This is a genomic window from Actinomadura chibensis NBRC 106107, assembly GCF_001552135.1.
GTDB lineage: Bacteria > Actinomycetota > Actinomycetes > Streptosporangiales > Streptosporangiaceae > Spirillospora > Spirillospora chibensis.
In genome coordinates this window covers 1-57,671 of record NZ_BCQP01000019.1, presented here as the reverse complement: position 1 = coordinate 57,671, position 57,671 = coordinate 1, and the positions used below count along the sequence as shown (strand labels likewise).

Annotated in this window: 38 protein-coding genes and 1 pseudogene (1 of these 39 running past the window's edge); 26 read left to right on the top strand and 13 right to left on the bottom strand. The window is 74.6% G+C overall.

The features are described 5' to 3' along the window. A protein-coding gene (locus ACH01S_RS12925; protein WP_067889997.1) for a DmpA family aminopeptidase crosses the window boundary here: on the bottom strand, window positions 1-1,042 show its 5' portion. The gene continues 74 nt to the left of window position 1, outside the view; only the first 1,042 of its 1,116 coding nucleotides appear in the window; the start codon lies at window positions 1,040-1,042; its stop codon lies beyond the left edge, outside the window. 14 nt (window positions 1,043-1,056) lie between these two features. Further along, window positions 1,057-1,734: a TetR/AcrR family transcriptional regulator gene (locus ACH01S_RS12920; RefSeq protein WP_067889996.1), complete on the bottom strand. Its 678-nt coding sequence runs from the start codon at window positions 1,732-1,734 to the stop codon at window positions 1,057-1,059. Window positions 1,735-1,886: 152 nt separating this feature from the next. On the opposite strand from ACH01S_RS12920, the pseudogene ACH01S_RS45885 reads away from it, so the two are divergent. Then, window positions 1,887-3,206 (top strand): annotated as a pseudogene (locus tag ACH01S_RS45885) (APC family permease); the annotation flags it as partial. Window positions 3,207-3,229: 23 nt separating this feature from the next. Here ACH01S_RS45885 and ACH01S_RS42115 read toward each other — a convergent pair. Continuing rightward, window positions 3,230-3,919 carry a PadR family transcriptional regulator gene (locus tag ACH01S_RS42115; RefSeq protein ID WP_083980630.1) on the bottom strand — a complete coding sequence of 230 codons (690 nt, stop codon included), beginning with the start codon at window positions 3,917-3,919 and terminating at the stop codon, window positions 3,230-3,232. An 80-nt stretch (window positions 3,920-3,999) separates the two neighbouring features. Beyond that, the gene (locus ACH01S_RS12905) at window positions 4,000-4,878 is read right to left on the bottom strand and encodes an aldo/keto reductase (RefSeq protein WP_067889989.1); all 879 of its coding nucleotides are present in this window, start codon (window positions 4,876-4,878) and stop codon (window positions 4,000-4,002) included. Between the two features lie 76 nt (window positions 4,879-4,954). Here ACH01S_RS12905 and ACH01S_RS12900 point away from each other — a divergent pair, with 76 nt between their 5' ends. Beyond that, a complete protein-coding gene (locus tag ACH01S_RS12900) occupies window positions 4,955-5,623 on the top strand; it encodes a helix-turn-helix transcriptional regulator (RefSeq protein WP_067890093.1) in 669 nt (222 codons plus the stop codon). Between the two features lie 28 nt (window positions 5,624-5,651). Here the strand turns inward: ACH01S_RS12900 and ACH01S_RS12895 are convergent, their stop codons facing one another. Beyond that, complete coding sequence (locus ACH01S_RS12895; protein ID WP_067889987.1) at window positions 5,652-6,044, bottom strand: hypothetical protein; 393 nt, start codon at window positions 6,042-6,044, stop codon at window positions 5,652-5,654. Then, complete coding sequence (locus ACH01S_RS12890) at window positions 6,044-8,506, bottom strand: DUF4132 domain-containing protein (RefSeq protein WP_067889985.1); 2,463 nt, start codon at window positions 8,504-8,506, stop codon at window positions 6,044-6,046. The genes ACH01S_RS12895 and ACH01S_RS12890 overlap by 1 nt, the downstream gene beginning before the upstream one ends. Window positions 8,507-8,615: 109 nt before the next feature. Here ACH01S_RS12890 and ACH01S_RS12885 point away from each other — a divergent pair, with 109 nt between their 5' ends. The 6 genes from ACH01S_RS12885 (at window position 8,616) to ACH01S_RS12860 (ending at window position 14,398) form a co-directional block, all read left to right on the top strand. Then, complete coding sequence (locus ACH01S_RS12885; RefSeq protein WP_067889979.1) at window positions 8,616-10,073, top strand: flavin-containing monooxygenase; 1,458 nt, start codon at window positions 8,616-8,618, stop codon at window positions 10,071-10,073. A gap of 24 nt (window positions 10,074-10,097) precedes the next feature. Next, window positions 10,098-10,865, top strand: a complete 768-nt coding sequence (locus ACH01S_RS12880) for an SDR family NAD(P)-dependent oxidoreductase (protein ID WP_067889977.1) — start codon at window positions 10,098-10,100, stop codon at window positions 10,863-10,865. Window positions 10,866-10,985: 120 nt separating this feature from the next. Beyond that, entirely contained in the window at window positions 10,986-11,762 is a 777-nt protein-coding gene (locus ACH01S_RS12875; RefSeq protein ID WP_067890091.1) for a serine protease, read from the top strand. 41 nt (window positions 11,763-11,803) lie between these two features. Beyond that, complete coding sequence (locus ACH01S_RS12870; RefSeq protein WP_067889975.1) at window positions 11,804-12,727, top strand: NAD-dependent epimerase/dehydratase family protein; 924 nt, start codon at window positions 11,804-11,806, stop codon at window positions 12,725-12,727. 10 nt (window positions 12,728-12,737) lie between these two features. Next, window positions 12,738-13,058 carry a GroES family chaperonin gene (locus tag ACH01S_RS12865; protein WP_067889973.1) on the top strand — a complete coding sequence of 107 codons (321 nt, stop codon included), beginning with the start codon at window positions 12,738-12,740 and terminating at the stop codon, window positions 13,056-13,058. Window positions 13,059-13,657: 599 nt separating this feature from the next. Continuing rightward, window positions 13,658-14,398 (top strand): phospholipase D-like domain-containing protein, encoded by a 741-nt coding sequence (locus tag ACH01S_RS12860; protein WP_083980628.1) that lies wholly within the window; start codon window positions 13,658-13,660, stop codon window positions 14,396-14,398. A gap of 111 nt (window positions 14,399-14,509) precedes the next feature. Here the strand turns inward: ACH01S_RS12860 and ACH01S_RS12855 are convergent, their stop codons facing one another. After that, window positions 14,510-15,478, bottom strand: a complete 969-nt coding sequence (locus ACH01S_RS12855) for a TauD/TfdA family dioxygenase (protein WP_083980627.1) — start codon at window positions 15,476-15,478, stop codon at window positions 14,510-14,512. Between the two features lie 383 nt (window positions 15,479-15,861). Here ACH01S_RS12855 and ACH01S_RS12850 point away from each other — a divergent pair, with 383 nt between their 5' ends. The 7 genes from ACH01S_RS12850 to ACH01S_RS12820 are packed head-to-tail and all read left to right on the top strand — an operon-like array spanning window position 15,862 to window position 31,058. After that, window positions 15,862-17,112 (top strand): ATP-grasp domain-containing protein, encoded by a 1,251-nt coding sequence (locus ACH01S_RS12850; protein WP_067889969.1) that lies wholly within the window; start codon window positions 15,862-15,864, stop codon window positions 17,110-17,112. Next, on the top strand, window positions 17,109-20,777 hold the full coding sequence (locus tag ACH01S_RS12845; protein WP_067889966.1) for a non-ribosomal peptide synthetase: 3,669 nt from the start codon (window positions 17,109-17,111) through the stop codon (window positions 20,775-20,777). The genes ACH01S_RS12850 and ACH01S_RS12845 overlap by 4 nt, the downstream gene beginning before the upstream one ends. Continuing rightward, window positions 20,774-26,047, top strand: a complete 5,274-nt coding sequence (locus ACH01S_RS12840) for a non-ribosomal peptide synthetase (RefSeq protein ID WP_067889963.1) — start codon at window positions 20,774-20,776, stop codon at window positions 26,045-26,047. The genes ACH01S_RS12845 and ACH01S_RS12840 overlap by 4 nt, the downstream gene beginning before the upstream one ends. Then, window positions 26,044-27,306 carry an MFS transporter gene (locus ACH01S_RS12835; protein WP_067889957.1) on the top strand — a complete coding sequence of 421 codons (1,263 nt, stop codon included), beginning with the start codon at window positions 26,044-26,046 and terminating at the stop codon, window positions 27,304-27,306. Before ACH01S_RS12840 ends, ACH01S_RS12835 begins: the two co-directional genes overlap by 4 nt. Before the next feature lie 9 nt (window positions 27,307-27,315). Next, window positions 27,316-28,161: a hypothetical protein gene (locus tag ACH01S_RS12830; protein WP_067889952.1), complete on the top strand. Its 846-nt coding sequence runs from the start codon at window positions 27,316-27,318 to the stop codon at window positions 28,159-28,161. Continuing rightward, entirely contained in the window at window positions 28,151-29,875 is a 1,725-nt protein-coding gene (locus ACH01S_RS12825) for a non-ribosomal peptide synthetase (protein ID WP_067889948.1), read from the top strand. Before ACH01S_RS12830 ends, ACH01S_RS12825 begins: the two co-directional genes overlap by 11 nt. Next, the gene (locus ACH01S_RS12820) at window positions 29,868-31,058 is read left to right on the top strand and encodes an ATP-grasp domain-containing protein (protein WP_067889944.1); all 1,191 of its coding nucleotides are present in this window, start codon (window positions 29,868-29,870) and stop codon (window positions 31,056-31,058) included. Before ACH01S_RS12825 ends, ACH01S_RS12820 begins: the two co-directional genes overlap by 8 nt. 10 nt (window positions 31,059-31,068) lie before the next feature. Here ACH01S_RS12820 and ACH01S_RS12815 read toward each other — a convergent pair whose 3' ends face one another. Next, window positions 31,069-32,121, bottom strand: coding sequence for an SMP-30/gluconolactonase/LRE family protein (locus tag ACH01S_RS12815; RefSeq protein WP_067889941.1), 1,053 nt, complete (start codon window positions 32,119-32,121; stop codon window positions 31,069-31,071). 101 nt (window positions 32,122-32,222) lie between these two features. Between ACH01S_RS12815 and ACH01S_RS12810 the strand changes: the two genes are divergently transcribed. From ACH01S_RS12810 to ACH01S_RS12800, 3 genes are all read left to right on the top strand, one after another. Then, complete coding sequence (locus ACH01S_RS12810; protein ID WP_218010238.1) at window positions 32,223-32,675, top strand: MarR family winged helix-turn-helix transcriptional regulator; 453 nt, start codon at window positions 32,223-32,225, stop codon at window positions 32,673-32,675. An 84-nt stretch (window positions 32,676-32,759) separates the two neighbouring features. Continuing rightward, the gene (locus ACH01S_RS12805; RefSeq protein ID WP_067889934.1) at window positions 32,760-33,128 is read left to right on the top strand and encodes a PH domain-containing protein; all 369 of its coding nucleotides are present in this window, start codon (window positions 32,760-32,762) and stop codon (window positions 33,126-33,128) included. 102 nt (window positions 33,129-33,230) lie between these two features. Then, window positions 33,231-34,652: a DHA2 family efflux MFS transporter permease subunit gene (locus ACH01S_RS12800; protein WP_067889932.1), complete on the top strand. Its 1,422-nt coding sequence runs from the start codon at window positions 33,231-33,233 to the stop codon at window positions 34,650-34,652. On the opposite strand, the gene ACH01S_RS12795 is transcribed toward ACH01S_RS12800, so the two are convergent. Beyond that, window positions 34,642-37,677 carry an AAA family ATPase gene (locus tag ACH01S_RS12795; RefSeq protein WP_067890086.1) on the bottom strand — a complete coding sequence of 1,012 codons (3,036 nt, stop codon included), beginning with the start codon at window positions 37,675-37,677 and terminating at the stop codon, window positions 34,642-34,644. The genes ACH01S_RS12800 and ACH01S_RS12795 overlap by 11 nt on opposite strands. Next, window positions 37,674-38,804, bottom strand: coding sequence for an exonuclease SbcCD subunit D (locus ACH01S_RS12790; protein WP_067889929.1), 1,131 nt, complete (start codon window positions 38,802-38,804; stop codon window positions 37,674-37,676). The genes ACH01S_RS12795 and ACH01S_RS12790 overlap by 4 nt, the downstream gene beginning before the upstream one ends. Window positions 38,805-38,990: 186 nt before the next feature. Between ACH01S_RS12790 and ACH01S_RS43450 the strand changes: the two genes are divergently transcribed. The 3 genes from ACH01S_RS43450 to ACH01S_RS12775 all read left to right on the top strand — a co-directional run bounded on the left by ACH01S_RS43450 (window position 38,991) and on the right by ACH01S_RS12775 (window position 41,674). Beyond that, complete coding sequence (locus ACH01S_RS43450; protein WP_067889926.1) at window positions 38,991-39,677, top strand: RibD family protein; 687 nt, start codon at window positions 38,991-38,993, stop codon at window positions 39,675-39,677. Then, window positions 39,670-40,110 (top strand): deaminase, encoded by a 441-nt coding sequence (locus ACH01S_RS43445; RefSeq protein ID WP_067889917.1) that lies wholly within the window; start codon window positions 39,670-39,672, stop codon window positions 40,108-40,110. The genes ACH01S_RS43450 and ACH01S_RS43445 overlap by 8 nt, the downstream gene beginning before the upstream one ends. A gap of 127 nt (window positions 40,111-40,237) precedes the next feature. Then, on the top strand, window positions 40,238-41,674 hold the full coding sequence (locus ACH01S_RS12775; RefSeq protein ID WP_067889915.1) for an aldehyde dehydrogenase: 1,437 nt from the start codon (window positions 40,238-40,240) through the stop codon (window positions 41,672-41,674). Window positions 41,675-41,943: 269 nt separating this feature from the next. Here ACH01S_RS12775 and ACH01S_RS12770 read toward each other — a convergent pair whose 3' ends face one another. The 3 genes from ACH01S_RS12770 to ACH01S_RS12760 form a co-directional block, all read right to left on the bottom strand. Then, a complete protein-coding gene (locus ACH01S_RS12770) occupies window positions 41,944-42,870 on the bottom strand; it encodes an AMP-binding protein (RefSeq protein ID WP_067889913.1) in 927 nt (308 codons plus the stop codon). Between the two features lie 65 nt (window positions 42,871-42,935). After that, entirely contained in the window at window positions 42,936-46,142 is a 3,207-nt protein-coding gene (locus tag ACH01S_RS46920) for an AMP-binding protein (RefSeq protein ID WP_169809256.1), read from the bottom strand. A 149-nt stretch (window positions 46,143-46,291) separates the two neighbouring features. Next, window positions 46,292-48,856, bottom strand: a complete 2,565-nt coding sequence (locus ACH01S_RS12760; RefSeq protein WP_246236984.1) for a helix-turn-helix transcriptional regulator — start codon at window positions 48,854-48,856, stop codon at window positions 46,292-46,294. 114 nt (window positions 48,857-48,970) lie between these two features. Between ACH01S_RS12760 and ACH01S_RS12755 the strand changes: the two genes are divergently transcribed. The 5 genes from ACH01S_RS12755 (at window position 48,971) to ACH01S_RS12735 (ending at window position 57,261) form a co-directional block, all read left to right on the top strand. Further along, window positions 48,971-50,182 carry a hypothetical protein gene (locus ACH01S_RS12755; protein ID WP_067889908.1) on the top strand — a complete coding sequence of 404 codons (1,212 nt, stop codon included), beginning with the start codon at window positions 48,971-48,973 and terminating at the stop codon, window positions 50,180-50,182. Further along, window positions 50,179-51,177: a hypothetical protein gene (locus tag ACH01S_RS45875; RefSeq protein ID WP_246236986.1), complete on the top strand. Its 999-nt coding sequence runs from the start codon at window positions 50,179-50,181 to the stop codon at window positions 51,175-51,177. The genes ACH01S_RS12755 and ACH01S_RS45875 overlap by 4 nt, the downstream gene beginning before the upstream one ends. Then, window positions 51,170-51,826: a DprA-like winged helix domain-containing protein gene (locus ACH01S_RS12745; RefSeq protein ID WP_067889906.1), complete on the top strand. Its 657-nt coding sequence runs from the start codon at window positions 51,170-51,172 to the stop codon at window positions 51,824-51,826. Before ACH01S_RS45875 ends, ACH01S_RS12745 begins: the two co-directional genes overlap by 8 nt. Beyond that, window positions 51,823-55,296 (top strand): coiled-coil domain-containing protein, encoded by a 3,474-nt coding sequence (locus ACH01S_RS12740; RefSeq protein WP_067889904.1) that lies wholly within the window; start codon window positions 51,823-51,825, stop codon window positions 55,294-55,296. The genes ACH01S_RS12745 and ACH01S_RS12740 overlap by 4 nt, the downstream gene beginning before the upstream one ends. Window positions 55,297-55,602: 306 nt before the next feature. Then, complete coding sequence (locus tag ACH01S_RS12735; protein WP_067889902.1) at window positions 55,603-57,261, top strand: serine/threonine-protein kinase; 1,659 nt, start codon at window positions 55,603-55,605, stop codon at window positions 57,259-57,261. Window positions 57,262-57,671: the final 410 nt, after the last annotated feature.

Below are 57,671 nucleotides of genomic sequence, written 5' to 3'. Positions count from 1 at the left end.
CGTCGCGCCCGGTCATGGGGCGGGCGGCAAGCAGCGCGTTCAGCACCGCCTCCTCGACGGTCTGCACGACGGCCTCGAAGAACGGGTCGATCTGGTTCCACTGGACGAACGTCATCGTGTCGTAGCCGGGTTCGGGGTCGGGGAACCCGCCGCTGATCGCGCCCGGGTTGGCGTTGGAGAAGGCGAGGAAGACGTCGCCGGACGAGTGCTGCCCGTAGGTGCCGGTCCGGGCGAGGCCCAGCGGGACGCGGCGGGCGAGCGCCGCGCACTGGCCGGGGAGCAGCGGCGCGTCCGTCCCGACGACGACGATGACCGAGCCCGCCCCGGCGGGGGCGAGCCAGTCGGTGTCCTCGATCGGGTTGTCGTCGGCGAGGTCGGCGCCGAGCGGGACGCCGCACACGGCGAGCTGGGCGCGCGACCCGAAGTTGGCCTGGACGAACGCCCCCACCGTGTAGGTGTCGGCGCCGTAGGCGACGACGCGCGAGGACGTCCCGCTGCCGCCCTTGTAGGAGTAGCAGTTCATGCCCGTCCCGCCGCCGACGGAGCCCTCCGCGACCGGGCCGGGCCGCGCGGCGTCGATCGCGGCGACGGCGTGCTCGGGCCGGACGTGGTCGCCGCCGACGTCGTTGAGGTAGCCGTCCCAGGTCTCGGCGACGACGGGCAGCATCCACTCGCGGTGCTCGGGGTGCTCGCGGCGCGTCCAGTCGATCGCGCCGCGGTGGCAGGCGCCGACCGCGTGCGTGTTGGTGACGAGCACGGGCAGGCTCAGCGCGCCGGTCTCGGCGATCCAGTGCGAGCCGGTCATCTCGCCGTTGCCGTTGAGCGCGTGGATCCCGGCGGCGCACGGGTCGAGGACGCCGCCCCGGCCGCGCGGCAGCAGCGCGGTCACGCCCGTGCGGACGGGCCCGGCGCCGGGGCGGAGCGGGCCGTCGCCGCTGATCAGCGTGGTGTAGCCGACCTCGACGCCGGGCACGTCGGTGATCGCGTTGTGCGGTCCGGGCGTGCCAGGCAGCGGCAGTCCGAACGAGCGGGCACGGGTCATCGCTTCCCCTCCGGCTAGGCGAGTTCGTCCAACGGGTCTTCGGGCTGGGGCGGGGCCTCCGGCGCGGCCGGGCCCACAGGGGCCTCGGGGGCGGTGAGGTCGCAGCCGGTCGCGTCGGACGCGGCGGCGAGCAGCAGCGCCTCGGCCCGCGCGGTGTCGACGGTGGGCACGGCCATGACGATGTGCAGGCCGTAGCCGTCCTCCAGCGCGACGAGGTTGCGGGCGATGGCGCCCGCGTCCCGGGTGAGGGCGAACGCGCCCGTCGCGGCGCCGGCCTCCAGGATCCCGGAGTAGATACCGACCTGACGCTCGTACAGCCGGATGTGCTCGGCGGCGTAGGACGCGTCCCGCCGGGCGACCGTGCCGAGCTCGTACAGCAGCACGCACAGCTCGTCCCCCGGCCCGGACGGCAGCCCGCTGCGGACCATCGCGGTCAGCCGGCGGCGCGGGTCGGGCTCGCCGCGGACGGCCTCCTCGCGCGCGGCGCAGAACCGGTCGACGGCCTCGCGCTGCACGTCCCGCAGCAGGTCGGTGAGCGTCGGGTAGTAGTACAGGACGGATCCCGGCGACATCTCCGCGGCCGCGGCCACGTCCCGCAGCCGCAGGTCGAGCATGCCGCGCTCGAGCACCGCGCGGCGGGCGGCCGCGACGAGGTCGGCGCGCCGCTCGTGGGCCCTGCTGGGTCGTGCCATGCCGACATTCTCCGAAGATCGTTCAGACAATGCAAGTCAGAGTCTTCGCAGGAAAACTCGAAACCAACTTGTAACATGCCTGGTCCTTGACCTGGCATCGGAAGGTTCTTTGATACTCATTCAAGGAATTTCCAGCCCAGGAGGTGCCCGTCATGGCCGCTCCAGAGGTCCGCGAACCGGCCGCCGCAGGCCGTCCGCCCGCACTGCACCGCGGGCTCCGCACGATCGGCGCGCTGCTCATCGTGCTGTCCGCGGTCACGCCCGCGTCGTCGGTCTTCATCATCGCGCCGGGGGTGATCTCGCAGGCGGGCACCGGCGCCTTCCTGAGCTTCGCCGCGGCGGGCGTCGTCGGGGTGTTCATGGCCTTCGTCTACGCCGAGCTCGCGTCGGCGTACCCGCTGACCGGCGGCGAGTACGCGATCGTCGGCCGCACCCTCGGCCGGCTGCCCGGCTTCGTCGTGCTCGGCCTGATCCTCATCACCCAGCTGCTGATCCTCGCGGTGATCGCGCTCGGCGTCGGCACCTACCTCGGCGTCGTCGTCGACGGGCTGAACGGGCCGGTGATCGCCGCCGTCACGGTCGCCGTCGCCACCGTCATCGCGATCCTCGACATCAAGGTCAACGCGGTGGTCACCGGGATCTTCCTGGCGATCGAGATGATCGCGCTGGTGGTGCTGTCCGCGCTCGGCTTCCTGCACGTCGAGCGCCCGATCACCGACCTGATCGCCGACCCGGTCGTCGGGATGGACGGCGGCGGCGTCACCGCCGCGTCCGCCGGGCTGATCGCCGCCGCCACCGCGGTCGCGATCTTCGCCTACAACGGCTACGGCTCCGCGGTGTACTTCGGCGAGGAGACGCACGACGCGCACAAGGCCATCGCGCGGACGGTCCTCTGGGCGCTCGGCATCACGGTCGCGGCCGAGCTGATCCCGGTCACCGCCGTCCTGCTCGGCGCGCCCGACCTCGACAAGCTGTTCCACGCGGAGAACATGCTGGAGTACTTCGTCACCGCGCGCGGCAGCGACACCCTCAACACCGTGCTGAGCCTCGCCATCGCGCTCGCCATCCTGAACGCGGTGATCGCGATCATGCTGCTCACCGCGCGGCTGATCTTCAGCTCGGGCCGGGACGGCACCTGGCTCCCGAAGGTCGACCGGGCGCTCACCGCGATCCACCCGCGCTTCGGCACGCCCTGGATCGCGACGCTGCTGACCGGCGCGCTCAGCGCCGCCGCCTGCTTCCTGGACGAGAAGTTCCTGCTCGTGGTCACCGGGACGTCCCTCGTCGTCGTGTACGGCGCGCTGTGCGTCGCGGTGATCGCCGGACGCCGGAACGGCACCACCGCGCACGCCGGGTACCGGATGCCGTGGTTCCCGCTCGCGCCCGTCGCCGCGCTCCTCGCGCTCGTCTACGTGATCTACCAGAACGCGAAGGACCCGGAGATCGGGCGGCCGAGCCTGTACGTCACCGTCTCGGTGGTGGTCGTGGCGGCGGCCTACTTCATGCTCGTCCTGCGGCGCCGGGGCGGCTGGAGGCTCACCGGCGACCCCGGCGACCCGGCCACCGAGCCGGCCGACTCCGGTGCCGAGCCGGACGCCGAGCCGGGCGGCGCGGACCCGGACGGCGAGGAGCCGCGGTCGTCGGCCATCACGTAGGCGCCCGATTCCAGCCGCTCGATCAGCCGGCGCGTCCACGCCGTGGCCGCGTCGGCCGAGTGCACCCACCAGCCGAGCAGTTCCCGGTGATGGTCGTCTGGGTCCTGCTCGGCGAGGTGGGGGGCGACGGACGAGCGCCAGTCCGCGAGGCCGTCCAGCCGGCGGCGCAGCAGCGCGACCGCCTCGGCGCGCGGCAGCTCGGTGAGGAAGCCGAGCCCGGCGGTCAGCATCTCCGGGTGCCGGATGTCGACCGTCGCGAGGGCGCAGCGCAGCAGCCGGAGGAACTCCTCCCGCCCCTCCTGCGTGATCTCGTAGTCGGTGTGCGGCGGCCCGGCGTCGCTCTCCTCCACGTCGTGCGCCCGCAGCATGCCCTCCTTGGCGAGCTGCCTGAGCGCGTGGTAGATCGAACCCGGGTTGACGTGGGCCCACTCGTCCGATCCCCACGAGATCAGATCGCGGCGGACCTCGTACCCGTGGGCCCGCCCGGCCCGCCGCACGCCGCCGAGCACCAGCAGCCGCGTCGCCGACATCTCACTCCCCCTGACCGCTCCCCCTGATCGCAACGTGCGCATCAGCGTAGGCCGTGCCGGGGACAAGCGGCGAAGTACGGCTATTGTCGCAGCTCGGCGAGGTCGGCCGCGGAGAGCGCGAGACGCCCGGCGGCCATGTTCTCGTCCAGGTGGTCGAGGGAGCCGGTGCCGGGGATGGCGAGCATCACCGGCGAGAGGGCGAGCAGCCCGGCGAGCAGCACCTGCGGGACGGTCGCGCCGTGCCGGGCGGCGACCGCGTTCACCCGCGCGTCGTCCGGGATCCCGAACCCGCCGAGCGGGAAGTAGGGCGCGTAGGCGATGCGGTCGCGCTCGCAGACCGCGAGCAGCTCGGCGTCCCGCGGCCGGGTGACGTCGAACCGGTTCTGGATCGCCGCGACGGGCGCGATCCGCCGCGCCTCTTCGAGCTGGGCGGCGCTCACGTGGCTGAGCCCGAGATGGCGGATCAGGCCCTCCTCCCGGAGCCCGGCGAGGACGGCGAACCGCTCCTCGATCGGCTCGTCCCGGGGCGTCTCCAGCCCGCCCGGACGCAGGTAGACGAGGTCGAGCCGGTCGAGCCCGAGCTCGGTCAGGTTCCGCTCCACCTCGGCGCGCAGCCCCGACGCATCGAGCTGGCCGGACGGGAACGGGTCGTCCGGCCCCCGGTACGGGCCGACCTTCGTGGCGATCACCAGGCCGTCCGGGTAGGGGGCGAGCGCCGCGCGGATCATCTCGTTCGCGGCCGGGCCGTCCTGGTGGTAGTAGAACGCGGCGGTGTCGATGTGGTCCACGCCGAGCTCGACCGCCCGGCGCAGGACCTTGAGGCCGGTCTCCCGGTCGTTCGGCGGGACGTCGCGGCGGCTCGCGGGCAGCCGCATCGCGCCGAAGCCGAGCCGGGAGACGCGCAGGTCGCCGCCGAGGTCGAACCGTCCCGCACCGCTTGCGTGGAAGTCCTGTGTCATGGGCCCCACTGTGCTGCGGCGGGGCGTCCGGGACGACCGGCTGGCAGCTTGCTGCCAGGTGGCAGACTGGGTGCCGATGAGCGTCGACCTGGACCGAAACGTCGTGCTCCGCGGCGAGGCGGAGCTGGTCGAGCGCGCCGCGCCGCTGTTCCTCGCCAGCGAGGAGTTCGCCTGCGCGGCGGCCGACACCCGCACCTGGGCGCTGCCCGGGGCGCGCGAGCGCATCGTCGCCGAGCGGCGCCGGGCGCGGCCGGGGCCCGCCGTCCGCAAGCTGTACGGCCCGGCGGCGCTCGCGGACGAGGAGTCCGAGCGCCACCTCGTGGACCTCGCGAAGGCCGGGGCGCGGGTGCGGATCTGCTCGGCGCCGCTCCCGCACGAGACGATCATCGTGGACGGCCGGGTCGCGATCCTCGCCGGACCGGCCGCCCCCGGCGCCGTCCGCGAGTACACGGTCGTCCGGTCGCCGGGCGTCGTGCGGGGCGTCGTGTCGCTGTTCCGGGCGACCTGGGAGACCTCCGCCGAGCTGGCCGACTACCGGCGCGGCCGCCCGCCCGCGCTGTCGGAGCAGAGCCGCCGCATCCTCGCCCTGCTCGGCGGCGGGCTGAAGGACGAGGCGGCGGCCCGGCGGCTCGGGATGTCGCTGCGCACCTACCGGCGCCGCGTCGCGGAGATCCTCGTCCTGCTGGACGCCGACTCCCGCTTCCAGGCCGGGCTCCGCGCCCACGAGTTCGGCCTCCTCCCCTGAGCCCGCCGACTCCCCTGAGCACACCGCCTCACCCGCCGACCAGCGGGACGAGCTTGACGAACACGAGGTCGGGGTCCGCGGTGAGGTCGACCTCCTCGTCCAGGTCGTCGACCTGGCGGTCGCCCGCGAGGACGAAGAACCCGTTGCCGCGGAACGCGCGCTCGGCGATCTCCGCCTGCCGCTCCCAGTCGAGGCGGCGCGGCCCGGGGAGCCGGTAGCCGTTCAGCTCGGCCTCGGCGTCGTCCGGCCGGACCAGGCCGCGGAACCGCTCGGACGGCCGGGCGTTGTGCCGCGCGACCTCCTCGCGGACCCGGAGCCTGATCAGCTCCCGGACGGTCATCCGGTCCGGCAGGCCCTCCACCGTGACCTCGGCGACCGGCTTCCCGGTGGCGGTCTCGTCCCGGAACGTCACCGCGGGCATCAGGCACCTCGCTTGATCTGGAGGAGGATCGACTCGTCCTCGATGCGGTCGTCGGCCGCGAGGAGGAACGCCTTGCTGAGGATGAGGGAGAGCCGCTCGTCCTCGAACGGCAGGAACACCTTCCCCTGGCCGCGCCGCCCCTGGACGATGCACAGGTAGGCGTCGTCCGGCTCCATCAGCACGTTCGCCGACCCCAGGTGGATCTTGTAGGTGCGCAGCTCGCCCCGGACCACCAGGTAGCGGCCGTCGACGGCGCAGCGGCCCGCGATCCTCGTCCGGGGCAGGAGGCGCTCCAGCGCCGCGCGGCGGACCTCGGCGCTCGCGGTCAGCTCGCCGAACGTCGTCTCGCGCCAGTACGCGGCGAAGCGGTCCTCCCCGCGGTCGGCCCACTCGGGGTCGGCGGCGATCGAGGTGACGCCGACGAACAGGTCGACGTCGCGCATCGCCTCGCTGAACACGACCGCCGGGACGCCGGACAGCGGCGTCTCGCGCCAGGCGCGGCCGTCCCGCCGCTCGAACCTCACTTGATCGGTGGTGGCGTGCTCCGGGCCCCAGGCGACGTTCTCGACCGGCTCGTGGTAGAAGCACGCCCGCCATTCGCCGCCGCCGAACTCGCCGCGCGCCTCGCCGCTGTACCCGCCCTCGTACCCGCCGAGGAAGTTGGACCGCCAGCCGCGCTCCTTGAACAGCGCGTACAGCCGCCGGTAGTGGACGATGTGCGCGGCGAACCGGTTGGAGTACGTCGCGGTCTCCTCCTCGGCGGGCGTGAGCAGGTAGATCTCGCGGAACGCCTGCTTGAACGGCTGCCGGACCCGCGCGTCGACGATCCGCTCCCGCCAGGCGCGGACCTCGTCCACGGAGGCGCGGATGGGATGCCAGAGCCGCACCCGCGCGTAATCCCCGTCCGGAGCGCCGAGCACGGCGTGCCATTCGCCCCGGTCGTCCTCGAACTCCCAGATGAGGCCGCGGACGACGACGCCGGTGACCGGGTGGTCTCGGTAGTGCTCGCGCCATTCGCCGTAGGGCCAGACGCGGTCCTCCGACATCAGCGCCTCGATACGGGCCCGCTCGGTGGACAGCGTCGCCCGCACCTCCTTCGCGAGGGCCTTCAGCTCTTTCAGCTCGTCCGGGAACCCGGCCTTGACGGCGGCGGGGGCGGTGCGCGACGTGCGGCCCCGCGCGGTGAAGGTGAGCCGGACGGTCGCCGCGTCCTCGACCGCGATCCGCGCGGTGTGCTCGCCGAGTGTCCGCTCCACCGCGCCGTCTGGGCCGAGCCCGTGGGACGGGACGCCGCGCTCCACGAGCTGCGCCGCGGTGATCCCCTGCCGCTCGGCCACCGCCTGGAGCGCGGTGTCGAGCTGCTTGCGCAGCGCCCTGTTCTTGATCTTCGTCCGGAGCGGCCACAGCGCCGCCAGTGCGCCGTCGCCGCACGCGGCGAGCGCGTTGATCGCGGCGCCCGCGACCTTGAGGCCGTCGTCGACGTCGCCGCCGGGCGCCCCGGCGCGCAGGGCGAGCGCGCCGAGCCGCCGCACCGCCTCCGGCCCGCCGGTCAGCGCCGCCGCCCAGAGCAGGCCCCGCGCGAGGTTCCCGTGCCGCTGATGCACCAGGTAGTGGTAGTGGTCGCCGTGTTCCCGGTGGGACAGGGCCGGGTCCTCGGCCAGGGCGCGCAGGGTCTCGGCCACGGCGTCCCGGGCGTCCGCCGCGTCGGTCAGCGCGACGCACGTCCGGCTCCACTTCCGCGACGGGCGCGGCGACGACAGGCTCGCCAGATGGCGCACGAGCCGCGCGAACTCGATGTCCCCGCCCCGCGCGCGCTCGCGCAGGGCCGCGGCCCATGGGTCGTACGGCGGGATCAGCCCGTCCGGGATGTGTGCCTCGTCCAGGCGCGCGAGCAGGGCCCGCAAGCGCCGCTCGACGGCGGTGCGCTCCGCCGTCGCGACGGTGGCCCCCACCAGCCCGCGTTCGGCGCCGCGCAGCGGGCCCGCGACCTCGCGCAGGCCGTCGCCGTCGAGCCGCTCGACGACGGTCAGCGCGATGCCGAGGGAGACCGCGTGCCAGGGGCGTTCGGCGACGCAGCCGAGCAGGGCGGCGGCCTCGCCCGGCGTCCAGCCCCCGGCCCTGGCCGCCGTGTCGCGCATGGCGTCGCCATGGGCATGGAAGACGGCGGCGTCGTGGCGGGCGGCCAGCATGAGGGCGATGACGGCGGCCCTGGCGTCGTCGGCCCCGGTGTCGTCAGCCTCGGTGCGGGCCGCCAGCTGCAGGTCGAACTCGGCCTGGAGCGCCTCCTTCACGCGCTCGTACTCGTCCCACCCGTCGCGGGCCGCGACTTCACTGGTCCACTCGTGCGCCCGCTGGCGTTCGAGGACGGACAGGAGCGGGCGCGACCGGTCGAGGGCGGCGAGGCGGATACCGTCCAGGCCGTCGTCCGCGCGGGCCTCGGCGGCGAGGGTGTCGTGCAGCATGCCCGGATGGTGGCAGGCGCCGCCGACAGAATCGCGGGGCGTCCTGGCCAGCGCGCGCACGGCCGCCTACGCTCGGACGTACCGCTGCAGAACGAGGTTCGGGACGGCCATGGCGCACAGCGTGGTGATCATCGGAAGCGGGTTCGGCGGGATCGGGATGGCGATCCGGCTCCGGGCGGCCGGGGTCCGCGACGTCGTCGTGCTGGAGAAGGCGGACGGCCTCGGCGGCACCTGGCGCGACAACACCTACCCCGGCGCGGCCTGCGACGTCCCGTCCCACCTGTACTCGTTCTCGTTCGAGCCCAAGACCGACTGGTCGCGCCGCTTCCCGCCGCAGCCGGAGATCCTCGACTACCTGCGGCACTGCGCCCGCAAGTACGGCGTGCTGGAGTGCGTCCGGTTCGGGACGGAGGTGACCGAGGCCCGCTTCGACGAGGACGCCGCCCTCTGGCGGATCACCACGACGTCCGGCGGGCTGGACGCGCGGGTGCTCGTGTCGGCGTGCGGGCAGCTCAACCGCCCCGCCCTCCCGCCGATCGAGGGGCGGGAGGCGTTCGCCGGGCCGAGCTTCCACTCCGCCCGCTGGGACCACGGCGTCGACCTGCGCGGCCGCCGGGTCGCGGTGGTCGGGACGGGCGCGAGCGCCGTCCAGTTCGTCCCGGAGGTCGCGGCGGAGGCGGCGGAGCTGCGGCTGTTCCAGCGGTCCGCGCCGTACGTGATCGACAAGCCCGACCGGGCGTACCGGCGCTGGGAGGGCGCCGTCCTGCGGCACGTGCCCGGCCTGTACGGGCTGAGCCGCGCGCGGATCTACGCGCTGTACGAGTCGCGGGCCCTCGGCTTCGTCAAGTACCCGCGGCTCCTGGCGCTGCTGGAGAAGCGGTTCAGGAACACGCTGCGGCGGGGCGTCCAGGACCCGCGGCTGCGGGACGCGCTGATCCCCGGCTACCCCATGGGCTGCAAGCGCATCCTGATCTCCAGCGACTACTATCCGGCGCTCGCCCGGCCGAACGTCGACCTGGTCACCGACCCGATCACCGGCGTCACGCCGACCGGCGTCCGGACGGCGCGCCGCCACTACGACGTGGACGTGATCGTCTACGCGACCGGGTTCCGCACCACCGAGTTCCTGTCCCCCATGAAGATCGTCGGGCGGGGCGGGCGGGAGCTGAACGAGGCGTGGCGGGACGGCGCGCACGCCCACCTCGGCATCACGGTCAGCGGGTTCCCGAACCTGTTCCTGCTCTACGGCCCGTACACCAACCTGGGGCACAACTCGATCATCTACATGCTGGAGTCGCAGTTCCGGTACGTCCTCGGCTGCGTGGACGCGCTGCGCCGCGCCGGGCTCGCCTGGATCGACGTCCGCCCCGACGTGCAGGACGCCTTCACCCGCGACATGCGCGAGCGGCTCCGCTCGACGGTGTGGGAGAAGGGCTGCCGGAGCTGGTACATGACGGCGGACGGCAAGGTCGTCAACAACTGGCCGGGCTTCACGTTCGCCTACCGGCGCGCGACCCGCCGCCCCGACCCGCGGCATTTCCGCGCGCGGCGTGCGGCCGCCCGGTAGCCCCCGCGATCTAGGCTCGGTCCCATGCCGACCGCCTTCATCACCGGCGCGACCGCGGGGATCGGCGCCGCGTTCGCCCGCCGCCTCGCCTCCGACGGGTTCGACCTCGTCCTGGTGGCCCGCGACGCCGCGCGGCTGGAGCGCGCCGCCGCCGGACTCCGGGACGAGTACGCCGTCCGCGCCGAGCCGCTGCCCGCCGACCTGTCCACCGACGCGGGGCTCGCGGCGGCCGAGGACCGCGTCCGCTCGGACGTCGACCTGCTGGTCAACAACGCCGGGTTCGGCAACAGGGGCGTGTTCCTCGACGTCCCCGTGTCGGACGAGCTGACCATGCTGAGGGTGCACTGCGAGGCCGTCCTGCGGCTCACCCACGCCGTCCTGCCCGGCATGCTGGAACGCGGGCGGGGCGGCGTCGTGAACGTGTCGTCGGCGGCGGCGTTCGCGACGCGCGGCACCTACGGGGCGTCCAAGGCGTGGGTGGTGAGCTTCAGCCAGGGCGTCGCCGCCGACATCGCGCGGCGGTCCGGCGGCGGCGTCCGGGTGATGGCGCTGTGCCCCGGCTTCGTGCGCACCGAGTTCCACGACCGCGCCGGGATGGACATGTCGGACGTCCCCGGCTTCATGTGGCTCGACAAGGACGACGTCGTCGACACCGCCCTGCGCGACCTGCGGCGCGGGGTCCAGGTCAGCGTCCCGGGCCCGCAGTACAAGGCGATCATCGGCCTCTCCCGGGTGCTGCCGCGCGCGCTGGTCTCGCGGATGTCGTCAACTACCGGCCGTAAATACGAGTAGGCGGACGGTCAAGGCGCGCGGCCCGGCGCGGGCGAGGCGGCCGGGAGACCCGCGCGGGGTCCCGGAAATGCCGCCGGGGAAGGGCGTGCGCGGCGCGTCATGATCACGTACATTGCCGTGATGGCCCTCCCCGTCCGCCGGGCCCTCGGCTCGGCCCCGCTCGCCGCCGCCCTGCTCATCGCCCTCCTGTTCTCCCTGGTCGGCGCGCTGCCCGCGCCCGCGTCCGCCATCGTCGGCGGAACGCCCGCGCCCGCCGCCCGGTACCCGTGGCTCGCCGCCGTCGGATCGCCGGTGTTCCTCGTCCGGGCGTCCGGGCAGTTCTGCGGCGGGGTGCTGACCGCGCCGGACCGGCTGCTCACCGCGGCGCACTGCGTCGACCTGTTCCGGGCGGTGCCGTGGCTGCTGACGGCCACCTTCGGCCGCGACGACCTGCGCGGGGCGGGCGGCGAGACCGTCCAGGTGAAGGGCGTCCGGGTCCACCCGGGATACCGGGAGACCTCGTTCAAGGGCGAGACGGTCGGCCACCACGACCTCGCCGTGCTGACGCTGGCGCGCCCGGTGCGGCGGGGCGTCGCCGTCCTCGACCGGCCCGGCGCCGCCCCCGCCGGGGAGATCGCCGGATGGGGCGGGACGTCCGCGAACGACCTGTTCAACACGCGGTTGCGGGCGGCGGTCGTGCCGGTCCACGCCAACGCGGTGTGCGAACGCGCCTACGGCGACTCGTTCGACGGATCGGACATGCTGTGCGCCGGATCGGCCGCCTCCGACTCCTGCGAGTTCGACAGCGGCGGGCCGCTGCTCGTGCGCGGCCGGGTCGTCGCGCTGACCTCCTGGGGGTACGGCTGCGCGCGCCCCGGCTACCCCGGCGTCTACGCGCGGCTCGGGTCGCTGCCCTAGACGGCGTTGCCGCGCCGCTCCCCCGCCGCGATGCTTGGACGGTGCGGGTCTTGGTGACGGGTGCGGCGGGTTACATCGGGTACGCGGTCGCACGGCGCCTCGCGGCGGCCGGGCACGACGTGGACGGGCTGGTGCGGCGGGACGCGGCGGCGCCGGAGGGGACCGTGCCGGACGGGGTCCGCCCCGTCCGCGGCGACCTCCTCGATCCCGGCGGGCTGCCGCGCGGCCCCTACGACGGGGTCTGCCACCTCGCGGCGCTGACGCGGGTCCGCGAGTCGTTCGAGGCACCGCTGCGCTACTTCGCCGCCAACGTGCAGGGCACCGTGAACCTGCTGGAGGCGGTGGACGCGCCCCGGATCGTGTTCGGCTCGACGGCCGCCGTCTACGGGACGCCGGAGCTCCAGCCGATCCCGGAGACCGAGCACACCGCGCCCGGCAGCCCGTACGGGGCGTCGAAGCTCGCCGCCGAGCAGGCCGTCCGGTTCCACGCGCGGACGGGCGCGGTCGGCGCCGTCGTGCTGCGCACCTTCAACGTCGCCGGGTCGGTGGACGGCCGGACCGACCCCGACGGCACCCGGCTGATCCCGAAGGCGCTCGCCGTCGCCGCGGGGCGCGCCCCGCACCTGGAGATCAACGGGGACGGCCGGGCCGTCCGCGAGTACCTGCACGTGGACGATCTCGCCGCCGCCTACGTCCTCGCCCTCGCCGACGTCCGGCCCGGCGAGGACCGCGTCTACAACGTCGGCAGCGGCGCGGGCGTCGCCGTCCGCGAGGTGGTCGCGGCCGTGGAGGCGGTGACCGGGCGGCGCGTCCCGGCGCTGCGCCGCCCGGCCGCGCCGGAGGCGCCGGTCCTCGTCTGCGACGCGGGCGCGATCCGCGCCGAACTCGGCTGGCGGCCGGAGCGGTCCGCACTGCCCGAGATCATCGCCGGCGCCTGGAACGCCCTGACCCGCGAAGACGGATAAACTCCCCACCGTGTCCCAGCCGAAGTTCGAAGTCCAGATGCTCACCGACCGCGTCATGATCAAGGTCGAGAAGGACAGCGGGGAGCGCCGCAGCACCGGCGGGATCGTCATACCCGCGACGGTCGAGCAGGCCAACCGCCTCGTCTGGGGCGAGGTCTGCGGCGTCGGCCACCACGTCCGCGTCGTCAAGCCCGGCGACCGCGTGCTGTTCCATCCGGGCGACCAGTACGAGGTCGAGATCCAGGGCGAGAACTACCTCGTCATGCGCGAACGGGATCTGCACGCCATCGCGAGCGAACGTCCCGAGCACGGCACCGGGCTCTACCTCTGACGGCCCTCCGCCGCCTCTGACGGGTTCCAGCCCGCCCCCTTTACGCCCGTGCCCCCCTAGCGGGCCGGGTTACACCGCCGCGTTTCCGGAAACCCCCTGATGGACGGCCCGCGGCCGGTTCCGGGCGGGGTCCGCGCGGTCCGATAAGCCGTCCCGACCTCTTCCGGACAGGACCCCAACTCCGGTTGTTGAGAACCGGAAAGAAGGGGTCTTGGCACATCTCTCCGGAAAGGCCAGACCGGTTCCCGCCACGCTGTGAGAGATCGGCCACGGCGCACCCGAGTTAGGCCGAAAGCGGCCAGGACCCAACCCGGTCGCGATCATGCCTGTCTAATCAATGTCCGTAGCGAACAATTGGGCTATTCGCGCGAAACGGGGTGACTCACGGTGTGCCGGGAATTGCGGGAATATCGCTCCGAGAACCGGACTCGAAAGCGACGGTCGAATTCTGAGAAGGGCGATGAGGGAATGTCGTGATGCGAGAGATGAACAGCGTGGACCACGCACAGCCGAGCCGTCCGGCCGAGCCGGGCCCGGCGGACCCCGCGGACCCGGCGGGGCAGGCGGGAACGCCGCGCCCCGCGGGGACACTGGATCAGATGCTGCGGTACCTCCGCTCCCAGGTGGAGCAGGCCGCGCGGGCCCTTCAGGAGATGGAGTCGCGGCTGGTGGCGATCGACCATGTCCAGGGCGCGCCCCCGGCCGAGCCGTCCGGCGGGGTCGAGGTGGTCGAGGGGTTCGAGGACATCGACCGCCGGGTCGGCGAGGCGATCGGCCGGTGCCGCGAGGAGCTGCTCACCGCGCAGGCGGGCGGGTCGCGCGACGGCGAGACGCTGCGCGTCGCGCTCGCCCGCGACCGGCTCGCGCTCGCGCGCGGCGCGTCCATGCGGACGCTGTACCAGCACACCGCCCGGCACGACGCGGCGACCGTCGCCTACGTCGACGAGATCACGGCGGCGGGCGCGCAGGTCCGCACGTTCGACGAGTTCTTCAACCGGCTGATCATCGTGGACCGGCGGACCGCCTTCGTGCCCGGCTCCCCCGACGGGGCCACGGCGGTCGAGGTCACCGTCCCGGCGGTGGTGCGCTACCTGGCCGACATCTTCGACCGGGTCTGGCAGCGGTCCGACCCGTTCGCCGCCTACGCGACGCGGAACATCACGACGCCGGTGCAGAACCGGATCGTCCGCATGCTCATCGACGGCGAGACGGGGACGGTGATCGCCAAGCGCCTCGGCATCAGCGACCGGACGTTCGCCAAGCGGATGGCCCGCATGAAGTCCGACTACGGCGTCCTCACCAATTTCCAGCTCGGCTACGAGATCGGACGGCGCTCGTGAGCGCGCTCTGGTTAGACCGGTCCGCCGCGCCGCGCGTCCGGGCGAGTGAGTCCGGGCAGGTGAGTTCGCGCAGGTGAGTTCCCGCAGGTGAGTCCGCGCAGGTGACGGCCGTCAGGTCATCGCGACGAGGATCCGCCGCTCCCCGCTGAACGGCTGACGGCCGTGCGCCATCAGCATGTTGTTGACCGCCATCACGTCGCCGCGCCGCCACGGGACCGCCAGCGCGGCCGTCGTGTACACCCGCCCGATCTCGGCCAGCACGGCGTCCGAGATCGCCCCGCCGTCGCCGTGGTAGGCGTTGCGCGGCAGGTCCTCCTCGGCGTACATCTCCAGGAGGACCTCCCGCACCTCCGGGTCCACGGCCGAGACGTGGAACAGGTTCGCCTGGTTGAACCACACGTCCTGCCCGGTGACCGGCTCCGTGACGTACGCCGGGCGGCGGTGCCGCGTGCGCAGCCCCTCGGCCGTCCACTCGAACTCCTGGCCGTTGGCCGCGCAGTAGGCCTCCACCTCGGCCCGGTCGTCGGTCTGGAACGCGTCCTGCCAGCTCAGGCCGATGCCCTCGCGGAACGTCCGCGTGTAAAGGACGCCGGAGGCGAACCGCTCCCTGGTCTCCGGCGAGATCATCCGGTGCACGGCGCGGCTGTCGGCCAGCGGCGTCGCGCCGCCCGAGCCCGGCGGCGTGTGGCAGAAGAAGAACAGCCGGCGCGGCCACCGGCGGCTGTAGGAGCTCTCGTTGTGCATCGGGATCGGCTGGTCCGGCGGGTACTCGGTCGAGGTGTAGACGTTGCCGCCGACCGCCGAGCGCGGCGTCGACCGCTCGGTGTACTCCAGCGGCTCGCCGCCGAGGACGCTCACGACCTCCTGGAACACCTCGACCTCGGCGGGGAATCCGCGCAGCAGGCAGGCGCCCTGCGTTTCCAGAACGGCCTTGAGTTCGTCCTTGTGGCGGTGGACCCACGCCAACGGGTCTTCGTTCGCCGAATCGGCCTGATACGTCCGGATGGACGTGTGGCCATTGCTCTCCACGCATTCGGGCACGCCGCCGAGCCCGGTCCGCAGAACGTTCTCCCGCGCCATTCCTCGCCCCTTCCCGCCGGCCGCCCGTTCCGCCGCGGCGCGGCGCATGCCGGGTGACCAGTCCTGATCTTCGTCGTCCAGCGGGAGCGTAACCCGCCGGGCGGCGCCGCGGGGGACAGGAAACCGCAGGTGCAGAAATATGAGCCCCGTTCTCCTCTCGATCGTCCAAGGCGCCGAATGCGACCATTCGTTGCGCCGTGCGATTCGCCCGGCGGCGGGCCTGACGGGGAGTTTCCCATGACCGATGAATCTGTCTCCCGGCAACATTCATTCACGCTCGACTCGGGTTGGGACATGATCAGTCCACCGATGCGGAGGGGCCGGGTGAATGGCCGTTCCGGCAACCTCGGCGACGCGATCGGGCCCGGCCGGGAAGGGCGGTCATGAAGCCGCTCGTCCTGGTCGTCTACGACCGCGGCTCGGCGGGGCCGCTGGAGATCGCGGCGGCGGCGCGGGGCGTCTGTGACGTCGTCTTCGTCTGCGACCCGGCCGCCGCGCACGTCGCGGGCGCGCTGCCCGCCCTGCGGTCGGCCGCGCCGGTCGTCGACGCCGGGTCCGACCCCGGCGCGGTGGCCCGGGCGGTCGCGCCGCTGCGCCCCGCCGGGATCACCACGTTCAGCGAGTACCGGATCGGCCTCACCGCCGGCGTCGCGGCGCGGCTCGGGCTCGACTACCACGACCCCGGCACGGCGCTCGCGCTCGGGGACAAGCTCCACCAGCGGCGCGCCCTCGACCGGGCGGGGCTGCCCGGGCCGCGCCACCGGGAGGCCGCCGACGCGGCGGCGCTCGCGGACGCGGCGGCGCGGCTCGGCTTCCCGGCCGTCGTCAAGCCCCGGCGGGGCGCGGGCAGCGCCTCCACCTACCGGGTCGCCGGGCCCGCCGACGTCGCGGACATCGCGTCCCGGGCTGTCCCGGCGGGCGGCTACCTCGTCGAGGAGCTGCTCGAAGGCGACCCGGCGGCGGCCGGTCCCGGCTGGGGCGACTACGTCTCGGTCGAGTCGGTCGTGGCGGCGGGCGAGGTCCGGCACGTCGCGGTGATGGGCAAGTTCCCGCTGGCCGAGCCGTTCCGGGAGACGGGGCAGTTCGTCCCGGCGACGCTGCCGCGCGACCTCGCCGGACGGGCCGAGGAGCTGGCCGGGGCGGCGCTGCGGGCGCTCGGCGTCCGGTCCGGGTGCGCGCACACCGAGCTCAAGCTGACCCCGGACGGCCCCCGGATCATCGAGGTGAACGGCCGGGTCGGCGGCAACGTCGCGGCCCTGCTGCGCCGGGCGTCCGGCTACGACCTGCTGCGCGCCGCGCTGGGCGCGGCGGCCGGGCCGGCCCCGCCGGACGACCCGCCGGACTTCCGGCGGATCGCGTTCCGCCGCTACCTCCCCGCGCCGCCCCGGCGGGCCGCGCTGCGGCGCCTCGGCGGTATCGAGCGCATCGCGGCGCTGCCGGGCGTCGACCAGGTGGACGTCCGGGCCGAGCCGGGGCAGGTCCTCGACTGGCGGAACGGCACCCAGGACTGCGTCGGCCTCGTCCAGGGGACGGCGTCCGACCACGCCGAGCTGCGCTCGCTGGCCGCCGAGATCGACGCCCTGCTGGAGACGGAGTTCACCGTCCTCGACGGCGAGGCGGTGGGCACCCGATGAGCGGAGACGACCGTCCTGAGAGCTGGCCGCTGGCCTGGCCGGTCTCCGACCGGGACGCGCTGGTCACCGTCACCAGGCGGCTCGGGGACCGGCGGCTGCCCGCCGACCCGCGTCCGGCGGTCATGGCGGCGTTCCTGGCGGTGGCCCGCAAGTACGCGGGCGCGGACGGCTTCGCGCTGGACGTCCTCGGCCGCGGCCGGGTCGGCTTCACGATGCCCCCGGACCTGACCCTCGCCGCGCACGTCCGGGCGGTCGCGGCGGCCCTCGCCGCGCCCGCCCGCGGCGGCGGGACCGCGCGGACGGCGTTCGCCCCTCGCCCGCCGTCCGGTGACGACGGGCATGACCTGGTCGTCTCCGTCGCCGACGACGGGAACGGCCTGGCGCTGCGCCTCGACGGCCGTCCGCCCGCGTACACCGGGGAGCCCGCCGAACGGCTGCTCCAGCACGTCCTCACCGCGCTGGACCGGATCCTCGCCGCGCCCGGCTCGACGCTCGCGGAGCTGGAGCTGACCGGCCCGCACGAGCGCGCCCTCGTCGTGGACGGCTTCAACGACACCCGCCGCGACTACCCCCGGAACGCCTCGATCACCGAGCTGTTCGCCGAGCAGGCGGCGGCCCGTCCGGAGGCCCCGGCGGTCGTCCACGCGGACGGCACGCTCACCTACCGGGACCTGGACGACCGCTCCGCCCGCCTCGCCGCCACCCTGCGCGAGCGGGGCGTGCGCCGGCACGACCGGGTCGCCCTGATCTCCGGCAAGACGCCGGACCTGGTCGTCGGCACGCTCGCGATCCTGCGGGCGGGCGGCGTGTACGTGCCGATCGACCACGACGTGCCGCCGGAGCGCCGGGACCTGCTGCTGCGCGACAGCGGCGCCCGCGTGCTCGTCACCGGCGAGCCGATCGGCCCGGCGCCCGCCGGGACGGCCGTCGTCCATCCCGGCGACCTCGCGGCGTCGGCGGCGCCCGACCGCGAAGGGGCGGCCACCGACGGCGCCTACGTCATGTACACCTCGGGCACGACGGGCGTGCCGAAGGGCGTCCTCGTCAACCAGCGCGCCGTGGTCCGGCTCGTGCGGGGCACGGACTTCGCGCGCCTCGGGCCCGGCACCCGGATCCTCCAGACGGGCGCGATCGGGTTCGACGCGACGACGTTCGAGCTGTGGGGAACGCTCCTCACCGGCGGCGCGCTCGTCCTGGTCCCCGAGGACGCGATCCTGGACGCCGCCCGCCTCGGCGACGCGTTCGCGGCGTACGGCGTCACCACCCTGTGGCTGACCGCTCCCCTGTTCCACCAGCTCATCGACCAGGACGCGACCGTGTTCCGGCGGGTCCGGGAGGTGCTGGCGGGCGGCGACGCGCTGTCGCCCGAGCACATCGCGCGGGTGCTGGATGCGTGCCCCGGGCTGCGCGTCGTCAACGGCTACGGGCCGACCGAGAACACGACGTTCTCCACGACGCACGCGATCACCGCGCCGCCGACCGGGCGGATCCCGATCGGCGCGCCGATCGCCAACTCCACCGCCTACGTCGTCGACCTGGACGGGCTCCCGCAGCCGATCGGCGTCCCCGGCGAGCTGCTGGTCGGCGGGGACGGGCTCGCCGACGGCTACCTCGACCGCCCCGAGCTGGACGCCGCCGCGTTCATCCCCGACCGGTTCGGCGCGGGCGGCCGCCTGTACCGCACCGGCGACCTCGCGAGCCGGCGGCCGGACGGCACGCTCGACTTCCTCGGCCGGCGGGACGACCAGGTCAAGATCCGCGGCTTCCGGGTGGAGCCGGGCGAGGTGGAGCACCGGCTGGCCCGGCTCCCGCGGGTGCGGTCGGCGGCCGTGCTCGTGCGGGTGCGGCCCGGCGGGCGCGAGAAGTACCTGTGCGCCTGCTACACCTCCGACGGCGCGCCCAACCCGGACGAGCTGCGCCGCGCCCTGCGGGCCGAGCTGCCCGACCACCTCGTCCCGGCGCGGTTCGTCCGGGTGGAGGCGATGCCGCTGACCCGCAACGGCAAGATCGACCGGGCCGCGCTCGCCGCCCTGGCCGACGCCGCGCCCGAGGAGCGCCCCGCGAAGGTCGCGCCCCGCGACGAGATCGAGCGGGCCCTCGCCGACCTGTGGCGGGACGCGCTCGGCCTCCCGTCCATCGGCGTGACCGACGACCTGCTCGACCTCGGCGTGACCTCGCTGACCGCCGCCGCGTTCGCCGCGCGGACCCGGCGCGGTCCCGGACCGCGCCTCAGCGCCGCCGAGGTGCTGACCAACCCGACGATCGAGCGCCAGGCCCGGACGGTGCGCGAGCGCGGCGGCACCGGCGACGGCCCGCCGCCGCTGACCAGGGCGGCGGAGGCCGCGCTGTACCCGGTGACGCCGCAGCAGCGCGGCATCTACGTCGAGCAGGTGAAGAACCAGGACGCGACGCACTACAACGTCCCGGTCCGCGTCGAGGTCCCGGGCCGGGTGGACGTCGACCGGCTCCAGAAGGCGGTCGAAGGGCTCGTCGCCCGCCACGACTGCCTGCGCACGACGTTCGTGCAGGCCGGAAGCGCCACGTATCAGCGGGTGTCCGACGACGTGCGCGTCCGGGTTGAGCTCGTGTCCGAAGGGGCGGTGCTGGTCCGGCCGTTCGATCTGGGCGAGGGGCCGCTGCTGCGCGTCTTCGTCCAGCGCGGCGCGGACGCCGACACGGTCACGCTCGACCTGCACCACATCGTCGCGGACGGCGTCACGATCGGCATCCTGCTCGACGAACTGGACGCGCTCTACGACGGCCGTCCGCTCCCGGAGCCCGCCTTCCAGTACAAGGACTACGCGGTCTGGCTGGCGGACGGCGCGTCCGACTGGATCCGGGAGCGCCAGGCCCCCTACTGGCGCGAGGTGCTCGGCGAGCCGCCCGAGCGGTCCGACCTGCCGACCGACTTCGACCGCCCGGCGGTCCGGAGCCTGAACGGCGACCGGCTCGAATTCACCTTCGGCGCGGCGCGGACGGCCGCGCTGAAGGAGCTGGCCCACCGCGCCGGGGCCACCCCGTTCGCCGCGCTCACCGCCGTCTACCTGCTGTTCCTGGCGCAGATCACCGGGGACGACGACGTCACCGTGGGCACCCCGGCGGCGGCGCGGACGTTCGCGGGCACCGAGCGCGTCACCGGCATGGTCGCCACCACGCTCTGCGTGCGGGCGGCGATCGACCCGGAGCGCCCGTTCACCGCGTTCCTGGACGACGTGCGGCGCCGCGTCCTCGGCGCCCTCGCGCACCAGGACGTCCCGTTCGAGGCGCCCGGCGGCGATCCGGCCCGGCATCCCCTGTTCGACACGATGGTCGGCCTCCAGGACGCGGCAGCGTTCACCGGGCGGCCGGTGCTCGGCGGGCGCGCGCGCCCGGCGGACACGCTGAACCGCTGCACGATGTTCGACCTCAACCTCCAGGTCTACGACCGCGGCGGCGTCTTCGACGCGGTGTGGGCCTACGGCACCGACCTCTTCCGCCCCGGGACGGTCCGGGCCTTCGCGGACCGCCTCCTCGGCCTGGCCGACGCCGCCGCGGCGGCGCCCGAACGCACCGTCGGCGACCTCGTCGGCCGCCGGTCCGCCGCGCCCGCCCCCGGCATCGGATTCGACTTCGACTTCCCGCGTCCCGAGCACGCCTCCACCACGAGCGGATGGAACGGATCATGAGAACTCTCGGCGAACTGAAGATCGAGGCGGCCCGCCGCCCGCTGGAGACGGCCTTCTGGCACAACCGCTTCCCGCCGGACCGGCGCCGGACGGGCTTCACGCCCGACCGCGCCCCGGCCGGGACGGAGCCGCCGCTCCCCGCCACCACGACCGCCGTCCTCGACGCGGGCACCACCGCCGCGCTCGACCGGATGAGCCGCAACGATCCCGCCGGGCTGCACGCGCTGCTCACGGCGGGTGTCGCGGCGCTCCTGCACCTCTACACCGGCGACCGCGAGCCGGTGCTCGGCAGCCCGATCCGGCGAGACCCGGACCGCGCGGACGAGCCGCTCGCCTGGACGCTCCCGCTGTCGTTCGCCGTCGGCCCGGACGCCACGCTGGAGTCCCTCGCCCGCGCCGCCGCCGCGACCATCGCGGAGGCGACCCGGCACCAGGACTACCCCTTCAAGATCCTCACCGACCAGCTCGGGCTGCCGTCCGACGCCCAGACGAACCCGCTGTTCGACGTGGCCGTGGCGCTGGAGGGCCACCACGAGCCGATCCCCTACGAGACCGTCCCCGTCCCGGTCACGTTCGGCTTCGCCCGCACGCCGGACGGGCTGCGGCTGACCGTCCGCTACGAGTCCCGCCGCTTCGAGGAGGCGACGGCGCGGCGGCTGGCGCGCCGCCTGTGCGTCCTGCTGGACCGCCTCGCCGCCGCCCCGGGGGCCCCGCTCGGCGACCTGGAGCTGCGGGACGAGGCCGACGACGCCTGGCTCGCCTCCCTGGTGGACCCGCCCGTGCCGTTCGACGACACCGTCCGCCTGCACGAGCTGTTCGAGCGGCGCGCCGCCGCGAACCCGGACGCGCTCGCCGTCGTCGCCGGGGCGGAGCGGCTCGGCTACGGCGACCTGGACCGCCGCGCCAACCGCCTGGCCCGGACGCTCCGCGACCACGGCGCCGGGCCCGACGTCGTCGTCGCCGTCATGGCGGACCGCTCACCAGAGATGCTTGTCGCCATCCTCGCGATCCTCAAGGCGGGCGGCGCCTACCTGCCGATCGACACCGGGTACCCGCCCGCGCGGATCGAGTACCTGCTGACCGACAGCCGCGCCGGGATCGTGGTCGGCCAGCCCAAGTACCTGGACGGCCTCCCCGCCGGGGTGACGCCGGTCGACCTCGCCGACCCGGCGAGCTACGCCGACCGCGACGACGCGCTCGACGCGCCCGGGTCCGCGTCCGACCTCGCCTACGTCATCTACACCTCGGGCTCGACCGGCATGCCGAAGGGCGTCGCCGTGGAGCACCGCAGCGTCGTGAACCGGCTGGCGTGGATGCAGCGCGCCTACCCGATCGGCCCCGGCGACGTGATCCTGCAGAAGACGCCGATCTCGTTCGACGTCTCGGTCTGGGAGCTGTTCTGGTGGATGACCGCCGACGCGGCCGTCTGCCTCCTCGAACCCGGCGCGCAGCGCGAGCCCGCCGCGATCGTCGCGGCGGTGGCGCGGGCCGGGGTGACGGTGATGCACTTCGTCCCGTCGATGCTCGGCTCGTTCCTCGACTACGCCGCCGGGGAGCCGGACGAGGTGGCGGCCCTCGCCGGGCTGCGGACGGTGTTCGCCAGCGGCGAGGCGCTGAGCCCGTCCGTGGTGCGCCGCTTCCACGAGCTGCTCCGCCCGGACGGCGCGGGCCCCGCGCTGGTCAACCTGTACGGGCCGACCGAGGCGACCGTCGACGTCTCCCACCACCCGTGCGACGACCCGGACCCGCGGCGGGTGCCGATCGGGCGTCCGATCGACAACATCCGGCTGCACGTCCTCGACGAGCGGCTGCGCCCGCTGCCCGCGGGGGTGCCGGGCGAGCTGTGCATCGCGGGGGTGGGCCTGGCGCGCGGCTACCTGCACCGGCCGGAGCTGACGGCGGAGCGGTTCGTCGCGGACCCGTTCGACGGCGAGGACCGGATCTACCGGACCGGCGACCTCGCCCGCCGCCTGGACGACGGCGCGATCGAGTTCCTCGGCCGCCTGGACCACCAGGTCAAGATCCGCGGGTTCCGGATCGAGCCGGGCGAGATCGAGGAGGCGCTGCGCGCCCACCCGGCGGTCGCGGACGCGGTCGTCGTCGCCCGCGAGGCGGCGGGCGGGCAGCCCGCGCTGATCGGCTACGCCGTCGCCCCGGCGGACGTCACCGAGACCGAACTGGACGGGCACCTGCGCGGCACGCTGCCCGACCACCTCGTCCCGTCCCGGATCGTGGTGCTGGACGCGATGCCGCTGACGCCGAGCGGGAAGCTCGACCGCCGCGCGCTGCCCGAGCCGCCCGCGAAGGCGTCGGCGTTCGCCGGGCACGCCGCGCCGCGCGCGGGCACCGAGGCCGAGCTCGCCGCGATCTGGCGCGACGTCCTCGGCCTGGACGAGGTGGACGCCCGCGACAACTTCTTCGCGGTCGGCGGCGACTCCATCCACTTCGTCGTGGTGCTCGGCAAGGCGCGCGAGCGCGGGCTGAGCTTCACCTTCCAGGAGCTGTTCCAGCACCCGACCGTCGAGTCGCTCGCCGCCCACCTGGACGCCCGCACCGACGACGAGGAGCCGGAGCACCACCGGTCCGCGCCGTTCTCGCTGATCTCCGAGGACGATCGGGCCCGGCTCCCCGCCGACGCCGAGGACGCCTACCCGCTGTCCATGCTCCAGGCCGGGCTGATCTTCCAGAGCGAGATCATGCGCGGCACGGCGCACTACCACGACATCATCAGCTACCTGATCCAGAGCCCGTTCGACGCGGACGTGTTCGCCGAGGCGGTCGGGATCCTGGTGCGCCGCAACCCCATCCTGCGCACCACCTACCACCTGGACGGGTACTCGGAGTACCTCCAGGTCGTGCACCGCGACGTGCCGCTCCCCCTTGAGGTGACGGACCTGCGCGGGATGTCCGCCGACGAGCAGCAGAACTGGTACGACACCTGGCTCGTCACCGAGAAGGAGCGGGCGTTCGACTGGAGCGTCCCGAGCACCCTGATCCGCCTCTACGTGCAGGTGCTGGGCGAGAACCTCTACCGCTACAACATCAGCCTGCACAATTCGACGCTCGACGGGTGGAGCATCAACCTCGTCCACGCGGAGGTGTTCGACCTCTACTACCGGCTGCGGGCGGGGCAGGGGGTCGAGCCGGGGCTGCGCGACAACCATTCCCGCAATTTCCTCGGGCTGGAGCGGCGGGCGCTGGCCTCTTCCGAGGACAAGGACTTCTGGGCCGGTGTCCTCGCGGACCGGCCGCGCACGACCGTCCCGGCGTCGATGCCGTCCGGCAGCGAGTTCTCCGTCGTGATGAGCCATTTCGACATCCCGCTGGAACTGTCGGACCGGATCGTCGGGCTGGCGGAGCGGCTGTCGGTGCCGGTGAAGAACGTGCTGATGGCCGCGCATCTGCGGGTGCTCGGAATGGTCGGCGGCGACCCCGACGTGATGACCGGCTACGAGCACAGCGGACGCCCCGAGCTGGAGGGGGCCGACCGCGCGATCGGGATGTTCCTGAACACCGTCCCGTTCCGGATCCGGCTGGACGACCGCACCTGGGAGGACCTGGTCCGCGACGTCTACCGGGCCGAGATCGACTTCCTGCCGCACCGCCGCTACCCGATGGCGCGGATGAAGCAGGACCTCGCGACGCAGGAGGGGCTGTTCGAGACGACGTTCAACTTCACCCACTTCTACTCCCTCAAGGAACTGAAGCGGCTTCCCGAGTTCGACCTGCTGAACGTCCAGGTGCAGGCCGAGACCGAATTCGTGCTCAGGGCGGAGTTCTCGCGGCATTTCTTCCACGACAACATCCGGCTGAGCCTGCACTACTACGCGAACGTCATCGGCGCGGAGCAGGCCGACCGGCTCGGCGGGTACTACCTGCGCGCCCTGGACCTGATGACCCGCGACCCGCTCGCCCGCTACGGCGAGCAGACGCTCCTCGACGACGCGGAACTCGCGCTCGTGGTGGACGAGTGGCCGTCGTCGTCCGAGGACAGGGTCTACGTGCTGGACGCGTTCGGCCTGCCCGCCCCGGTCGGGACGGAGGGCGAGATCGTCGCGTCCCGTCCGGAGCGTCCCGGCGGGAAGGCCGACCCGTGGCGGGCGGGGGCCGCGCTCGAACCGACCGGCCGCCGGGGCCGCTGGACGTTCGACGGCGTGCTGGAGCGCGCCGCCGACCCCGTCCCGGACGCCCCGGCCCCGGCGCCGGACGCCGCCGAGTTCGCCGCCCCGGCCACGCCCACCGAGCGCGCCATCGCGGACGTGTGGGCGCGCGTCCTCGGGATACCGGTCGAGCGGATCAGCGCCAACGACGCGTTCTTCGCGCTCGGCGGCAACTCGCTCGCCGCGCTGCGCGTGGTCATGGACCTGCGCGGCAGGGCGCGGCTGATCGACGTCATGCGGCACCCCCGGCTGTCCGAGCTGGCCGAGGTGATCGACGGCGCGGCGGCCGAGTCGCCGGAGCGGGCGCCGTCCCGGCTGCGGCTCCTGACGGCCGCGTCCGGCACCGCCGCGGGGACGCTCGTGTGCTTCCCCTACGCGGCCGGGCACGCGGTCAACTACCTGCCGCTGGCCGACGCGGTGGCCCGGCACGCGCCCGGGGTCGCGCTGCACGCCGTCGAACTGCCGGGGCACGACCCGCAGCGTCCCGGCGAGCCGTTCCAGGACGTCCGCACCGCCGCCCGCGCGATCGCCGACGAGATCCTCGCGACGGTATCCGGCCCGATCGTGCTCTGGGGCCAGTGCGGCGGCGCGTCGCCCACGGTCGAGGTCGGACGCCTGCTGGAGGAGCGCGGCGCGGACCTGCGGCACGTGTTCGTCGGCGCGAAGCTGTTCCTGCGCGTGGAGAACCTGCACGCGGCGATGGAGCTGGCCCGCACCATGACGGACGCCGAGATCGTCCAGTGGCTGACCGAGCGGGCCGGGTTCACCCACGCGGACGGCCTCGACCCCGACCAGGCGGGGTTCATCAGCCGCCTGTTCCGGCACGACGTCGAGTCCGGCCACCAGTACAACCTGGACGCCCACGGCGAGCCCGCCCCCGTGAAGGTCAGGGCGCCGTTCACCGTCGTCTGCGCCAAGGACGACGTGGTCGTCGCCGAATACCCGGAGAAGTGGCGCGACTGGGGCCGCGTCGCCGCCGACGTCCGGCTGCACGAACTCGACCACGGCGGCCACTACTTCGTCCGCACCCGCGCCGCCGACGTCGCCGGGCTGGTCCGCGACGCGCTCACCGAGTCCCCCGTACGCACCACCACCGAGGAAGTCCGATGAGGGATTACATCAAGGTCCTCCGCTACCGCGACTACCGGCTGATCTGGTCCGGGTCGGTCGTGAACCTGCTCGGCGACGGCGCGACCTGGACGGCGCTCGCCTGGATGGCGATCCTGTCCGGCGGCGCCGCGGCGGTCGGCGTGCTGAGCGTCTGCTACACGCTGCCGGTCATCCTCGGCGGGACGTTCATCGGCCCGCTGATCGACCGCTTCTCCCGCCGCGTCGTCCTCGTCGTCGACTGCCTGCTGCGCGCGGTCGTCGTCGCGACGATCCCGGTCGCGGACGCGTTCGGCTCGGTGGCGCTGTGGCATCTGTGCGTCGTCGCGGGCGTCTACGGCCTGCTGAAGATCGTGCCGCTCGGGACCGTCCCGGCGATCGTGCCGGACCTCGTCCCGCAGGACATGATCCACACGTCGGCGGCGCTGGAGTCGATCGCCTACAACGTCGCGCAGATGTCCGGCCCGGCGCTCGGCGGCATCATGATCGCCGCCTGGGGCGCGCCCGCCGTGCTGATCTTCGACGCGGGGACCTACCTGTTCTTCGCGGTGTGCGTGCTCGCGATGCGGGCGCGGCTGGCCCGGCCGGAGCGGACCGAGTCGCCGAAGAAGATCCTGGAGAGCTTCGGCTGGGGCCCGGTGTTCCGGCTGCTGAAGCGCGACAACGTGCTGGTCAGCATCACCGTCAGCTTCGCGCTGTTCAACGCGGCGATCGGGATGCTGCGGGTGACGCAGCCGTGGATCGCGGTGAACCACGTGGACGGCGGCGCCACCACCCTCGGGCTGATCCTCGGGGTGGCGAACGGCGCCGGGCTGATCGGCTCGCTGGTCGCCGGGGCCGTCAAGCCCAAGGACAAGCAGATGCGCAACATCGGCCTGTTCCAGATCGTCGCCGGGGCCGGGCTGCTGCTGCTCTTCCTGCCGCACCTGTGGCCGGTGCTGCTCGCGGTCGCGATCTGCAGCATGTTCTCCACGCCGATGACGGTGTCGTCGCAGGTGATCAGGGTCGCGCGGATCCCCGCCGAGATGCGCGGCCGGATGATGACCTTCATGCGGACGCTGATGAACAGCACGTCCCCGGCGGGCTCGGCGATCGCCGGTCCCATGCTCGCCGCCGGGATGTACGGGCCGCTGGTGGCGATCATGACGGCCTGCGCGGCGCTGCCCGGCGTGTTCATCGCGCTGCGGTTCCGCCGCACCTCCTTCTCGGAGGAGCTGGGCCTGACCACGTCCGAGTCCGCCGGCGAACCCGTCTCGGCCTGAGGGGCGGCGATGAATCCCGACACCGACATCCCCGCCTGGACCCGCATCGGCGCGCCGGGCGCGGGCGGCGCGGTCGTCCTCGCCGTGGACTTCGACGGCAGCGGACGGCGCGAGGCCACGTTCCGCGACCTGGTCCGGCTGCTGCCGGACGTCCCCGAGGTGTGGCAGGCGGTCCCGCCGCCCGACGAGCACCTGCCCGGCACGCCGCCGGAGCACTACCTGGAGTGGTGGCTCGGCCTGCCCGGCGGCGACGGCGCGGACGTGCGCGCCGTGCTCGGGTACTGCGCGGGCGGCGTCTTCGCGTCGGCGCTCGCCGACGCGATCGCGGCGCGGCGCGGCGACCGGCCCCCGGTGATCCTGTTCAACCCCGGCGAGCCGACCGTGGACACGCTCGACCGCGACTTCACCGGGATCGTCGAGGGCATGACGATCCTGGCCGACGACGAACGCGCCGACCTGCGCGAACGCGCGCGGCGGGCCCGCGCCGAGGCGGGCTCGGACTTCGACGCGCTGAGCGCGCGGTACGTGGCGCTGTACCTGGAGTCCAGCGCCGTCGCGTTCGAGCGGTTCGGCATCGACGCGGAGGTGGGCGAGCAGCTGACCCGGCTGTTCCAGTCCTACGTCCGCTACCTCGCCGCCGCGCGCGCCCTCGGGTACCGGCCCGGCTGGGCCGGGGCGGCGGCGCTGACCGCGCGGGAGCAGGCCGGCAGCGGGTTCACCGCCGCCGAGACCGTGTTCGAGCTGAGCCGCGCGGAGCTGCTGCGCAGCCCCGAGGTCGCGGCGGCCGCCCGCGAACTGATCACGGGCGCGCGGAGCGCCCGGCCGAAGGTGGTGCTTCCCGATCATGAGCGTTGAGACCCCTCCCCTGTCCGGCCTGCCGCTCCCGGCGCGCTTCGAGGAGCAGGCGGCGCGGACGCCCGGCGCCCCGGCCGTGGCGCACGGCGACGTCCGGCTCGGCTACGCCGAGCTGGAGGCCCGGGCGAACCGGCTGGCGCACCGGCTGATCCGGCGCGGCGCCGGGCCCGGCCGCCTCGTCGCGGTCATGCTGGACCGCTCGCCCGACCTCGTCGTCGCGCTGCTGGCGGTGCTGAAGTCGGGCGCGGGGTACGTCCCGATCGCGGCCGACGACCCGGCCGGGCGGGTGCGGCACATCCTCGCCGACTCGGCCGCCTCGCTCCTGGTCGCGGCGGACGGCACCGAGGCGGCGGTCGAGGTCGTCCCCGTCCGCGACGCGGCGGACGGCCCGGCGACGCCGCCGACCGACGCCGACCGGACCCGTCCGCTGGACGCGGCCGACACCGCCTACGTCATCTACACCTCCGGCTCGACCGGCGCGCCGAAGGGCGTCGTGATCGAGCACCGCGCGCTCGGCCGCTACCTGGAGCACGCGGTGACGGCCTATCCCGCGGTCGCCGGACGGACGCTCCTGCACTCGTCGGTCTCCTTCGACATGGCCGTGACCAGCCTGTACGCGCCGCTGCTGACGGGCGGCACGGTGGTGCTGGCCGACCTGCGCGCGGCGGCGGCGGGCGAGGAGTCGCTGCCGTCCGCGCTGCGTCCGACGTTCCTGAAGGTCACGCCGTCGCACCTCGCGCTGCTGCGGGAGCTGCCGGAGAGCTACGCCCCGACCGAGCTGCTCGTCGTCGGCGGGGAGGCGCTGCTCGGGCCCGCCCTGGACCGGTGGCGCGCCGACCACCCGGACGTGACGGTCGTGAACGAGTACGGGCCGACCGAGGCGACGGTCGGGTGCTGCGTCCACACCGTCCACCCGGGGGACGCGGCTCCGGCGGGGGCCGTGCCGATCGGCACGGCGGTGGAGGGGACGCGGCTGTACGTCCTCGACGAGCGCATGCGCCCCGCGCGGGAGGGAGAGCTCTACATCGGAGGCGCGCAGCTGGCGCGCGGGTATCTCGGACGGCCCGACCTGACCCGCGCGAAGTTCGTCCACGACGTGACGCGCGGGCGGCTCTACCGGACGGGCGACCTCGTCCGCGCGACGCCCGGCGGCGTCCTTGAGTTCCTCGGCCGCCTGGACGACCAGGTCAAGATCAACGGCTACCGGGTCGAACCGGGCGAGATCGCGGCGGCGATCACCGGCGGCGGGCTCGCCGCGAACGCGGCGGTCGTGGCCGCCGGCGGCGGGAACGACCGGCTGGTCGCCTACGTCGTGCCCGCCGCCGGGTTCGAGGCGGGACGGCTGCGCGCGCACCTCGCGGCGCGGCTGCCCGAGTACATGATCCCGGCGGCGTTCGTCCCGGTGGCGGAGCTGCCGCTGACCGCCAACGGCAAGCTCGACCGGGACGCGCTGCCGGAGCCGTCCGCCGGGTCGTCCGAGGGGTCGTCCGCGGCGGCGCGGAGCCCGGAGGAGGAGGCGCTGTGCCGGTTGTTCGCCGACCTCACCGGCGCGGCGACGGTCGGGATCGACGACGACTTCGTCGCGCTCGGCGGCACCAGCTTCGCGGCGGCGCGGCTGGTCAGCCGGGCCCGCCGGGACGGGCTCTCGATCACGCTGGCCGACGTGCTGCGGAAGCGGACCGTCCGGGCGATCCTCGGGGGCCGGGATGGGTGACGTCCTGGTCCTGTCCCGGCGCGGCGCGGGCGGCGTCCGGCAGGTCGCAGAGCTGCTGGCGGCGATGGGCGAGCGTCCGGTCCTCGTGTCCGAGCGGCCGGACGACCCGAACCGCGACCGCTGCTCCGGTCACGTCCTCGTCGACTGGGACGGCGACGTCGCCGGGGCGGTGCGGCGCGCGGTGCCGCGTCCGGCGGGCGTCGTCAACATGGTCGAGTCGCTGATCGGGCGGCAGGTCGAGCTGGCCCGGCGCTTCGGGCTGCCCGGCGGCGGCGACGGGCGGGCGGCGCTCGCGTCCAAGACCCTGGTGCGGGAGGAGGCGCGGCGGCTCGGGCTGTCCTCGATGCGCTTCGCGGGCGGCCCCGCGTCCGGCGTGCCGTGGGACGGCCCGTACCCCGCGATCGCCAAGCCCGCCCGGGACTCGGGCGCGTCCCGCCTGGTCCGCCGGGTCGACTCCCCCGCCGATCTGGACGCGCACCTGCGGGCGCTCGCCCGCGCCGAGGGCCCCGGCTTCGAGGTGATCGTCGAGGAGTACCTGGACGGCATCGAGTTCTCGGTGGACGGCCCGGTCGTCGACGGCCGCTACACCCCCCTGTTCGCCGTGGAGAAGCCCGACCACGACGAGGACCGGCACCACGACGCCGGACTCCGCGTCGCGCCGCCCCAGACCCCCGAGGTCAGGCGGGCCGTGACGGCGCTGGCGGGGACGGTGAGCGCGCTCTGCGCGAGCCTCCCGCTGCGCGGGCTGTGGCTGCACGTGGAGGGGCGCACGCTGCCGTCCGGCCGGACGGAGCTGCTGGAGATCAACCCGCGTCCCGGCGGCGGGCTGCACCGGACCGCCGTCCTGCACTCGTGCGGGGTGGACCCGTTCTGGGAGGCGATCCGCATGGCCCTCGACGACCGCTACGCCATGGACTGCTCCGGGATCGCGCAGAGCGAGCGCCTCTACGGCCTCCTGCCGTTCGAGATCCACGAGAGCGGCCGGGTGACCGGGGCGACGGCGCTGTCGGAGCTGCGCGAGATCGACGGCGTGGTGTTCGGCTACGAGTCGGACGGCTTCGAGGTCACGAGCCTGAACCGGGAGAACTTCTACGCGGAGGTGCTGCTCAGCGCCCCCGACCTCCCGGCCCTGCGCGCCGCGCAGGGCCGGGCGGCCGCGGCGTTCCGCTACACCGTCGAGTGACCGTGCCGGGTCAGAGGCCCCGGACGGCGGCGATGGTGAAGGGCAGCTCCGGCGTCCCGTCGCCGAGCGGGCCGCCCTTGTCGAACTGCGAGCGCACGACGTAGAGCGTCCCGCGCAGGCGGGCGAGGGTCGTCGGGAGCTGGAGGGACGCGTCGGTCAGGCTCGCCTCCCGGCGGGCGGTGCGGCCGTCCGGCGCGACCCTCCAGCGGACGATGCGGTCGTCCACGTTGTGGACCGTCCACAGGCGCCCGTGCTGGAGTTCGAGGCCGTCGGCGTGGAGCATGTCGGCCCCCTGCAGGACGGTCCTGCCGCTCCCGCCGGTGGCGAGGTCGAGCCGGTACAGGTCGCCGCCGTGCGCGTCCGCCGCCAGGAGGAAGCGCCCGGTCGGGTCGGCGACGATGCCGTTCAGGGTGAAGTCGCCGGGCTTGTGCGGGTCGAGGACGTCGTCCAGGTCGAAGGCGACGGACAGCGTGCCGCGTCCGCCCCGCGCCCGCGCGAGGTCGCCGGGCGTGACGCGGTACACGACCGACCGGAAGCTGTCGGTCAGGTACGCGGTTCCGTCCGGCGTGATGGCCAGGTCGTTGACGAACCGGGCGTCCGTCCCGGGGCCGGGGACGTCGAAGCGGGCGAGGAGCCGCCGCGTGCGCGTGTCGTACACGGCGACCCCGGACGCGGAGCTGGTCACCCACAGCCGTCCGGCCCGGTCGACCTTCAGCCCGTTTGCGGTGCTCCGCCCGTCGGCGCCCGCCGGGAGGAACACCTCCGCCACGCGGTGGCCGGGGCGCATGCGGTAGACGGCGCCGTCCTGGAACGACCCGGCGTACAGGTCCCCGTGGCGGGGGTCGGCGGCGATGCCCTCCGGGTAGACGCGGTCGCCCGGCAGCACGAACGCCGTGGAGATCCGCGCCTTGGACGGCGCAGCCGCGGGCGCCGCGTGGACGGCCGCACCCGCCGCCGGGACCGCGGCGACCGACGCGGGCAGTAAGGCCACCGCCACCGCGGCGGCGGCGGAAGCGACGGCGGCCGGACGGCGCCGCCGCGCCGCGAACGAAGAACGGGACATGACCTCTCCATTCGAGTTCAATCCTTAGAACGCGCACATACGATAGTTAGGGTGCTAATACTCGTCAACGCCTTTTTCTTCGGCGGCGCTAACATGCGGAGATGACTGAGATGCCCCTCCAGGAGCGGCTCGGCTCGCACCTCAAGCGCGCCGAGCAGGCGCTCAGCGGGGCGAAGCACGCGGCGGTCAAGCCGAGCGGGCTCACCGTGCCGCAGTACGCCGCGCTGCTCCACCTCGCCGACAACCCCGGCATGTCGGCCGCCGCGCTCGCCCGCGCCTGCGCGGTCACCCCGCCGACGATGAACACCGTCCTGAAGAACCTCGCGGAGCGCGGGCTGATCGAGCGGACCCCGCACGAGTGGCACCGCAACATCCTGGAGACGCGGCTCACCGCCGAGGGCGAGCGGGTGCTGGCCGACGCCGACGTCCGCGCCGTGCGGGTCGAGCGGGGCCTCGCCGCCGAGTTCACCGAGGACGAGCGCGCGACGCTGGTCGAACTGCTCGGCCGCTGCGTCGGCTTCCTCGAAGCGTCGCGGTCCGCGCGCGGCGCCTGAGACACTCCCAGCGGACGGCCGGTACGGAACCGGCGCGACTGACCAGACCGTCCAAGACGGACGCGCGGGACCGAGGGAGGACGCATGGGCGAGGACATCCAGCACGACAGGTCGGGCCAGCTCAAGCAGATCGAGAGCGGGCTGCTGCCCGGCGAGCAGATCGTCGCCGTCTACGACGCGGTCGGCACCGGGACCGGGTTCATCGGCCTCACCGACCGGCGCGTGATCATCCAGGACAAGAGCTTCGCGGGCAAGAAGTACGCCATCACGAGCGTGCCCTACTCGAAGATCACCTCGGTGAGCGTGGTCAGCAACAAGTCGTGGGCCGGGTCCTACTTCTCCACCGGCTCGATCGCGATCAACGTCGGCGCGCAGACCTACGAGATCGAGTTCCGGGGCAGCGACAAGAGCCACCACGTCCACAACGTGATCCTGGACTTCATCTCCCGCTGATCACTGCGCTTTTTTCGTACGGCCGATGAGTTCCGGCCGTCCGCCCGGTACCAACGGCGAGGGCGCACCGCCCTCACCGTCACCGGACGGCCGGGAGGCCACATGCGCAGGATGTCCCCCGAGGCCCGGGTACTCGCCCTGACCTCGGTGTCCGCTCTGATGATCCTGCTGGACGCGCTGGTCGTGACCACCGCGCTCAGCACGATCCGAACCGATCTCGGCGCCTCCGTCGAGACCCTCGAATGGACGGTCGCGGCGTTCGCGCTGCCGTTCGCGGCGCTGCTGATGACGGCGTCCGCGCTCGGCGAGCGGTACGGCCGCCGCCGGATGCTCACCGCCGGGCTCGCGGTGTTCACGCTCGCGTCCGCGGCGTGCGCGCTCGCGCCGGGCGTCGGCGCGCTGATCGCGGCGCGGGCCGTGCAGGGCGCCGGGTCCGCGCTGGTCATGCCGCACGCCATGGCGCTGCTCGCCGCCGCCTACCCGGCGGAGCGGCGGGCCCGCGCGCTCGGGATCTTCAGCGGGGTGACCGGGCTCGCCACGCTCGGCGGGCCGCTCGTCGGCGGCGCGGTCGTGCAGGGGCTGGCCTGGCAGTGGATCTTCTGGCTGAACGTGCCGCTGGGACTCGCGCTGATCCCGCTCGTCCGGGCGGGCGTCCCGGAGAGCAGGGGCGCGGCGCGGCGGATGGACCCGGGCGGCGTCGTCCTCGTCACGTCGGCGGCGCTCGGGCTCGTGTGGGGGCTCGTCCGGGGGAACGCGGCGGGCTGGGACTCGCCGGAGGTCGCCGGGGCCCTCGTCGCGGGCGCCGTGCTGCTCGCGGCGTTCGCCGGGTGGGAGCGGCGCGCCGCCGAGCCGATGCTGCCGATGCGGTTCTTCCGCGTCCGCGCCTTCGCGGCCGGGAACGCCGCCGGGTTCCTGCTGTACGCCGCGATCTTCGGGGCGGCGTTCTTCCTCGCGCAGTTCCTGCAGAACGGGCTCGGGTACGGGCCGCTCGGCACGGGGCTGCGGCTCGCCCCGTGGACGGTCACGCTGTTCCTCGTCGCGCCGCTCGCCGGACGGCTCGTCGCGCGGGTCGGGGAGCGTCCGCTGATCACCGGCGGGCTGCTGCTGGAGGCCGCCGGGTTCGCCTGGATCGCGGTCGTCGCGTCCCCTGACATGGCCTACCCGGAGTTGGTCGCGCCGCTGGTGCTGGCCGGGGTCGGGGTGTCGCTGGCGATGCCCGCCGCGCAGAACGCCGTGATCGGCGCGGTGCCCGCGATCGGCGTCGCGTCCGGGACGTTCAACACGCTGCGCCAGTTCGGCGGCGCGTTCGGGATCGCGGTGACCGCCGCCGTGTTCGCCGCGTCCGGCGGGTACGGCTCGCCGGACGACTTCGCGGCCGGGTTCGTGCCCGCGACCTGGGTGATGGCCGGGCTCGCGGTGGCCGCCGCGCTGGCCGGGCTCGGCACGTCCGGCCGCCGCGCGCCGTCCCCGGCCCCCGTCCCCGGCGGCGTCACGGCCGTGACGGGCGCTGCGGTCAGACGGTGATGGAGACGGTGGAGCCGGTGCGGTCCTTGGTGACGCGGAGCTGCGCGGGGATGCGGGCGCGCAGTTCCGCGACGTGGCTGACCACGCCGACCGCGCGGCCGCCGTCGCGGAGGCCGTCGAGGACGTCCATCACCTCGTCGAGCGTGTCCTCGTCGAGGGTGCCGAAGCCCTCGTCGACGAACAGGGTGCCGATCTCGGCGCCGCCCGCCTCGGCGGTGACGACGTCGGCGAGGCCGAGCGCGAGCGACAGCGACGTGATGAACGACTCGCCGCCGGACAGCGTCACGGGGTCGCGGTCGAGGCCCGTCCAGGCGTCGGCGACGCGCAGGCCGAGCCCGCCCGCGCCCTTCGTGCGGTCGCCCGCCGCCTTCTCCGTCGTGTGGACGAGCGCGTACCGTCCGCCGGACATGCGGCGCAGCCGCTCGTTCGCCGCGTCGACGACCTGTACCAGGCGCGCCGCGAGCACGTAGGCCGACAGCGACATCGCGTGCCGGTTCGCCGGGTGCTTGCCGGACGTGAGCCCCGCGAGCCGCTCGGCCACCGCGTGCCGGTCCGCCGCCGGACGCCAGTCGCGGACGGCGGTGCCGAGCCGTTCGCGCAGCTCGGCGAGCCGGGCGCAGCGGTGCGCGGCGCGGTCGGCGGCGCTGACGGCCCGCGCGTGCGCGCCGTCGGCCGCGTGCAGCGCGGCCTCCAGCGCGGGCAGGTCGGGTGCGGGCTCGGCCGCCGCCGCGACGAGCGCCGGGTCCGCGAGCTGGGCGCGGACCTCGGCCTCGGCGTCGTCGAGCCGCCGGATCCGGTCGCGCAGGACGCCCTGCTCCTCGTCGGCCAGCTCCGCCGCGAGGACCTCCTCCGGGGTGCGGAACCCCTGCGCCGCCACCGCCTGCCCGAGGCGGGCGCGGGCGGCGGTGAGCTCGGCCTCGGCGCGGCCGGACGCGCGCAGCGCCTCGGCCGCCTCGGCCAGCGCGCCCGCCTCCCGGCCGAGCCGGGCGATCCGCGCCTCCAGCGTCGGGTCGCCGCCGCGCGCCTCCGCCAGCTCGGCGGACAGCCTCGCCTGCTCGTCGGCGAGTCTGGCGTCCTCGGTGCGGTGCTCGGTGAGCGCGCGGGAGATCTCGTCGCGTTCGACGCGGAGGTCTTCGAGCTCCTGCTCGCGCCGGTGGAGGACCTCCTCCAGGCGCTCGGCGTCGGCGGCCCGCGCGTCGGCCGCGTCGAGCGCGCGGTGCGCCTCGGCCAGTTCGGCGGCGAGGGCGGCGGCCGGGGTCTCCCCCGCGATCTCCATCAGCTTGTCGCGTTCGGTGCGCAGCTCGCCGAGCGCCGTCCCGGCCTGCTCGCGGGCGTGCTGCGCCTGGTCGGCGGCGTCCTGGGCCGCGTCCACCTCGTCCTCGGACGGGACGGGGCCCGGCGCGACGGCCGGGGCCGGGTGGTCGGACGATCCGCAGACGCGGCAGGGCTCGCCGTCGGCCAGTTCCCCGGCGAGGACGGCGGCCATCCCGTCCAGCCGCGCCCGGCGGAGGTCGAGGACGCGCTCGCGGGCGTCCTGCGCCGCGTCGACCGCCGCCCGGTACGCCGCCTCCGCCTCGGTGAGGCCCTGTTCGACCTGGTCGCGGCGCTGCGCGGCGTCGAGGCGGCGGCCCGCGTCCTGGACGGCGGCCGCCGCCCCGGGACGCGCGGCGGCGGCGAGCACCGCCTCGTCCCGCTCGGCGCGGCACGCCGCGACGACGCCGGGGAGGTCGTCCAGCGACGCGGCGACGCGCGCGTCGGCGGGCTCCAACCGGCGCAGCTCCCGCTCCAGCCCGGCACGCTCTTCCTCGACCTGGCGGAGCCGGGCGGCGGTGGCGCGGCGGCCCTCCAGCGCGGCGACCTCGTCGCGGCGGTCGCGCTCGGCCTTGGCGAGGACGTCCTCCGGCGCCCTCGGCGGCACCAGCGCCGATACCCGGGCCCCGGTCTCCTCGGCCCAGCGGCGCGCCCGCACCGCCTCGTCGTGCCGGGCCCTGACGTCCCTGACCAGCGGGACGACCCGGTCGGCCCGGGCGGCGGCGTCGAGCCGTGACGCCAGCGCCGACTTCTCCTCCGCCCGCTCGGCCAGCGCGTCGCGCCGGGCGGCGGCCCGCGCGTGGCGGTCCTGCCGTTCGGCGAGCGCACGGCCGTCGTCCAAGGCTTCGCGGGCCCGGGTCAAGGTCGCGGCGGCCTCGTCGCGCAGCCTCTCGACGGCGGCGCGGACGTCCTCGTGGCCGCGCGCCAGTTCGGCGGCCCACGCGGGCAGCGCCTCGACCTCGTCCAGCGGCCCGGTCCCCGCACCGTCCTGGAAGGACTCCGGGCGGGGGCGCGGGACGAGCGGCCCGTCCCCGCGCGGCGGCGGCGCGCCGGTCGCCTCGGCGACGCGGTCGGCGAGCGCGGCGGCCCGCGCGGCGAGGTCGGCGGCCTCCCGGCCGGTGACGGCGCGCCGCTCCGCGAGCCACTTCTCGACCTGGGTGAACACCTCGGTGGCGAACAGCCGCTCCAGCACCCGGCGGCGCTCGTCCGCCCCGGACCGCAGGAACCCCGCGAACTCGCCCTGCGGCAGCAGCGCGACCTGGCAGAACTGGACGGCCGTCATCCCGAGCAACCGGGACAGGAGGTCGCCCGCGTCGTCCAGCCGCGTGGTGAGGCCCGTCCAGCCGCCGTGCTCGAACTCCTCCAGGACGACCTTCGCGTGCTCGACGGTCGTGCCGGAGCCGCGCCGCTTCGGCCGTTCCCACGCGGGCGAGCGGGACACGCGCAGGCGGCGGCCCCGGATCGTCGTCTCCAGCACCACGCGCGGCGCGGCGCCGGGCGCGGCGTGGTCGCTGCGCAGGCCCCTCACCGCGTTGCGGACGCCCGGCACCTGCCCGTACAGCGCGAAGCACACCGCGTCGAGGACGCTCGTCTTCCCCGCGCCCGTCCGGCCCTGGATGAGGAACAGCCCGGCGTCCGACAGCGCGTCGAAGTCGATCTCCTCGGTGCCCGGGAACGGGCCGAACGCGGTGATCTCCAGCCGGTGGAGCCTCACGCCATCGCCTCCCTGCGGCGGCACGCCTGGAACGCCTCGTCGAGCAGGGCGCGCTCGGCGTCGCTCGCGGGCCCGTCGGTGACCTCGGCGACGAAGTCGCCCGCGATGTCCTGCGCGGAGCGCTCGCGGACGCGGCCGGACCAGGTGCGGACGGCCTCCGCCGCGCCGCCCTCCGGCTCGAACCCGAGCACGAGCGTGTGCGGGAACCGGCGGCGCAGCCGCTCCATCGCCGCGGACGGACGGCGCGTGTCGGTCAGCGTCACCTGGAGCCAATGGTCCTCGTGGCGGTCGAGGGCGGGGTCGGCGAGAAGGTCGTCGAGCCGTCCGCGGATCCGGGCGAGAGGGCGCGGTACGGGCGCCTCCACGAACTCCGCCGCGATGCCGTCCGCGCGCAGGTCGATCAGCCAGGACCCCTTGACGTGCTTCTCCTCCGAGAACGAGTAGGCCAGCGGCGAGCCGGAGTAGCGGACGCGGTCGGTGATCCGCCATCGGCCGTGCAGGTGGCCGAGCGCCGCGTAGTCGACGCCGTCGAACACCGACGCGGGCACGTGCGCCGAGCCGCCGACGGAGATGTCGCGCTCGCTCTCGCTGGCCTCCCCGCCGGTGACGAACGCGTGCGCCAGCACGACCGTGCGCATGTCCGGATGCCGGGCGGCGTCGGCGCGGACGCGGCGCATCGCCTCGGCCAGCGCGGCGGCGTGGCTGCGGTCGTCCAGCTCCCACTCGTGCCGGACCAGCTCGGGCTCCATGTACGGGACGCCGTAGATCGCCGCGTCCCCGACCACGACGGGCTCCCCCACGGCCGCGAAGTCGGTGCGGACGTGCACGCCGGACGCGTCCATCAGCGCGGACCCGAACCCGAGGCGGTGGGCGGAGTCGTGGTTGCCCGCGATCAGCACGACCCGGGCGTGGTCGGCGAGCCGCTTCAGCGCCTCGCCGCACAGCTTGACGGCGTCGACGGAGGGCAGCGCCCTGTCGTAGACGTCCCCGGACACCAGCACGCACTCGACCCGCTCCGCCTTCACGGTCTCGACCAGGTGGTCGACGAACTCCGCCTGCGCGGAGAGCAGATCCTCACGGTGGAACGATCTGCCGAGATGCCAGTCGGAGGTGTGCAGGATTCGCATGTCGCAGCAACCATAGGCACCCCGCCCGACACATCCCGCGCAGAAACGCCGCACAGTCCCGAACGAATCTTCGATCCCGCCCACGCTCGCGTGAGGGGGGCGGGCGGGGCTCGCGTAAGGTGACCGCGTGAGCGGAGTGAGCCCGGGGGCCCGGCGCGGCGGGCTCGGCCCGCGCGGGACGGACGCATGAGCGCGCGCCCCTACGTCCTGCTGAGCTGCGCGATGTCCGCGGACGGCTACATCGACGACGCGTCGCCCGAGCGGCTGCGGCTGTCCAGCGCCGCCGACTGGGACCGGGTGGACGCGGTGCGCGCGAGCTGCGACGCGATCCTCGTGGGCGCCGGGACGGTCCGCGCCGACGACCCGCGGCTGCTGGTCAAGTCGGCCGCGCGGCGCGACAAGCGGGTCGCGCGCGGACTCCCCGCCGACCTGACGAAGGTGACGCTGACCTGGAGCGGCGACCTCGACCCTGGCGCGCGGTTCTTCACCACGGGCGAGTCGCCGAAGCTCGTGTACGCGCCGTCCGGGACGGCCGCCGAGCTGGCGCCGAGACTGGACGGCGCGGCCGAGGTCGTCGACGCCGGAGACCCGCTCTCCCTGGACGCGCTGCTCGCCGACCTCGGCTCGCGCGGCGTCCGGCGGCTGATGGTGGAGGGCGGCGGCGCCGTCCACACGCTGTTCCTGACGAGCGGGGCCGTGGACGAGCTGCAGCTCGTCGTCGCGCCGTTCTTCGTCGGCGACCCGTCCGCGCCGCGGTTCGTCTCGTCCGGGGTGTTCCCGCAGTCGCCGGACCGTCCGATGCGGCTCGCGGAGGTCACCCGCATCGGCGACCTCGCGCTGCTGCGCTACCTCGTCGGGGGCGGGCGTGGATGACCTCGGCTGGCTGTCGCTCGCCTGCGACCTCGCGGCGCTGTGCCCGCCGTCCCGGACCGCGTTCTCGGTCGGCGCGGTGATCGTCGGCGCGGACGGGCGCGAGATCGCCCGCGCCCACTCCCGCGAGTCCGACCCGCACGACCACGCCGAGGAGGCCGCGCTCGCGAAGGCCGCGTCCCTCCAGGGCGTGGATCTCGGCGGGGCGACCGTGTACAGCTCGCTCGAACCGTGCGGGAAGCGGGCGTCGCGGCCGCGGACGTGCGCCGAGCTGATCGTGGCGGCGGGCGTCCGGCGGGTGGTGTTCGCCTGGCGGGAGCCGTCGTTGTTCGTCGCCGGGACGGGCGCGGACGTCCTCGCCGCCGCGGGCGTCGAGCTCGTCGAGCTGCCGGAACTGGCCGAGCGGGCCCGCGAGCCGAACGCGCACCTGCTCTGACGCCCCCGCCGCGTGAGACGCGAGTCTCATTGCCCTTGCCAACGCCGGGGGACGCCGTGCGATGCTGTGACCAAGCAAGCATTCGGTTACCCGGGTTCGGCCCCGTCGGGCAGGGAGGCACGGCAGCATGCGCGAGCACGATCGGCTGTTCATCGGCGGCGAGTGGACCGCCCCGGCAGGCACCGCGACGATCGACGTCGTCTCCCCGCACACCGAGGAGGTCATCGGACGCGTCCCCGAGGGCACGGAGGCCGACGTCGACGCGGCGGTCGCGGCAGCGCGGCGCGCGTTCGACCACGGCCCGTGGCCGCGGCTGACGCCCGCCGAGCGCGCCGAGATCGTCGGACGGCTGTCGGCGATCTACGCCGAGCGGCAGCAGGCGATGGCCGACCTCGTCACCGCCGAGATGGGCTCGCCGATCATGTTCTCGGTGTTCGGGCAGGCTGCGATCCCGCAGATGGTGCTCCAGTACTACGTCGACCTCGCCTCCGCCTACACCTGGGAGGAGGAGCGTCCCGGCATGCTCGGCCCGGTCACCGTGACGCAGGAGCCGGTGGGGGTGGTGGCCGCGATCGTCCCGTGGAACGTGCCGCAGTTCACGCTGATGCTGAAGCTCGCGCCCGCGCTGATCGCGGGCTGCACGGTGGTGGCGAAGCCGTCGCCGGAGACGCCGCTCGACAGCTACCTGCTCGCCGAGTGGATCGAGGAGGCGGGGATCCCGGCCGGGGTCGTCAACATCGTCCCGGCGGGCCGCGAGGTCGGCGCCCACCTCGTCGCGCATCCGGACGTGGACAAGGTCTCCTTCACCGGCTCCACCGCCGCCGGACGCAGGATCGGCGCGGTCTGCGGGGAGCAGCTCAAGCGGGTGACGCTGGAGCTCGGCGGCAAGTCCGCCGCGATCATCCTGGACGACGCCGACCTGGCCAGCACGATCGAGGGGTTCAAGCTGGCGTCGCTGATGAACAACGGGGAGGCGTGCGCCGCGCAGACCCGGATCCTCGCGTCCCGCCGCCGCTACGACGAGGTCGCGGACGCGCTCGCGGCCATGGTCGGCGGCCTCGCGGTCGGCGACCCGGCCGACTACGGCACCGAGATCGGGCCGCTGGTCGCGCAGCGGCAGCAGGAGCGGGTGGAGAACTACATCCGGATCGGGCAGGACGAGGGCGCCAAGCTGATCACGGGCGGGCTGGACCGTCCGCACGACCGCGGCTGGTACGTCGCGCCGACCGTGTTCGGCGGCGTCGGCAACGACATGCGGATCGCCCGCGAGGAGATCTTCGGGCCGGTCCTCGTCCTCATCCCCTACGAGGACGAGGACGACGCCGTGCGGATCGCCAACGACAGCGACTACGGGCTCGGCGGCTCGGTCTGGACGTCCGACATCGACCACGGCGTCGACGTCGCCCGGCGCATCCGCACGGGAAGCTGCGGCGTGAACCTGTACACGCTCGACCCGAACACCCCGTTCGGCGGGTACAAGAACAGCGGCCTGGGCCGCGAACTGGGCCCAGAGGGCCTCCACCCCTACCTGGAACACAAGTCAATCCCCCGCCCAACCTCCTAACCCACCCGGCCACCTGACCCGCCCGGCCACCTGACCCACCCGGCCACCTGACCCACCCGGCCACCTGACCCACCCGGCCACCTGACCCACCCGGCCACCTGACCCACCCGGCCACCTGACCCACCCGACCCGCCCGACCCGCCCGACCCGCGAGCGTCCCGGACCGCACACATGCGGGGCCGGGGCGTCCGACCTCGACGGTTCCCCGGGCGCCCCAGGGCATCCGCCGCGGGGTAGCGGATGCACTGGGGCGGGCTCTCGGCCCCCGGTCAGGGGAGGGGGACGACCGTCCAGCCGTGGCGTGTCCGGCAGGCGCGGACGGCCTCGGCGGCGGGCGCGGCGGTGACGTGCAGGCGGACGTCCGGCACGGGGACGCGGCCGTGGTCGAACGCGATGGCGCGGAGCTTGGCGGGCGTGACGACCGCCGCGGTCGCCCGGTGGTCGCGGATCGCCTCCAGCACGTCGCGAGGCTCGGGCCCGGGGACGCCTATCAGGGTGACGCCTTGGGTGAGGCAAAGGTCGACGAGCCCGACCCAGGTGGGGACGGAGACGTCCTGGCCGGGGAGGACCAGCACGTCGCCGTCGCCCAGGCCCAGCGCGCCGCCAAGCCGGTACAGGTCGGCGAGCCGGTCGGCGTGGGTGATCTCCTCCGCCGGGGCGCACAGCCGCAGCGCCGGGTCGCGGAGCGGGTCGGGCGACGGCGGGGCGACGCCGGGCCCCGTCTCCACGAGGCGGGCGAAGGGCGTCGTGCCCGGGACGTCCCCGAAGGCGAAGACCTGCCTGACGAACGACAGCTCCGCCGCCGGGAGGGAGCGCGCCGCCGTGCCCGCTCCGGTCAGCAGGAACCGGGCGCCCGAGGCGTTCATCAGGTCGGCGACCTCGGCGGGCTCCGCGTCCGGCGGCAGCGGCGCGGGGACCGCCCCCGCCGCGCCCATCGCGTGGACGGCGAGCGCGAGGTCGCAGACGCCCGCGACATGGATCGCGCCGACGTCGCCGCGCCGGACGCCGTGCCGCCGCAGGCCGTGCGCGGCGGCCGCGACCGTGTCGGCGAACTCCGCGTAGCCGAGCCGCGTCCCGGGGTCGACGAGGGCGGCCCGGTCGCCGTGCCGGGCCGCGTTGGCCCCGGCCGCGTCCAGGACGGCCTCGGTGATCGTCGTCCCGGCGAGCGTGACCGGGGCGCTGCTTCCCTCGGGCATGCGCCGAACGTACGCCGCGCGCACGCCGCGCCACATCCGAAGAACTGTGTAGGCGGGTGTGTAGTTCACAGGGCGAGCCCCGCGCGTCGGAGCAGCGCCCGCCGCCGCACCTGCCCGTCCGGCGCGCGCGGGATCTCGTCCACGACATGCACGGCGGACACCATCCGCGTCCGGTGGACGTGCTTGTTGACGTACGCGAGCAGGTCGTCCTCGGACGCCCGCTCCGCCAGGACGACGAAGGCGTGCGGCGCGAGCCCGAGGTCGTCGTCGGGTGCGGGGGCGACGACGGCGTCCTCGACGGCGGGATGCGCGGCCAGCACCGGCTCCGGCTCGCCGGGCGGCTCGGGCCGCACGGCGGGGAGCCGCCCGAGGATGAAGACGCGCTCGTGGTCGTCGGCGAACGCCGAGTCGCCCGTCGGCAGCCACCGGACGGACACCGCCGCGGTCCGCGCGACCGGCAGCCGCACGCACAGCTCCCCCGGCTGGTAGGACGGCTGCGCCGTCCCCCTCCGCGGGTGGACGATCCGCCACGTCACGCCGGGCAGCCCGCGTCCGACGGAGTCGAGCGTGCCCTCCTCGACGGCCCGCAGGTTGAGGTGCGTGAACCCGGCGGCCTCGGCCAGCCCGTACGCCTGCCTGACGGGACACCCGAGCCGCGCCGCGGCGGCCCGCGCGTCCTCCGCGGCGAGCGGGCCGCCCGCGGCGACGACCGCCCGCAGCGTCCCGAGCCCGTACCGCGACACCGAACGGTCGTACGCGAGCGCCTCCACGAGCCGGGGCGGCAGCACAGCGACGGTCACCCGGTGGTCACGCAGTGCACGCAGCAGATCAGGGCGCCGCATCCCCGCGCAGGCGACGACCGTGGCCCCGAGCCGCAGTGCCGGATTGAGCACCCCGTTGACCCCGAGCACGTCGCTGAACGGCAGCGCGCTCAACACGACGTCGGAGCCGCCGAGCAACCCGGAGTCCGCGACCCGCACCAGCCCGGCGACGACCTCGGCGTGCGTCAGCCGAACGACGCCCCCGGCCCGCCCCTGCTCCCCACGCCCCCAGACGACCAACGCGACGTCCCGATCAGGATCCCCGCCGCCCTCCTCACGACCCGCTGCCGATCCCCCACCCGCAGACCGCCCACCTTCCCCAAGCCGCTCACGCCCCGAAGATTCCCCACCCCCACCAATCTCCTCACGCCCCCCTGCGGACCCCCGAACCGACGCATCGCCCCCCTCCGCCGAGCAAAACTCACCCCCTCCAGCAGACCTTTCGCCCCCCTCGACCCGAGCAGCCACCGACCGCTCCCCAGCCCTCGGCACACCTACACCCGGCACCACCCCAGAGCCCCCGCCCACGCCAAGTTCACGAGCCCCCGCAGGACACTCCTCTCCCCCAGCCCCACCAGCTATCGCATGTTCACCAAGCCCAGAAGGCCGCCGACTAGGGACGGAGCTGACCGCCCCAGCCCCTCCGCGCCCCGCAGGGACATCCCTCACGTCCGCAAGACCGTCGCCCGCCACACTCGCGCTAGAACGTTCACCGGATAGCGGGCACCCTCCAGACACCCCCGTACTCCGCGCCGCCGAAGCATCGCCACGCACCGCCCAGCCCCCCGACGACGCGGCCCCCGAAACTCCCGCGACATCAGCATCCACACCCCCAGGCAACGCAGCCCCCCGCAACCCCCCAGGCGCAGCGGACTCCGTCCCCACACCAGACGACGCAGGCCCCCCAAGCGCACCAGCCTCGCCGACCGCCGAACGCTCACCAGCCGCCGCGAGACCCCCACCTCCATCGGCCTCGCCGGAGACCGAACGCTCACTAGCCGACGCAGCCCCCGGAACTCGCGCGGAATTAGCGGGCACCGGACCCACACCAGACGCCGCGAGACCCCGAAGCGCATCGGACTCGGTGGTTACCGAACGCTCACCAGACGACTCGGCGCCCTGAAGCTCTCCAGGCTCGACAGGCTCCGCAGGCACACCAGACGCTGCGAGCGTCCCAAATGCTTCGGGCTCGGCCGACACCGAATGGGCGCCAGACGACGCGGAACTCCGAAGCGCTCCAGGCTCAACAGACTCGCCACGCCCACCAGACGACGCGAGACCTTGAAATGCATCGGACTCGGCGGACATCGAATCGGTACCGGGCGACGCGGGGCTCCGAAGCGCATCGGACTCAACGGGTTCCGCACTCACACCAAACGATGCGAGCGTTCCCAATACTTCAGGATCGGCGGGCACCGAACGCTCACCAGGCGACACGGAGCCCCGAAGCGCTCCAGGCTCGACAGACTCGGCACGCACACCAGACGACGCGCGACCCCGAAATGCTTCGGGATCGGCGGGCATCGAACCGCCAGGCGGCGCGGGCCTCTCTAGCGCTCCGGGCTCGACGGGTTCGGGGCGTGCGGCGGACGACGCGAGCGTCCCAAATGCTTCGGGCTCGGCAGGCACCGAACTGGCGCCAGACGACGCGGAGCTCCTAAGCGCTCCAGGCTCGACAGACTCGGCACGCACACCAAGCGACGCAGGACCCTGAAATGCTTCGGATTCGGCCGATATCGAACGGGCACCAGGCGACGCGGGACTCTGAAGCGCATCGAACTCGACGGGCTCCGCACGCACATCAGACGCTGCGAGCTTCCCAGATGCTTCGGGATTGGCGGGCATCGGACGGGTGCCAGGCGGCGTGGGGGTCTGAAGCGCTTCGGGGGCGGGGGGTTCTGGGCGCGCGGCGGGCGGCGCGAGGGTTCGGAGTGCTTCGGGTTCGGCGGGTTCACCAGGGGACGCGGGGCTCCCCGGTGTTACAGGACGTGCGGGGATTGCGGATTGAGCGGATGCCGGGTGGACGTCGCCAGAATCAGCGTCACTGATCGAGAGGGCATTGAGATGAAGTAGGCGCGCCCCCTCCTCCGCATCAGTGTCCCGACCGGGTTGGGTGATGACTGCGTGGACGAGCGCGGTATCCAAGGGTTCCTCGGCCCCGATCAGGAAAGGTGCCGCGCCGACCGCGATGACGGCGTGCAAGGCGATGGCGAACTCCGGACCGTCCAGTAGGTGCAGGGCTACGACATCGCCCGGCCTGATCCCCTCGCGGAGAAGGCCCGCCGCTACGGCCTCCACCCCTGTGATCAGATCTGCGTACGAGACCGTGTTGCCGGACGCGGCATCGATCACCGCGGGCCGTCCAGAGCCGGCGTCCGCCGCCCCCAGGACCGCGCGTGTCACCGTCACCGCGGGATAGGCGGCCGCCGGGTCTACACCTCTGGAAAGCATGTCGCCGAAGCTAGATCGGTGGTCGCGGCCGCACATGCTCCGAAATGTGCAACCACCGTCGTATCCAGGCTGGCGATGGTGAGCCGCGCTGTGTACACATCCCCGAAGTCGTCGTTGGCGGAGCCGCCTCCGACGCTCCCGCACCGTGCTCAGGGCGGGGACGGGCCTTCCGCGCGGATGTTGTCCACGGCCCAGGCGGCTATCTGGGCGCGGGACGAGAAGCCGAGCTTCGTCAGGATGTTGGTGACGTGGCGGGCCACGGTGGCCGGGCTGATGACGAGTTCGTCCGCGACGCCCCGGTTGCTGAGGCCGCGGGCGATGAGCCTGGCGATCTCGCGTTCGCGCGGGGTGAGCGTGCTCGGTGGCGTCGACGGCTCGGCGACTCCGGCGGTGCGCGGCGGCGGGACGGACGCCGCCGCCCCGTTGGAGAGTGCACCGGCAGCCGAGGCCGAGCCGCCGTCGGCGGCTTCGCCTCCGCCGTTGGAGGCTCCGTCCGGACTGCGGAGCGCGTAGGCGACGGCGTCGTCGGCGGCCATGGCGCGGCCCTCGCCCCAGAACTGGGCGACCAGGGGCTCGCCCAGCTTGCGGCGGATGGGTTCCAGGGTGCGTTCGCGGCGGGCCCCCGAGCCCGACTCGCGGCCGGTCGCCTCGCGCAGGGCGGACGCGGAGCCCGCCAGCATCACCGCGCCGCGGGCGTCGCCCTCGACGGCGACAAGTTCCGCGAAGGCGTCCAAGGCGCGGGCGATGTCGAGCCGGATGCCGGACGAGCGGCTCAGCGTGAGGCTCTGCGAGAGCGAATCGCGGGCCGAGCACGCGTCCCCCTGTTCCAGCGCCACGCGGCCGAGCCCGGCGAGGGCGCGGGCCATCTCGGGACGGGCGCCGATCTCCGCCAGGATCGGCAGGACCTCGGCGTAGTGGCCGCGCGCGGACGCCGCGTCGCCGCGCAGCTCGGCGAGGCGGCCGAGGCCGATCATCGCGTGCGAGGCGCCCCAGAGCTGGCCGATGTCGCGCATGACGGACGCGGCGGCGTCCAGGTGCTCGCGGGCCTCGCGCAGCCGGGAGCCGCGGATCAGCAGGTAGCCGCGGGCGGCGGACGCGTAGCCGCGGTTCCACTCCTGGCGTGGTCCGGCGGCGATCGCGTCGGCCTCGTCGAGGCGCTCGGCGGCCTCCGCGAACCGCCCGGCGCGGACCAGGCATTCGGCGCTCGTGATCAGCGCGGTCGCGGTCATGAAGTCGTCCCCGCAGCGGCGGCAGGGCGCGAGCGCCTCCTCGGCGTAGCGGGCGGCCTGGGCGAAGTCGCGGCCGCCGACGGCGAGCTGGGCGCGTCCGGCGAGCGCCGGGCCGAGGACGTCGGGGCCGAGACCGTGCGCGGCGGCGAGGAAGCGGTCGGTCCAGTCGGCCCATTCGGCGACCCGGCCGCGCACGATCCAGAAGGTGCGGAGCGCGGTGCAGATCCGCAGGCCCTCGGCGATGTCGCCGTGGTCGAACGACCAGGTGAGCGCGGCGACGACGTTGCCGAGCTCGACGTCGTACCAGTTGAACAGCGCCACGCGCGCGGCCCAGGGGGCCGGGTCGTAGGCGACGGCCACGCGGCCGTGCCGTTCGGCCGCGTCGAGGACAGCGTCGCGGTGCCGCGCGCGGAACGACTCCTCCCCGGCGTCGGCGAGCCGCTCGGCGGCGTACTCGCGGATGCTGTCGAGCTGCCGGAACCGCACCTCGCCCGCCAGCTCGCCGGTCACCGCGACGAGGGACTTGTCGACCAGCGCGGTCAGCAGGTCAAGGACGTCGTCGGCGGGCAGCGCGGCGTCGGCGCAGACGAGCTCGGCCTGCTCCAGCGTCCAGCCCGCGAAGACGGAGAGGCGGCGCAGGAGGGTGCGTTCGGGCTCGTCGAGCAGGCCGTGGCTCCAGTCGATCGCGGCGCGCAGCGTGCGCTGCCGGGCGGGGGCGGTGCGCTCCCCGGCGCTGAGCAGCCGGAACCGGTCGGCGAGGCGGCGGGCGATCTGCTCCACCGACAGGACGCGGACGCGGGCGGCGGCGAGCTCCAGCGCGAGCGGCATCCCGTCGAGGGCGCGGGTGACCTCGTGGACGGCGTCCGTCCCGTCGAAGCCGGGGCGGGCGGCCCTCGCGCGCTCGATGAACAGCCGCTCGGCCTCGTCCGGCTCCAGCGGCGGGACCCGCCAGACGTTCTCGCCCGCCATGCGCAGCGGCTCCCGGCTCGTGGCGAGCACCCGCAGCCGCGGGCAGCGGGCGAGCAGCATGCCGGTGAGCTTGGCGCACTCCTCGACGACGTGCTCGCAGTTGTCGAGGACGATCAGGGCGGCGGGGGCGCGTAAGGCGTCGGCGAGCGTCTCGGTGAGGGGGCGGCCGTCCTCCTCGGCGACGTCGAGGACCGCGGCGACGCGGCGCGCGACCGGCTCCGGCGCGCCGTCCGGGCGGACGTCGGCCAGCTCCACGAACCAGACGCCGTCGGGATGCGCTTCGAGCAGGGTGTGCGCGACGTGCAGCGCGAGCCTGGTCTTGCCGATGCCGCCCGCGCCGCACAGCGTCACCGCGCGCATGCCCTCCAGCAGGCGGCCGAGGTCGGCGACGTCGCGCTCGCGGCCGACGAAGGCGTTGGGCTCGGCGGGCAGGTTCGTCTTCACGGGGGTGTTCGGCGTGGTCATGTTCCCTGCCGTTCCGTGCCCGGTGCGCCCCGCGGCCGGGACATCCGTCATGGCGTGAGTGTGGCATCGCTCTCCGTGCACCGCCACGCTTTCGCGTTCTCGATTGTCCACGGAGGGGGCCGCCGATTCCACCTTGGCGGCGCGCGGGCCGTACCGTAGTGCGCCGTGTCCACCGCCTCCGAGAACGCGGCCGCCAGCCTCGACGACGTGCTGGTCGGCGAGGCGGTGCTGGGCGTCTACCGGCAGATGTTCGCCGCGCTGGCCCGCGACAGCGGCGCCGTCGTGGACGACCCGGAACTCGTGGACGTCGCCGAGACGCTGCTCGCCGCGTTCGCCGACGCGGGCGAGGACGGGCTGAGCCGCGAGCAGATGCGGTACGTGTGCCGCCGGTACCCGCCGGAAGTGTTCGAGAACCGGCTGCGGGTGTTGAAGGGGCTCGGCGCCGTCCGGGAGGTGTTCCCGAAGCCGAACCAGCTCCGCTACCGGGCCTCGTTCACGAGCGTGGTCGGGCTGATGTTCGTCCGGCGGATGATGCTGGACGGCGGCCAGAGCGAGATGCACCGCCTGCTCGCCCTGGAGCAGCTCAACGTCGCCGACCCGCGGATGACGCCGGAGCAGGCGCGCGACGGCGCGGACGGCCTGGCGCGCGCGTTCCGGCTGTGGAGCGTCGAGCTGGTCACGCTGACGAACGGGACGATCGAGGAGCTTCGCGAGCAGGCGCCGAAGCTGTGGGGCACCGAGGAGATCCTGGTGCGCGCGGAGCGGCTGCACGGCGCGATCCTGCGCCGGTGGCCGCAGCTCGACCGGACGTGCACCGACCTGCGCGCCGCCATCTACGCCTACGGCGACGCGTCCCGCCGCGCCGCCGCCCGCCTGTCCGACTCGGCGGGCACCACCCGAAACCTCACCCTCCTGCCGCCCGAGACGTGGCGGACGTTCGCGCGCACCGCGTCCCGCGAGGACCTCGCCGCCGTCCTGGACGGGTTCGTCTTCGACGCCGCCGCGCCGTGGCACGAGCCGTCGGCGGTGGTGACCGCCGTGGAGGACGGCCCGCGCGCGACGCCCCCACGTCCCGCGCCGCCGCGCCCAGCGGTCCCGGACACCGGCCTGTCGGGCGACACGGGCTCCGACACGGCCGCGGCCGACCGGCTCCGCGACATCGCCGAGCAGGTCCTGCGGGGCCGCGACCGGGTCGCCGTCGAGGACGTCCTCGCCCAGGACTGGCCCGCGGCGCGCCGCATCCTCGCCGACCTGTCTTCCGTGCACCTGCATCCCGAACTCCCCTATCGGCTCATCTGGTCGGACGATCTGACCGTGCGGCCCGAAGGCACCCCGACCTGGGTGTCTCCCGGCTGGTTCGAGAGGACGGGCCCGTGACCGTTCCCCCACCACGGGACGCCGCCGCCGTCCCGCCCGGCGCCCGGCATGTCGCCCCGTCCGCTGACCCGTCCGCTGACCCCGCCCCGCGCGCCGTCTCGCGTGTCGCTCCGCCCGCCGCTCCGTCCACCGCTCCGGCCGTGGACCCGCACGTGCTGGCCCGCGCACGCGCCCGCGCGCTGGGCGCGCCGTCGATCCCGGCGGCCGCTCCCGTCCCGCCGGGCACGGCCGCGGCGACGGACGGCGCCCGCGTCTGGCTCCTCCCCGTCTGGCCGGACGGCGCCACGCCCGCGCTCCTGGAGGAGTACGACACCGCGCCCATGCCGCTGGACCGCGCGGGACTGGCCCGCCGCGTCCTCGCCGCCGCGCTCCGCTGCTGCTGGCGGCGCCTCGACGACGCGCCCTGGCCGGGCACGGCCGCAACGGTCGCGGACGTCCTGGACGTGTACGCGAACATGACGCGCGGCGACACCGACCTGACCCGCCGCTGGGCCACCGGCGAACTGCGCCGCCTGGCGGACACCGGCTGGCTGCTCCTCGACGAGACCTCCGGGAGCGTCCGCCCGGGCCCCCGGGTCGCGCTCTGGGCGGAGGGCTCGCTCGCCTCCCTCCGCGACCTCCTCCACCGCCTGCCCGAACCCCCGGCCCCGGAACCCCCAACGCCCGAGTCCCCGGAACCCGGGCCTTCGAAAACCGGGCCTTCGCAGCCCGAGCCATCACAACCCGAGCCACCGCAGCACGAGCCCTCGGAGCCGGAGCACTCGGAGTCGAAGCACCCGCAGGCCGGGCCACGGCCTGCCGTTGAAGCGAGCGGCGCGTCATCGGCACCTCCGAACGACCTCGATCTCCCCCTGCCCTCAGACCCTCCCGCGCCGTCCGACCCCGCCGCCGAAAAACCCGAACCTGTGGATAACCCACCCGCCGAACCAGCGGCCAGCTCGTCCGGCGAACTGCCGGGCACCGCGGAGAAGCCCAGGCAGGACGGCGATGACTGACCTGTTCGAGGGCCTGCTGCGGTCGTACGACGAACGGCGCCGGGCCGAGCTGGTCGCCGCGTACATGGCGGTCGAGCACGCGGCCGAGCCCGTCCCCGAGGTCCGGTTCGCCGCGCTGCGGGAGCCCGCGCTCCGCCGGACGGTCGAGGAGATGCTCGCGCTCAGCGGCCGCACGCTCGTCCGCCACGAGCAGACGCGCTGGACCTCCGGATACCGGGACGACATCGCCGCTGAACTGGCGAAAGACCCAGAATGCGTCCCGCCGGTACGGGAGCGGGCGGTGCTGACGCTCGTCCTGATCCACTCGGTGGCGATCCCGCGGGCGGCGGGCCTGCTCTCCGACGACACCTGGCTGTCGCCACATCCGACCCCGCTGGACGAGCTGCGCCGCCGCACCCAGCTGCCCGTCGGGGAGCTGGACGCCGCGCTGCGCAGGCTCCGCCTCGCCGGACTGGTGTCGCAGGTCAAGGCGGGCGCGGACGACGCCGGCGGCTTCGTCCCCGGCCCGCAGTTCCACCGGCTGACCGGCGCCGCGCGGCGGCGGCTGCAAGAAGAGCTGATCCTGGCCGCGGGCCCGGACTCGCCGCTCGCCGCGGCGATCCGGGCGCGCCGCAGGGGCCGGGAACGCGAGCAGGGGGAGAACGCATGACGGCCGTCCTCGAACCACTGGTGCCGGTCCCGGCGCGCGGCGACGCGGAGAACGTGGTGGGCGACCGGACGCTGGTCGCGGTGCAGGCGGTGAACATCTCGCGGCTGTCCACGCACCCAGTCCCGACCGTCCCGGGGACGCTGATCGTGGTCGCCGGGCAGGGCCCGAAGGACTCCAACGGCGCGGGCAAGTCGTCCTTCATAGCCGCCATCACGGCGCTGCTCGGGGACGAGCAGTGGCGGTTCGCGTCCGGAGCGCGCGCGGTGGCGGAGCTGCTGTTCAACGCGGAACTCGCCGCGCAGGGCGACAGCCAGTGGGCGAGCGCGGACCACGGCTACATCGTCGGTGTCTTCGACCACCCCGACCCGGCGGAGGACGACGGGGAGACCGCCGTCACCGTCTGGCTGCGCGTGAACGTGGACGCGCCGCACCTGGAGATCCGCTGGCGGGACGGCGTCCACCTCGCGGCGGCGCCGTCCGAGGCCGAGCGGGTCTCGCTTGCGGACCGGCTGTGGGCCGGTCTGCCGCGAAGCGCCGGGCGCCGCGACCTGGTCGCCAAGGACCTGTCCCGCGTCCTGTACGGGGGGCAGGTCCGGTGCGTGTCGTTCCTGTCCACGTCGGTGAGGTCGAAGGTCGCGACCAACCTGCTGTCGCAGCCGCTGAACGAGATCAGCCCCGAGCGGATCTTCAGCGCCATCGCCGCGCTGACCGGGCTCGACCGCGAGCTCGAGGCCGAGCGCAAGTCCCGGGCCGAGGAGCACCGCGAGCGCGCCAAGGCGGCGGAGGCCGCCGAGCGGCTCGCCGACTGGGAGCGCGACGCCGCGTCCCTGCTGAAGACGTTCGACCGCCGCGACCGGGCCCGTGACGAGGTCGCGGCGGCGCTGCGGCACTGGCGGACACGGCAGGCGCGGCTGCTCGCGGACGCGTCCGCCGCCGACGCCGCGCACGCCGCCGAGCAGGAGCGGCTGCGCGCGGAGGGCGAGGAGCTGGCCGCCGCCGCGAAGGCCGCCGAACGCGAGATCGAGCAGCTCACCGGCGGGGCCCTCGACGCGCAGTTGCAGGAGGCCGGGGCGGCCCTCGCCGAGCTGAAGGGCCAGGCGGCCAAGCTCGCCGCGGACAAGGCCGTCGCCCGCGACCGGCTGGACGAGCTGCGCCGCCAGGTGTCCGCGCTGGAGGAGCGGCGGCGCGAAGCGGACGGCCGCGACGGCGCCGCCGCCCGCGCTGAACTGGCCGCCGCGGAGGCGCGGCGGGACGAGGCGCAGCAGGAACTGGGCATGGCGAAGGGCGCGGTCGCCCGCGCCGAGCGGTCCCTCGCCGAGGCGGAGGCGGGCGAGGGCAGCGCCCCCGCGCAGATCCGCGCGCTCGCCGCCGAGGGGATCGCCGCGGTCGGCCTGCTGGACGCGGTGGAGCTGGCGGACGACGTCCGGGAACGCTGGGAGGCCGCGCTGTGGCCATACCGGGAGGCCGTCGTCGTCAGCGCGGACGACCTCGACGCCGCCGTCACCGCCCTCAAGAACATGCCCGGCTCCATGATCGTCCCCGCGGACGCCACCACCCCCACCCAGCACGGTGGCGGCCCCCCACCCAGCGGCACGGTGAAGTCCAACAGCACGGCCCAATCCCACAGCGCCACGCAACCCGACGGCAGCGCCGCGCCCAACAGCGCGACCCAGCCCGACGGCACCGCCCCACCCGACGGCACCGCCCCACCCGCCAGCACCGCCCAACCCGCGAGCACCGCCCCGTCCGAGAGCAAGCGCCTGTCCGAGAGCAAGCGCCTGTCCGAGGGCGGAGGCCCAGCCGAAGGCACCGCCCTGGCCGAAGGCACCGCCCTGGCCCAGGGCAGGGGCCTGGCCGAAGGCAGGGGCCTGGCCGAAGGCAGGGGCCTGGCCGAAGGCAGGGGCCTGGCCGGGGGTGCGGGTTTGCCGGAAGGTGTGCGTTGTGAGCCGCCGCTTGGACGGTTCTTCGGTGCTCTAGCGGGCGACCCCGTCCACTCCGGCGACACGGCGGAAGGCGGTGCCGGAGTCGTCGTCGTGGGCGGTTTCGCGGAGCCGGTCACGGGGCGGGTGGCGCGTGTCCGGGCGGCGCACGCCGCGCTCGAGACCGCGCGGGAGGCCCTGGAGCGGGCGCGGCGGGCCACGTCCGACGCCGCCGCCGACGTGGCCCTCGCCGGGCGGCGGCTCGCGGGCGCGGGCGCGGCCGACGAACTGGACGCCGTCCGCGAAACGATGACGGAGCTGCGCGAACGCCTGGAGGAGCTGGCCGCGGGCGAGTCCCGGCTGGGCCCGCGGCTCGGCGCGGCGGAGCAGACGCTGCGGCGGCTGCAGGCGAAGGCCGACACGCGGGCGCTGGAGATCGACCGGCTCCGGGGCCGCCGGGAGGCGCACGAACGGGAGCGGGACAAGGTCCGGCGGGCGTCGTCCGAGTTGGCAGACAAGCGCGCCGTGCTCGGCCTGGACGCCTTGGAGAAGGAGTGGGGCGGCACCCGGGAGGGCGCGGCCGAATGGCTGTCCGCACTGGACGAGGACGAGGCCACCTGGACGCCCGCCGAATGGTGGCACACCGCCGAGAAGCACCTTTCGGAGGCGCTCCGCCGCGTCTTCCCGGACGGGCCGTCCGACGAGGACATGCCCGAGGAGACGCGTTTTCTCCTGCGCGAACGCGCCGAGGGCGAAGGGCGGCGCACCGACCGGGAGCAGGCGACGTTCCCGCGCCTGGCGAAATCCCTGGAAGCGTATCTGCGTCAGCAGGACGACTACGAGAAGCACCAGCGCCGCCAAATCGAAGTGCAGTTGTCGGCGCGCCGCGCCGACCTGGAGAAGGCGCAGAAGGGCGCGGCGGAGGCGGCGGGCGCGGCGGAAGCGCACCGCACCGCGCTGACGGCCGCGATCCGGGCCCGCCTCCAGAGGGTGTCGGACGAGTTCGAGAAACTCGACGTCGCGTACGGCGGCTATGGCGCGACGCTGGAATTCCCCACACCCGAGCAGCCGGGCGACCCGGAGCAGGAATGGCGCTGGCGGGTCACGCCGAAATGGCGGCGCTCGGAAGGGCAGCGCTACGTCCCGTACAACCGGCGCGCCAACACCGCGCTCATGGACGAGAAGGCAGTCAAGCTGGTGTGCGCGGCGGCGCTCGCGAGCTCCGGCGGCGGACGCCTCTGCCTCGTCCTCGACGAGCTCGGCCGGAACCTCGGCAAGGAGCACCGCAAGGAGGCCGTGGCGCTGTTCCGCAAGATCGGCGAGACGCACGGCATCACGGTGATCGGCGCGCTCCAGGACGACATGGAGCCGTACGCGATCGACGCCTGCGGACAGTATGTGAAACTGCGCCGCTCGTCCGACACGATGCCCTACAACGAGCCCCCGGTCGTCGTCGGCTACGACGACCACGGGCCCCGCGTCCGCAAGCTGGCCGACCAGATCGCCCGCTCGCCAAGCACGTCCCCCGTCACAGCGCATGAACCGGAGTAGTCGCGGCGCACCGTCAATCGCCTCAACATCACCCACCGCGACGTTGGTCAGCGTGGCGTCATCCGAAGTGCGTTCCGCGGTGACATCGACCGGCGCGGTGTCGCTCGGCGCGGGCAGAACGGCTGCGACGTCGACCAACTCCGCATCGAGTGGCCGCGATTCCTGACGTGAGGCACGGGCGTGGAGTGGGCCGGGGGCACGGAGCCGCCGTCTGGTCCGGAGGGACTGTGGTCGCGGGGCCAACCCGCCGCGCCGGGGCGGCGTCAGAATGGGGGAAATTCCAGACCTAGCCTGAGGAGCGGGCCCGTGGCGGAATGGCGGGTGTCGGGGTTCGAGGAGATCCGCGAGTTGGGGCGCGGCGGCCAGGGGCGGGTCGTGCTCGCGCGGCACGCCGGGAGCGGCACCCCGGTCGCGATCAAGTACCTGCCCGCGGACGCCGACCCGGACGCGCGGGCGCGGTTCCGCCACGAGGCGCGGATGCTCGGGCAGGTGGACGACCCGCATGTGGCGCGGCTCTTCCGGCTCGTCGAGCACGAGGACGACCTCGCCATCGTGATGGAGGCCGTGGACGGCGTCTCGTTCAAGGAGATCCTCGGCCGTTACGGGCGGTTGGAGCCGGAGGCGGCGCTGGCCGTGCTCAGAGGGTCGCTGCTCGGTCTCGCCGCCGCCCACGCGGTCGGAGTCGTGCACCGCGACTACAAACCCGCGAACGTGATCGTCCCGGCGGACGGGCGGAGCAAGCTCATCGACTTCGGGATCGCCGCGCCCGAGGGCGCCGCGCCGGGCGGGGGCACGCCGCTCTACATGGCGCCCGAGCAGTGGCGCGGCGAACCGGCCACGCCCGCCGCCGACGTCTACGCCGCCACCTGCGTGTTCTTCGAGGCGCTGACGGGACGCCGCCCGTACGGGTCCGGGGACCGCGCGACGATCATGGCGGGGCATCTTTCGCGGGACGTCCCGGCGGAGGACGCGCCCGAGCCGCTGCGGCCGCTCGTGGCGCGGGGCATGGCGAAAGACCCGGCGGACCGCCCGGCGAGCGCGGCGGCGTTCGTCGCCGAACTGGACGAACTCGCCCGGACCGCCTACGGGCCGGACTGGGAGGCGCGTGGCGTGCGCGCCCTCGCCGGGACGGCCGTGGCCCTCGCCGCGCTGTTCCCGCTCGCCGCCGGGCTGGCCCCGGCCGCCGGTGCGGGAGCGGGGGCGGGCGCGGCCGCCGGATCGTCGGGGATCCTCGCCGCGGTCGGCACCAAGGCCGCCGTCGCGGTCGCGGGCACGGCCGTCGTCGGCGCGACCGCGGGCGGGATCGGCGTCTACGAGGCGACCAAGGAGGAACGGCCGCCCGCCGCCGCGCGGGCCGATCAGCCCCCGCCGGGCGTCCCGCTGCGGATCGGCGAGATCACGCTCAAGACCCCGGCGTTCTGGAAGACCTATGGGATCCCGTACAGCCAAACGACGCTGAATGGGGAATCGGAAAAGCTGCCGAGCGACAGCTTCTACGTGAGGACCTGGAGCACGTGCTCCAAGGGCGAGCCGATCAGGGCGTCGCTCTATCCCGGCCAGGCGTGGTGCCCCGGTCTCCATGTTCTAGGACGCTCCTTCCTCAATGACAGTGGCGCCTACGTCGCGAGCAAGTACTCGACGTCCGACACCTATGCCTCGATGTTCAGCCAGGACGAGGGCATGAGCTGCCCCGGGCACGATGATCTGCGTGCGGTTGACGTCCAGCACGGCGCCCGGCTGACGGTGAACCGCCTCGCGGACGTCGGGTCCAAGAAGGCCGAGTACCGCGAATGGGTCGTCCCCTGCTACACGCGCGAGGACCGCGACGGGTACGGGCCCACCCGCAGGACACGGTTCACCTACACCGAACGCATCTGGTACCTCCCCGTCTCCAAGATCCTCATCGTGGACATCTGGAACACGCCGAACCTGCCCCGCATCCTGCAGTACGCCAAGTGGACCTGACCCTCACCACGACGCCCCACAAAACGCGAGCCACACCCATCAAGCCCGACAGCCCAACCGAAACAGCCAGCACCCCGCCCACCCCGCCCGCCCCCGCTCCCCCATAACGCCCAGTCCGACGTCCGATCCGACGCCCGAGTCCGACGCCCAGAACGACGGCCGATCCGACGCCCAGTCCGACGGCCAGCGGCCAGACCGACGGCCGGTCCGAGGCCCGGCGCCAAGCGTCGAGCGACGGCCCCGCGCCATTCGAGGCAACGGCCCGGACGCGAGACTCGTCGCGATGCCCTGCCCACGGCGCAGCACACGCCCTGCACGGTGCCCACGCACGGTGCCCATGCACGGTGCCCATGCACGGTGCCCATGCACGGTGCCCACGCAGGTTGCCCACGCAGGTTGCCCACGCACGG

Bases quoted from the DNA above. Each gene is read 5' to 3' on its own strand.
- ACH01S_RS46920 (WP_169809256.1), bottom strand. From the start codon at position 46,142: ATGCTTTCCAGAGGTGTAGACCCGGCGGCCGCCTATCCCGCGGTGACG.
- ACH01S_RS12840 (WP_067889963.1), top strand. From the start codon at position 20,774: ATGAGAACTCTCGGCGAACTGAAGATCGAGGCGGCCCGCCGCCCGCTG.
- ACH01S_RS12800 (WP_067889932.1), top strand. From the start codon at position 33,231: ATGCGCAGGATGTCCCCCGAGGCCCGGGTACTCGCCCTGACCTCGGTG.
- ACH01S_RS12745 (WP_067889906.1), top strand. From the start codon at position 51,170: ATGACTGACCTGTTCGAGGGCCTGCTGCGGTCGTACGACGAACGGCGC.
- ACH01S_RS12820 (WP_067889944.1), top strand. From the start codon at position 29,868: ATGGGTGACGTCCTGGTCCTGTCCCGGCGCGGCGCGGGCGGCGTCCGG.
- ACH01S_RS12825 (WP_067889948.1), top strand. From the start codon at position 28,151: ATGAGCGTTGAGACCCCTCCCCTGTCCGGCCTGCCGCTCCCGGCGCGC.
- ACH01S_RS12880 (WP_067889977.1), top strand. From the start codon at position 10,098: ATGCCGACCGCCTTCATCACCGGCGCGACCGCGGGGATCGGCGCCGCG.
- ACH01S_RS12845 (WP_067889966.1), top strand. From the start codon at position 17,109: ATGAGCGGAGACGACCGTCCTGAGAGCTGGCCGCTGGCCTGGCCGGTC.
- ACH01S_RS12850 (WP_067889969.1), top strand. From the start codon at position 15,862: ATGAAGCCGCTCGTCCTGGTCGTCTACGACCGCGGCTCGGCGGGGCCG.
- ACH01S_RS12875 (WP_067890091.1), top strand. From the start codon at position 10,986: ATGGCCCTCCCCGTCCGCCGGGCCCTCGGCTCGGCCCCGCTCGCCGCC.
- ACH01S_RS12810 (WP_218010238.1), top strand. From the start codon at position 32,223: ATGACTGAGATGCCCCTCCAGGAGCGGCTCGGCTCGCACCTCAAGCGC.
- ACH01S_RS12830 (WP_067889952.1), top strand. From the start codon at position 27,316: ATGAATCCCGACACCGACATCCCCGCCTGGACCCGCATCGGCGCGCCG.
- ACH01S_RS12805 (WP_067889934.1), top strand. From the start codon at position 32,760: ATGGGCGAGGACATCCAGCACGACAGGTCGGGCCAGCTCAAGCAGATC.
- ACH01S_RS12835 (WP_067889957.1), top strand. From the start codon at position 26,044: ATGAGGGATTACATCAAGGTCCTCCGCTACCGCGACTACCGGCTGATC.
- ACH01S_RS12920 (WP_067889996.1), bottom strand. From the start codon at position 1,734: ATGGCACGACCCAGCAGGGCCCACGAGCGGCGCGCCGACCTCGTCGCG.
- ACH01S_RS12815 (WP_067889941.1), bottom strand. From the start codon at position 32,121: ATGTCCCGTTCTTCGTTCGCGGCGCGGCGGCGCCGTCCGGCCGCCGTC.
- ACH01S_RS12760 (WP_246236984.1), bottom strand. From the start codon at position 48,856: ATGACGGATGTCCCGGCCGCGGGGCGCACCGGGCACGGAACGGCAGGG.
- ACH01S_RS12770 (WP_067889913.1), bottom strand. From the start codon at position 42,870: ATGCCCGAGGGAAGCAGCGCCCCGGTCACGCTCGCCGGGACGACGATC.
- ACH01S_RS12775 (WP_067889915.1), top strand. From the start codon at position 40,238: ATGCGCGAGCACGATCGGCTGTTCATCGGCGGCGAGTGGACCGCCCCG.
- ACH01S_RS12905 (WP_067889989.1), bottom strand. From the start codon at position 4,878: ATGACACAGGACTTCCACGCAAGCGGTGCGGGACGGTTCGACCTCGGC.
- ACH01S_RS12885 (WP_067889979.1), top strand. From the start codon at position 8,616: ATGGCGCACAGCGTGGTGATCATCGGAAGCGGGTTCGGCGGGATCGGG.
- ACH01S_RS12900 (WP_067890093.1), top strand. From the start codon at position 4,955: ATGAGCGTCGACCTGGACCGAAACGTCGTGCTCCGCGGCGAGGCGGAG.
- ACH01S_RS12855 (WP_083980627.1), bottom strand. From the start codon at position 15,478: ATGGCGCGGGAGAACGTTCTGCGGACCGGGCTCGGCGGCGTGCCCGAA.
- ACH01S_RS12860 (WP_083980628.1), top strand. From the start codon at position 13,658: ATGCTGCGGTACCTCCGCTCCCAGGTGGAGCAGGCCGCGCGGGCCCTT.
- ACH01S_RS12790 (WP_067889929.1), bottom strand. From the start codon at position 38,804: ATGCGAATCCTGCACACCTCCGACTGGCATCTCGGCAGATCGTTCCAC.
- ACH01S_RS12895 (WP_067889987.1), bottom strand. From the start codon at position 6,044: ATGCCCGCGGTGACGTTCCGGGACGAGACCGCCACCGGGAAGCCGGTC.
- ACH01S_RS12740 (WP_067889904.1), top strand. From the start codon at position 51,823: ATGACGGCCGTCCTCGAACCACTGGTGCCGGTCCCGGCGCGCGGCGAC.
- ACH01S_RS43450 (WP_067889926.1), top strand. From the start codon at position 38,991: ATGAGCGCGCGCCCCTACGTCCTGCTGAGCTGCGCGATGTCCGCGGAC.
- ACH01S_RS42115 (WP_083980630.1), bottom strand. From the start codon at position 3,919: ATGTCGGCGACGCGGCTGCTGGTGCTCGGCGGCGTGCGGCGGGCCGGG.
- ACH01S_RS12890 (WP_067889985.1), bottom strand. From the start codon at position 8,506: ATGCTGCACGACACCCTCGCCGCCGAGGCCCGCGCGGACGACGGCCTG.